The organism is Agarivorans gilvus (genome assembly GCF_001420915.1).
GTDB classification, from domain to species: Bacteria; Pseudomonadota; Gammaproteobacteria; order Enterobacterales; family Celerinatantimonadaceae; genus Agarivorans; species Agarivorans gilvus.
The window spans coordinates 1,627,844-1,684,685 of record NZ_CP013021.1; the positions used below are offsets into that span (position 1 = coordinate 1,627,844).

Consider the following 56,842-nt stretch of genomic DNA (forward strand, 5'->3'; position numbering starts at 1 on the left):
TCTGGCGCCAATGGCGGTGAGTTAGGCGAGTTTAATCAAGGTGATATGGTGCCCGAATTTGATACCGTGGTATTTAATGAAGCCTTAAATACCGTGCATGGCCCAGTGAAAACCCAATTTGGTTACCACTTGTTGGAAATTACCAGCCGTAGCTAAGCACATCTAAGGTACAGCTTAAGCTGTGCCTTTCCCACTCAATTGCGTAGGCGATACAAGCCATTATTTCGCACCGCGCCTGCCTTTGATCTTAAGCCTCAATCCTTGCGTCATTTATTGGTATACTTAGCCAAGTAAGCAACATTAACGAGACTCAAGCATGTTAGATAATCTGCAAATTCCCGAAGGAATTAAGCAAGAGCCCGAGCTACCGGTTCCTTCCATTGAGGAACAGAAAAAAGTTGTAGCCGAGCTAAAGCGCTTAGAAGAAGCCGGAGAATTAACCCCGGAAATTCTTGAAGAATTTATGACCGGTAAACGTAAACCGGAATAATTCGCCAAAAGGTAGAGCCAAGCGCTCTACCTTTTTTATTTGCCCCTTTCTATTTACACCGCGCTTTTACACTACTTTACAGCTCCTTTACCTAAACCTACCTTGCAGCTCTTATACTGAAACAAGTAAGCAGTATAGGGGCAAAAAAATGGCTAAATTTAATTGGCTAATTGCAGCACTAGTCGTATTGATAACAACACTGTGGCTAGCAGCAGAGCCTGCGTTGTTTTCTAGCACAGATTTTTATCAATGGCGTTCCGCACTGGTGCAATACAGTGGCATGCTCACCGTAGGCTTAATGAGCCTATGCCTGCTTTTGGCTTTGCGCTTACCCTTCATCGAACAACTCACTCAGGGCTTAGACCGCTCTTATCGCATTCACAAATATCTGGGCATTGCCGCCGTCACATTAGGCTCGGTGCACTGGTTATTGGCGATTATTCCTAAACAACTCGTCAAAGCGGGTTTATTAGATCCTCCCATCAAAGGTCTCGGCCCGCGCAATCCCGACAATTTTTATGCCTTAATTAAACCGCTGCGCCCGCTGGCCGAGCAAGTGGGTGAATATAGCTTTTATGCTTTTGTGGTACTGGCCGCCATCGCCTTATTAGGCATGATTCGCTATAAAAGCTTTCGCTACTCTCATAAGTTAATGGCAGTGGCTTATTTGGCCATTGCTTTTCACTCCAGCATCCTCATCAAACACAGCTATTGGCCCTATTCTATTACCTTGGTGAGCCTAATGTTGATATGGTTGGGGGTAGTGGCGTCCTTCTATAGCTTGTTTGGCCGAATAGGTAAAAGCAAACAACATAAGGCAGAAGTGGCCAAGTTTAGTTACCTAGAAAAAAGTAAACTACTGGATTTGCAAATCAAGGTGCCACACTGGCCGGGTCACCACAGTGGTCAATTCGCCTTTTTGCGCTTTGCCGGAGAAGAACCGCATCCCTTTAGCATTGCCTCGGCTCCCGCTACGCAGCCTTTACGCTTCTTAATTAAAGAACTGGGAGATTTCACTGGCCAATTGAAGGCTCGCTTAGTTAAAGGCCAAGTGCTGTCTATAGAAGGCCCCTACGGTAACTTTAATTTTTCTGAGAAAAGCCCGCAATTATGGTTAGCGGCGGGAGCGGGTATTGCCGCCTTTACCGCCGTCTTACAGCAGCGAGCCAACATGCTTAATCCGCCCCCTGCCTGCTTGTATTTCTGTTGTGAAGGCGCAGATGCCAACTTTGTTAAGCAACTACAAGTACAGGCTCAGGCCGCTCAGGTCGATTTTAAACTGATCGATAACACGCTGCAGGACTGCTTGAGCTTTAGCCAACTTCAACAAGAAGTGCCCGATTTATTCAACCGAGAGATTTATTTCTGCGGTCCGGTTCAGTTTGGCAACAGCATACAGCAACACTTACAGCGCAATGACTACGATTTACGGCATTTTCACCGCGAGTTGTTTAGTTTTCGCTAAGAAACCACAAACTGTTGATCGCTAGTGAATAACTGAGAGCCCTGCTGTTTAACGTAACTTAAGAAACGCTCGGCAATCGGTGACATTGGCCGCGATTTTCGCCGTACTAAATACCACTGGGTTTGGATCGGCAGATGCTCTACCGAAAGTACACTCAAACCAGAGAGTCCGCCGTAACTCAGGGTATGCTCCGATAAAATCGACACCCCTAGACCCGAAATAACCGCGTGCTTAATCGCCTCATTACTCTCAATGGTCATGCGTACATTGGCAGTAATCTGGTGCTCCGCCAAAAAGTCGCTTACCGCATGTTCGGTGCCCGAACCCGCTTCTCGCATCAAAAAGGGATAGCGCGAAAATTCAGCTAACGAAATGGCGGTTTGCTGGGTTAGCGGATGACGCTCTGGAGCAATGGCCAGCAGGCGGTTGGGTAAGAAGTCGATAAGCTCTAAATCGGGATCTTCAGGTGGATGACTAAATACATAAAAGTCGTCTTCGTCGGCTACACTTCGCTCAATCGTTTGAGCGCGGTTCCCTACCTTAAAGGTGATATTTAGCTCAGGAAACTGCTCAGAAAACTCCCCCACCAAGTGAGGAATGAAGTACTGTGCGGTGGTCACCACCGCCAAAGACAGCTCGCCAGTTTGCACCCCTTTAAGCTTATCCAGGCGAATATTTAAATACTCAAAACGCCGCAAGATCTCACGGGCTTCTTCCACCACCAGCATACCCGCTTGGGTAAAACGTAGGGTTTTTCCCGAGCTGTAATACAGTTCCAACCCTAGGGTTTGTGCCAGCTTAGTTAACTGCATTGATACCGTAGGCTGAGTTAAATGTAACAACTGTGCCGCTTTGGTAATACTGCCCTGTTCATACACGACCACCAGTAATTCTAGTTGCCTCACGCTGCCAATATGGCGGTGTGAGCGATAAGCATTGAGCATTTGTCTAGCACCAATAATAGATAATGATCTATGAATTATATAATTATTATCTAGTTTTATCTATTTGATATAGATCACATAATCTCGGCGTATTCAACTAAGGGAGAGAAGTAAATGTCTAAAGCTCAATTGATTTTCGGTTTAAGCAGCGGCTTACTACTGGGCGGTGCAGGCGCTAGCGCTTGGCAAGCGGGCTTGATTGGACCCAGCCTATTATTGGTGGGTCTAGGGTTGTGTAGCATTAATGGCGCAGCTTACATCAAGGGGACGCTTCGCTCAGCCAAACCGGCACGCCAACACCTGTTTAATCAGCATCTAGTCTCTGCTTCTAGCCAAAGTGGGAAGTAACCATGCAAATTGATATTGTTGTTGGCTTTTTCGTATTGGGTGCGGTCGCAAAATTACTCAAAAGCGATCTTAAACTGCCTAGCGGCTTATACCAAAGCTGCCTGATATTTTTGCTGTTAGCCATTGGCCTAAAAGGTGGTATCGCGTTAAGCGCCTACGGCTCACTAGATGTTATTCCGCAATCTATCGGGGTGGTAATATTTGGTGCCAGCCTACCCTTACTGGCCTTCCCGATTTTATATTACATTGGCGGTTGGTCACGCTTAGATGCAGCCGCTACGGCGGCCCACTACGGCTCGGTCAGTGTTGCCACCTATGCAGTAGCGGTAGCTTATGCGCAATCTTTCGGTTTAGATTACGAAGCCTATTTCGCCCTATTTGTGGCCTTACTCGAAGTACCAGCCATCATCGTGGGTATCTTAATGGCCAAACGCGGCATTCGCCTGTCCGAACTAAAGCCAGTATTGATTGAAGCCCTGCTTAACAAAGGCGTCGTTTTATTGCTGGGTGGACTGGCCATTGGAGCTTGGGCAGGCGAGCGCGCCAGCTCAGTAATGCCATTTTTTGGTGAACTATTCCATGGCATATTAGCCTTATTCCTACTCGAAATGGGACGCGTAGCCGCCGAACGCATTGGTGATATTCGTAAGCAAAGTGCCTTTTTACTCAGCTTTGGCATTAGCATGTCGGTACTGGGCGGGATCATAGGCGGACTGCTGGGTCAGCTGCTAGGTTTCTCCAATGGCGGTATCTTCCTGCTAGCGGTATTAGGCAGTAGCGCCTCCTACATCGCGGTGCCGGCCGCCTTTGCGGTAGCACTGCCTAAAGCCAACGCCAGCATTTCAATTACCTCGTCACTGGCGATTAGCTTTCCCTTCAACGTATTGGTGGGCATTCCGGTCTACCTAGCGTTAATTCAGCACTTTGGCTAAAGCGATAAGCGAAGGCAACTGCCTTCGCTTAACTGGCGGCGCAAATAAACTTAGCCTGCGCTTTTGCCGCCAGTTCTCCGGCCACTTCAATCTTCCCGGCTAAGCAATAGACCCCTCGGCGCTCACTTAACAGTTCGGCGCTCAAACTCATCATGCTTCCTAGCGCTATTGGCCTAACAAAACGTACCTTTAGCTCGGCGGTATAGGCTTGTATACCCATGCGAAACAGTTGATGCACCATGGCCGCATCTAATAGGGTGCTGATCATTCCGCCATGCAACATCCCTTGATAACCCTGATATTGCTCACCCAAAGCGAGCTCAGCGCTTAATTGATGTTGATTTAGCGCATGAAAACTCAAGCCTAATGATTGAGGATTGAAACGCGGATCGCCACACACCATGCAGCTTTTGTGACTTTCTGGAGAAAAATTTTGCATATGATTTCCTTAACTTGCTCAACCATTAATAGCATATGCCAAAAATAATTAATAGAAATAATTGGCATATGCCAATTATTGTTATAAGGTAAAAGTGTTAATAAGGAGTCACTATGCCAAGACCAAAGAAAGGCCGTCGCATCTGCGGAAGCGCAGCACACCACTGTTTTAAACCCAATGGCGTGCCATTAAGTAAGCTGAAAAAAATAAGCATTTTACCGGAAGAACTAGAAGCTCTGCGTTTAGCTGACTACCTCAACATGAGTCAGCAACAAGCGGCCGAGCAAATGGCCATATCGCGGCAAACCTTTGGCAACATTGTGAATCAAGCTAGATACAAAGTCGCTGCCAGCCTTATTGAAGGTGGCGCCTTACTATTTGATGATAAGGAACAAAACCTATGATTTATGCCATCCCCAGCAAACAAGGGCATTTATGCCAACATTTTACCAAAGCCGAGCAATTTTCACTGATTGACCATAACAATAGTCTGCTCGCCAGCGTCGATAATCCCGCAGCACAGGCCGATGCCTCTTGCCACGACAAAAGCGCGATAGTGCAGTATTTGCAGAGCATGAAAGTAGAAGCCGTGATAGTGAAAAACATCGGCGAGCGCCTACTGGGCAAACTGCTTGACGCCGGTTTAAAGGTATTTCAAGTGAATCAAATTCGGCCCTTAGCGTTATTGATCAACAGCCCCATGCAGCAGCTCAGCGAGCCAAGCCAAGGCCGCCCATCGATACAGCATGCCAAAAAAGCCGAATGCGGCCAGCAACATCAAAACTGTGACCATCAGGGCAGCGGCGGAGCCAACCAGCGTGGCTGTCATAAAGGAAAGCAACACGGCCAGCACTCTGGTAAACGCTGTTGTCACTAAGCCGCTGTGAGTTGCCGATGAACTAGCGCCATCGGCAGCTTCACCAGTCAAGCCTGATCGCCAGAGCCATTAAATAAGGCGCTTAACTTGTCTGCCAGAAAGTCCATTAATACCCGTATTTTTTTGTTGTACTGAACATCCCGATGGCACACTAAGTAAATCGGTAAATCAGGTAATTGAGCATCCAGAACAAGCGCTTCTAAGCCAGCTTGTTGGGCAAGCGTTTGATGAGTCGCCACAATACCAGCTCCTTGCTTGGCCAACTCCAGCTGCAAAGGAAGAAAGTCACAACGAAACAAAAACTGGTGGTTTTTTATCTCGTACCCTAGCTGACGCGCCCCCTCTTCAAATTGGGGGTCTCGGTCATACCCCAGCACGCGATGCTCAAATAAAGCCGCTAGGTCTTTCGGCCGTCCATGTTGCTCCAAGTATGCTTTGCTAGCAAAAAAGCCTAGTGGTAAGGAATAGATTTTTCGGCACAACAAATCCAGCTGACGCGGTTCAAACATACGGATCGCCACATCGGCATCACGCTTATCCAAATTACTGGCTCGATTGCTCACCACCACCTCTAAGGAAAGCTGTGGATAGGCTTGCATAAAAGCGGGTAAAACTTTAGGCAAATAGTATAGGGCCAGTAACTCATTCACCGCTAAGCGAACTGAGCCTTGTAAACTCGTCTGCCGCCCGGCAGCTATACGTTGCAAACGCTCGGCACTGGCCTGCATACTTTGACATTCTTCTAATAGGCTTAAGCCGAACTCGGTCAAGCATAAACCCTGAGTACTGCGATTAAACAAACAATGACCTAAACGCTGCTCCAAAGCCTGCAATTGCCGACTTAAGGTGGGTTGAGACACCTTTAACTGTTGAGCGGCTGAACTCAAACTGCCATGTTGAGCTATCGCCAGAAAGTACTGCCAACCTTGCCAACTCTCTTTATTCATTTTTGTATATCCAAAGATAAAAATCTGCCATTCACTATTTAATTATGAATCATAAAATAGGCTTGTCCAAGGGAGGAACCAACATGAAAAGCGCATTAATACTGGGAATAAGCGGAAACTTTGGCCTACAAATGGCCTTAGCCTTAAAACAAGCCGGCTGGCAAATTAAAGCGTTGTTGCGCCAGCCCAATAAAGCCCCTAGCTGGTTAAGCCAACAGCACATAGTGGTGGGCGATGCCTATCGGCAAAATGATGTAGCTAAGGCGGCACAACAGGTTGATTTGATAGTGTATGGTTTAAATCCGGCCTACCAACATTGGCATCGGGACGCCTTAAGGCTATTGGAACCCAGCGTAAAAGTAGCCGAGCAACAAGGGTTGAAACTGCTTTTCCCCGGCAATGTGTATAACTTTAGCCCCAGTTCGCGAGCCATCAACGAGTCGCAGACCATGCTAGCCGTCACCGACAAAGGTAAGCTCAGAATCGCCATGGAGCAGCGTTTGTTAAAGGCCAGCCAACAAGGAGCACAAATCACCATTGTTAGAGCCGGCGACTTCATTGGGCCGAATACCCATTTCACTTGGCTCGATATGCTACTAAAACCACGCCAACAGCACTTTCAGATGGCCTTCCCCCACTCGCCCGAACACCGCCATTATTGGTCCTACTTACCCGATTTATGCGCCAATAGCGTACACCTGCTAGAACAACAGCAGGCTCATTTTGAACAGTGGCATGATCCCGGTTTAGTGCTTAGCCAAGCCGATTGGCAACGCGCTTTTGCTGCAACCGGCCGAGAATTACGTTGCACTCGTTTCGCCTGGTGGCGTTGGCAAGCCCTATCCCCCTTTGTTCCTTTGCTAAGGGAAGTGCTGAAAATGCGTTATCTATGGCAACAAGAGCTTATCCTCAACGGCCAAAAAATGCGTCACAGCCTAAAAGAGAAGCTGCAACAGACGCCTTTAGAAGAGCTGCTTGGACAACTTCAGCAAGTTAAATCAGCCAAGCCATAGCCTAAAACCCAATACTTTAAGTGGCCGAAAGCTCTAGTGTTGTTGCGTGTTTTTCACTTTTTTAGCTATGCGGCAGTATACTATCGGGCTGTATTGTAAAAGCTAAAAATGATTCGTAAAGCATCCTATTTTTTCTAAGCAGGGCTGGCCATTTGCGCTGGCCGCTGCGCTAATCATACTGTTAACTTACTTCGCTCTGGTTTACAGCAAAGCCAATTTTGCGGTGAATTCAGATCTTGATCGTTTGGTTAAGCAAGAGGCGCCATGGAAAGATAATTTAGTAAAAACCAGTCAAGCGTTTGATGATACCGACAATACCTTGGTAATTGTTATTGCTGGCGAGCAGCGCCAACAGGTGTAAGAGCTCACCGAGCGTTTAGTCCAAGGCTTTAAAGCAGAGCCTATATTTAACGATGAGTTTGCTCCCACTAGCCTCGATTGGTTTAAACAGCAAAGCCTATGGTTTTTACCCGACGATGAGTTTGCCGCCTTTAATGCCAATTTGGCCGCCCTGATGCCCCACTTACAGGCGGTGATGGTAGTGGTACAGGGCTTTGGCATTCGCTCCTTGCGGATCATTCTGGCCAGTTACAGCGCGGTATTGGTTGGCCTAGTTTGGAATCTCGCTCTCGGGCTGTGGTTGGTTCTACAACACCGTTTCCATCGTCTTTTGGGTCATGTTTATTGGGCTTGGGCTCGATTTTGTTATTCACTTTTGTCTACGCCTTAGGGAAGAACAGGCTAAATACGCGGATAATATAAAAAGCTTACGGGCGGCGCTACGCGGAACCCTATCGCCATTGAGTTTATGTGCTCTCTACCATGGCGGCGGCTCATTGGACTGGCATGGCACTAAACATGGCCAATATTATCGTGATTCCACTGATCTTTGGTTTAGGCGTGGATAACGGGAGCCACATAGTTGAACGCTTTCGCTCGGTGGCCTCGGTACGGGCATTTTATCAGTCATCCACCCCTAAGGCGGCCATTCTGAGTTCCTTAACTACTATGGCAACCTTTGGCTCACTTTTGTTTGCCGAACACCGAGGAATGTATAGCATTGGTTTTTTGCTTAGCATCGCCATTGGCTTCTTACTACTCTATAGCCTTACCGTGCTACCGGCACTGCTGTTTGGCGTTAAACAACACGCAAAATAAGCTACCACCTAGCTAGCTTAACAGCCCCTAGCAATAGCCCGCTCCTTCGCAACAGTAAGGAGTGGGCTACACTCTCTACATCAACCAAATCCTTAGCGAGTTAATTGATTAGGGCTTTGCTCTAAACTTAACTTTAACAAGTAAAAATAAATGCGCAGTTGCGCTTTTATTCGCCACATTCGCCCTTATATCTAAATAACTAGCACCCATAGCAAAGGAAGATCGATGACTAACGAATATATTCCACCTAAGGTGTGGACCATGGATACCGAAAATGGCGGCCAGTGGGCCAGTATCAATCGGCCAGACTCAGGCGCCCGCCACCAACAAACCCTCCCGGTAGGCTCAAACCCCTTACAACTGCATTCGATGGCCACGCCCAACGGGCAGAAAGTCACCATTATGTTGGAAGAATTATTACAGCTTGGCATTAGCGAAGCCGAATATGATGCCTATATGATTAACATCGGCGAAGGCGATCAGTTTTCCTCAGGCTTTGTTGAAATTAACCCCAATTCCAAAATTCCCGCCTTATTGGATAGGTCTGGAGAGCAGCCAATTCGTGTGTTTGAATCGGGCTCTGTTTTGCTTTATCTCGCAGAAAAATTTGGCCACTTCTTACCCAAGCCAGGGGCAGCCAAAACCGAAGTGATGAATTGGTTATTTTGGTTACAGGGCTCGGCTCCCTACTTAGGGGGCGGCTTTGGCCATTTTTACGCCTACGCACCAGAGAAATTCGAGTATCCGATCAACCGCTTTGCCATGGAAGCCAAACGCCAGCTTGATGTATTAGATAAACAACTGGCCCAGCACCCTTACATTGCCGGCGAGCACTATTCAATTGCCGACATCGCTATTTGGCCGTGGTACGGCAATTTGGTATTAGGGAAACTTTACGAGGCAGCTGAGTTTTTAGATGTTACTAGCTATACGCATGTATTACGCTGGGCTAAGCAAGTGGAGCAACGCACCGCAGTACAGCGTGGCTGCATGGTAAACCGCAGTTGGGGCGAACCATGGGAGCAAGTGCCAGAACGGCATAGTGCCCAAGACATTGACACGGTATTAAGTCAAAAACCTTAACTCGCTGTCGGTCTAAAAACGCCAGCGTAGTTTTTAGACCGGCTCAATCTATCGACAATACACTATCACCGAGATGGCTTAATACTCCCTCACCAATTAGCTTATCCAACCAATAAGCATTGATGTTATCTAACTCACCGTTATTACTGATAGCCTCAAAGGCCTGCTGCCACAGAGCATAATCGTCAAAGTGTTTAGACAAACCAATATAAACTGGGGAGGTTTTAATAAAAGCAGTATTTTTGAAGCTGCCTTCAGCGATGCCAAGCTCCTTACTCAAGATACGGGCGCCACTGAGATTATAAACAATCGCATCAACTCGGCCTTTTTCCAAAAAACGTAGGTTTTGCTGATGACTAGAAGCCAACTTATAATTAGTTAAACCCTGCTGTTCTACCCAGGTAGCCCGAATATCTCCTCTCACTACCCCTATTGAGTTAAAGTCTTCCAGGTTATTGCTGTCAAAATAGCTGTCACTGCGCGTAATCACGTACCAGCTTTTTTCCATGACAGGTCCTATCCACTGCAGCTCTTTATCGCGCTCGGCAGTTTTGGTAAACGAAAAAATTGCCACGTTGTCATTAACCAAGGCGGTTTTTAAGGCCCTTGCCTCTGGCAGTACCTCTAGCGCAAGCTCTTTTCCCATGTAAGCATGCATGGCGCGAACAATATCGACCACATAGCCCTCTACGCTACCGTCTTCAGTGACATAAGCACTGGGCGGTTCGTCTACCGTAATCACGCGAGTAGCGGCTTCAAGCGATGGCTGAAACATGTATAACAATGTCAATATCAGCACACTGAATCGTCTCATAATTGGGCTACATCTCCTAAGAACTCAATTAACAATATATTGCAAGCAAGCCAAATTCTCACTCATTATGCTAAGTCTAGCTCACATAAATTAGACATATACAACAAAACACTAAGCACTAAAACAAACACAGCATAAAAAATAAAATCAACCTACTCCTAAAGAGGTATAAAACTGCGTTAAATCAACAAGACAACATCAAAGGCCAGCGCTATAGCGCTAGTTTGAAGCAGTTCAACAAAGTGAGATTTCACTGCATAAAAATGAAAATTTGCAGTAGTCATGTAGCTGCAGATCGAGTATTACTCGGCGCAGTCGCAGATGGCTCAGCCCAATAATCTCAGTCACCCGTAGTTGTGACAAGATTTTGTAGAATCGCGCTGTACTAAAAAATGGCTGATAAGCTATATGAGTAAATCAAACACCTAGCTCAGCAGACTATTTTATTTGCCGAGGCACCACAGCAAGATTTAGTGCCTTGATTCAGCCACTGCTATGAGCCAATCTCTACAAACATGCGGGCCTAATAGAGCATTTGTCGACTAACACCAAGTGGCTCAATGTTTTGAATCGACATTGAGGTGTTTTACTAAACGCATATAAAAAAGTTATTAGCGTCGACTAATATCTAAACATAATAACGATATTGAGGCTCAAGATGGAACCAACTAACAAACTTCCCAAAGATTTCTTATGGGGCGGAGCAGTAGCAGCCCACCAAGTAGAAGGTGCATGGAATAAAGATGGCAAGGGAGTCAGCATTGTCGATGTGCTGTCAAAAGGCGCCCACGGTGTAGACCGTATCATTACCGATGGCGTGCAAGACGACGTGATGTACCCCAACCATGAAGCCGTTGATTTTTACTCGCACTACAAAGAAGACATAACCCTGTTTGCCGAGATGGGTTTCAAATGTTTTCGTACCTCCATTGCTTGGCCCCGCATTTTCCCTAATGGCGACGAAACCAGCCCCAACGAAGCGGGCTTACAATTCTACGATGAGCTATTCGATGAACTATTAAAGTACAACATCGAGCCGGTTATCACTCTGTCTCACTTTGAAATGCCGCTACATCTAGTTAAACACTATGGTGGCTGGTACAACCGCGGGCTCATCGAGTTCTTTGTTAACTTCAGTCGTTGCGTATTTGAGCGCTACCAAAACAAGGTGAAATACTGGATTACCTTCAACGAAATTAACAACCAACGTAACTGGAAAAACCCCTTGTTTGGATACTGTAATTCGGGGATGAATTACACCGAATTTGAGCATCCAGAACAGGTCATGTATCAGGTAATTCACCACCAGTTTGTCGCTAGCGCTCTGGCGGTAAAAATTGGTCACGAGATCAACCCCAAGATGAAAATTGGCAGCATGATCCATATGATGCCGCTGTACCCTGCCACTTGTAAGCCAGAAGACATGATTCAAGCGCAACAATCGATGCGCGAGAAATACCTATTCAGTGATGTGCAAGTGCGTGGTCACTACCCTCGTTACATTGAAAAAGAATGGCAGCGTAAAGGCATTCAAGTAGACATGGCCGAAGGTGATGCCGAAATCCTACAAGCCGGCTGCGCCGACTTCCTAGCAATAAGCTACTACATGAGCAACATTGTTGATGCCGTGCCGCCTACAGACGAAGTGAACCCTTTGTTTGGCGCCAGCCGCTTAAACCCGAATTTGGAAGCGTCTGAATGGGGTTGGCAAATCGATCCGGTAGGTCTGCGTTATGCCTTGTCTGAGCTATATGAGCGTTACGAAAAACCTATTTTCATCGTTGAAAATGGCTTTGGTGCGGTAGACGAAATTGAGCCAGGTAAAACCATTAACGACGATTACCGCATAGCATACTTAAGCCGCCATATTGCCGAAATGAAAAAAGCCGTCACCCTCGATGGCGTAGAAGTAATGGGTTACACCCCTTGGGGCTGCATAGACTGCGTTTCTTTCACCACTGGTGAGTACATGAAGCGTTATGGCTTTATTTACGTCGATAAACATGATGATGGCAGCGGCGACTTTAGCCGTGCTAAAAAACAAAGTTTTAGCTGGTATCAACAAGTCATCGCCAGTAACGGTGAGATCATCTAAGCAAATAAAAAGGGGCGAATCACTCAGTATTCGCCCCGTTTATTGATGAAGTGTTTAAATCACGCTTGGCGTTGTTGCTCGGGCGTGAAGGAGGCTTCAGCCGCATAGCGATTCGCCAATAGCGCGCAATAAAATATCTGGATCGGGTGATACAGCATAATCGGAAGCAATATCATGCCCAAGGCGGGATCGGCGGCAAAAATCACCTTCGCCATAGGCACCCCTGCCGCTAAGGTTTTTTTACTGCCACAAAACACCGCCGCTATTTCATCGGGACGGCTAAAACTGACTTTTCTCGCCCCCCACTGAATCAAATGCACCATAAAAAACAACACCACTAAACACAGCAGCAAAGAACTTAGTAACAAAGAGCTAGAAAAACGGCTCCAAATACCATTAATAATCGAGTCACAAAAGGCATTGTAAACAATCAAAATAATCACTAGCTTATCGACTTTATTGACCACTTGCTTGTTGCGCTCTACCCACGCCAGTAAGTAAGGACGTAGTACCTGCCCTACCACCATCGGCAACAATAACAATTTGGATATCGATAATACCGAGTCTAATAAGTTCAGCTCTACGCCTTCTAAACCCATGAATAACTGCACTAAAAAAGGCGTAATAAACACCCCAATAATGCTGGAAAGCGAGGCATTAAATATTGCTCCGGGCACGTTGCCCTTGCCCACACTGGTCATCGCCACCGACGAAGAAATGGTGCTGGGCAGCACCAATAAATAACAAAAACCAAAGGCCAGTGCCGCCGGCATAAAACGCAATAACACATCACCAAAGATTAACCACAGCAAGGGGTAAGCAATAAAAGTGGCAGACTGGATGTACAGATGTAAACGCCAATTGCTTAAGCCGGATTTAAGCGCACTTGGCGACAAACCCAAACCATGCAGGAAAAACACCACCGCCACCCCAAAAGAGCACACCGTATCCAATTGCAGTGGGCCATCGCTGCGCCCAAGCTCTGCGGATACTGTAGCCAGCCCAATCGCCAGCAACATGCCCAGTAAAAACCATTCTTTTTTTAATTTTGTAGAAAAGCTCGTCATACCCATTACTCACAGCGCAACGCAGCTCGCCCTCAAGTAAAGCCTTAAGAGCAACACTTAAATATAAATTTAGCGGATGAAAAACAGTAGCTTAACCTAAGCCAACCCCGGCAGCATAGACCTAGCGCAAGAACCGCCCTAAAAGCCCGTAAACACAGAAACCCTTGCGTCACTTGGGCAATTTAAGCTAACTAATAAGCAAATAAATACAAAGCCTAAGCACAACAAGCAACAGCATAAGCCGATATTTAGCCTATTGCCTCTAGTTGGTAATCAATATACTATCAACTCGATATTGGCCTAGTGTGTATTCATTTGCGTATTTTATTTCTGATTTTTCTGCTAATGAGCAACCTTATCTCGACGCCCTCGATGGCGATGGGAGAGTTGCCCTTAGCTGATACAGAAGCGCCCAATGCACTCAGTCAAAGCCAAGCTAGCTCGGCGTGTCACATGAATCATGCCGCTGCCTCAGAATCAGCGCATCAGCACATGTCGATGCACGGCAGTGCAGATAACAATTCAGTCGATTGTGATGACTCTGCCGACCAGCTGTGCAAAATTCAATGTGAACTTTCTGCCTGCAGTGCCATGTTACTTGGCTTAAGCAGCCAACTATCCCTGCCTATTTTAGACAACGACACGCCAGCGTTTAGCTATTCGCGGGTCTTCCCTAAGCAACAACAAGAGTCTCTCTACCGCCCTCCTCTGATTGGCTGATTTACCAATAGTTTAAATTCGTAAATCAACAATGAGGAAAGATCATGAATCCCCGTATTTTAATCGGGTGTGTGATGCTATTTACCGTAAAAAGCATTGCCCAACCGCTGCGTTTATCAGAAGCAGAACACTTAGCTTTAAGCCAAGATCCTGCCGCCGAGATGTATTTAAATCAACAGCAACAATATGCTGCACAAGCCTTGGCCAAGTCGCAACTGCCAGACCCCATGGTCAAACTGGGCTTGGGTAACCTACCCACCGACAGCTTCACACTTGACCAAGACCCAATGACCCAAGTTAGCATTGGTGTAGCTCAGCAATTCAGTCGCGGCGATACCCTACAACTCAATGCCCAGCGCTTTGAGCAACAAGGTGAACAAAGTGAGTTATTAGCGATTAACCGCCAACTCGAGCTTAAACGCGCACTACGCAATACTTGGTTCGACATTAACTTTGCCCATCAGGCGCAGCAGTTAATTCAACAAAATCAAAGCTTGTTTAAGCAAAATGTCGACTACGTGCGTAGCCAATTTGAGTTGGGTTACAAACAAAGCCAAGACTTAATCAAAGCAGAACTGCAGCTCAACAAATTTGATGAGCAAATTGCCGCTTTTGCCCAACAAGAACAGGCATTACGTGGCCGCTTAGCGGCTTGGCTAGGCGAGCAGGCCTTTGAGCCATTGTCGAGCGACTTGCCCTCTTGGCAAGACAGCGAAGCCTACGCACTAGAGACCCAATACCAGCACTATTCACTGCTAAGCCAGCACCCCAAAGTGCTAGCTGCGCAGAAAAATATCGACGTAGCAGACAAGCAAATTGCCATCGCCAACGAGGCCTATAAACCGGCATTTAAGCTAGAGCTGGCATACGGGCATCGCCGCGCAGAAGAAATGGATGGCTCCAGACGCAGTGATTTACTCAGCGGCTTTGTCACTATGGATGTACCGCTATTTACCGATAAACGCCAAGATCAAAGTCTGATTGCCGCCCAGCGTGGTAAGGGCATGAAGCGCGCCGAAAAAGAGCTATTAATGAACAACATGAATGGGCAATTAAATGGTGCCATCGCGCGCTATAGCAATACCCATGCGCGGCTACAACGCTACCAAAATACCCTGTTGCAGCAAGCCAAACAAAACACCGCGGCAGTGCTGCAAGGTTATCAGTCCAATAGCAACGACTTTGCTCGTGTTATTGAAGCCTATATGGACGAACTGGCACTCACTCTGGAATACCAACAACTGATCAGCATTAAATACAAAGCGCTAGCCGACCTGCGCTACTACCAAGCGAAATAGGAACCACCATGAATAAATTTACTCTTAGTATTGTTTGTCTAGCGCTTGGGCTTGCTGGCGGCTACGCCTTAAATTCCAACGCATTGCTTGGCGGAGCCAATCACCAAGCTCAAGCTGAACCCAGCGCCAGCAGCGAACCACAACCGCTATACTGGGTTGCGCCAATGGACCCTAACTACCGCCGCGACAAACCCGGCCTCTCGCCCATGGGCATGGAGTTAGTGCCAGTCTATGAAGACAATAACGCCAAGGCCTCGGCGGGCACGGTGACCATCTCACCCAACGTGGTGAATAACCTTGGGGTGCGCAGCAAAGAGGTGATTTTGGCTAGCTTCACCCCCGATCTACAAGCGGTGGGTAGCCTCAGCTTCAACCAAGATAAGTTATGGCAAATGAACAGTCGTGTCTCCGGTTGGGTAGAAAAACTCTATCTTAAAGCCGAAGGCGAGTACTTAGAAAAAGGCCAAAAGCTGCTGTCGTTGTATTCACCCGAGCTATTAAAAGCCCAAGAAGATCTGCTCAACGCCCTGCGCTTGGGTAATCGCCAGTTGATTGCCTCTTCCAAGCTGCGCTTACAAGTATTGGGCGTAAGTCCTAGTCAAATTAAGCAGCTTGAGAAAAGCAAAAAAGTCAGCCAATTAATCGACTTATACGCACCTGAATCAGGTTATGTGGCAAAACTGGGGGTGCGTGAAGGCGCCTACATTTCTCCAGCCACACAGTTAGTAGAAGCGGGCAGCCTAGAAGATATTTGGCTTATAGCCGAGTTGTACGAATCGCAAGCCAGCCTGGTTAAATTAGGCGACCAAGCGTTGATGCAAGTAGACAGCTTCGCCGGTGAACAATGGCAAGGAGAAGTGGACTATATCTACCCAGTACTCGACCCCAGCACTCGCACCTTACGGGTTAGGATTAAGTTCGCTAACCAAGACCAACGGCTAAAACCCAATATGTATGCTCGCGTGAAACTACAAACGGCAACACCACAGGCCAGCCTGCAAATTCCTCGAGAAGCCGTTATCTACAGCGGAGGCTTTAGCCGAGTAGTCATGGACAGAGGCGAAGGACAATTTCAATCGGTAAAAGTGCAAGTGGGTCGCGAAAGCGCTGGCATGGTTGAAATACTAGCAGGCTTGCGTGAGGGCGATAAGGTAGTAACTAGCGCGCAATTCCTACTCGATTCTGAGTCCAGCCTAAGCGCCGATTTTAGTCGCATGGGCCCGCCAGACCGCCAAGTGAATAACATGGACCACAGCAACATGGACCACAGCAACATGGACCACAGCACTATGGATCATAGCTCGATGGACCACAGCACCATGGATCATAGCTCGATGAACCACAGCAGCATGGACCACAGCAACATGGATCACAGCACTATGGACCACGGCTCGATGAACCAAGGCAGCATGGACCACAGCACCATGGATCACAGCTCGATGAACCACGATAGCATGGACCACAGCAACATGGATCACAGCACTATGGACCACGGCTCGATGAACCAAGGCAGCATGGACCACAGCAGCATGGACCACAGCACCATGGACCACAGCTCGATGAACCAAGGCAGTATGGATCATAGCACCATGGATCACAGCACTATGAACCACGGCAACATGGCGATGCCCGAGCAAGGCCAGAGCAGCGACGACGATGAGCTAGACTGGCTCGATCTCGACGCTAATGAAAGCCCAGCGGCAGGAGACGGCAAATGATACCAACGATTATCAAATGGTCGGTCAGCAACCGCGTAATGGTGCTGCTGACCACCCTAGCGCTGGTGATTTACGGGGCTTTTACCATAAAAAATACCCCGGTAGATGCCATCCCCGACTTATCTGACGTACAGGTGATCATTAAAACCAGCTATCCCGGACAAGCGCCGCAAGTAGTTGAAGACCAAGTCACCTATCCGCTCACCACGGCGATGTTGTCGGTGCCAAAGGCTAAAACCGTAAGGGGCTATTCGTTCTTTGGTGACTCCTACGTCTACATTATTTTTGAAGACGGTACCGACATGTATTGGGCGCGCTCACGGGTGCTTGAATACTTGTCGCAAGTGACGCCTAACCTGCCAGATAACGCCAAACCAGCCCTAGGACCAGACGCCACCGGTGTAGGCTGGATCTTTTCCTACGCCCTCACCGACCGCAGTGGTGGGCATGACTTAAGCCAACTACGTAGCCTGCAAGACTGGTTCTTAAAATACGAACTACAAACCGTGCCCGGCGTTTCGGAAGTGGCTTCCGTCGGCGGCATGGTAAAACAATACCAAGTAAAAATTGACCCCGATAAACTGCGCACCTATCAGCTACCGCTGTCGGCGATCACCCAAAGTATTAAACAGGGTAATCAGGAAGCTGGGGCCAGCGTTATTGAAATGGGTGAAGCCGAATACATGGTAAGAACCAGCGGTTATCTGTCCAGTATTGAAGACTTGGAAAAGCTACCGCTAAAACTCAATCCCAATGGCACCCCTTTGCTGTTAGGTGAAGTTGCCCAGATAGAACTCGGCCCGCAAATGCGCCGAGGCATAAGTGAACTGGATGGCGAAGGCGAAGTGGCCGGTGGCGTGGTAGTGATGCGCTACGGTGAAAATGCCCGCGAAGTGATAGCCATGGTGAAACAAAAGCTTGAGAGCTTACAGCGCTCGTTGCCAGAAGGCGTAGAGATAGTCACCACCTACGATCGCTCTGGCCTTATCGACAGCGCGGTAGACAACCTTCAAGATAAATTGCTAGAAGAATTTATTGTAGTGGTTCTGGTGTGTGCGGCATTTTTATTCCATATTCGCAGTTCGCTAGTGGTATTACTGAGCCTACCAGTAGGTATCATCATTGCTTTTATCATCATGCGCTGGCAAGGCATTAACGCCAACATCATGTCGCTGGGTGGCATTGCCATCGCTATTGGCGCCATGGTTGATGGTGCCATTGTGATGATAGAAAATGTGCATAAACACATGGAACGCACGCCCTTAAACAACAGTAACCGCTGGCAGGTAATTAGCAAGGCGTCTGCTGAAGTCGGCCCAGCCCTGTTCTTCTCACTGTTAATCATCACCTTTAGCTTTGTGCCGGTATTTGCCCTGCAAGGCCAAGAAGGCAAAATGTTCTCGCCCTTGGCCTTTACCAAAACCTATGCCATGGCGGCCTCGGCTGGCTTAGCGATTACCTTAGTGCCGGTGCTAATGGGCTACTTTATTCGCGGTAAGGTCATCGCTGAGCATAAAAACCCCTTAAATCGCTTATTGATTGCCATCTACAAACCGATATTGAGACTTAGCCTAAAAGCCCCTGTAGTGGTGCTATTGGCTGCCGTGGCCTTAATTGGTGTGGGTATTTACCCGGTTAACAAAATCGGCAGCGAGTTTATTCCGCCCTTGGATGAAGGTGATTTGATGTACATGCCCACCACCTACCCGGGCATCAGCATCGGTAAGGCTCGCGAGTTGCTACAACAAACCAATAAGCTGATCAAAACCGTACCCGAGGTGGAGCGAGTCTGGGGCAAAGTAGGACGCGCCGATAGCGCCACCGATCCTGCGCCACTCACCATGATCGAAACCTTCATCACCTTGAAAGACAAATCTCAATGGCGTGAAGGCTTAAGTAGCGAAGATCTGCGCCAAGAACTAGACAGTTTGATTCAGTTCCCCGGGCTCACCAATGCCTGGGTAATGCCGATTAAAACCCGCATCGACATGCTCGCCACCGGGATTAAAACCCCCATCGGCATAAAAATCGCAGGTGAAGATCTGTCGGTAATCGAAGACATTGGTAAGCAAATCGAAGTCATCTTACAAGACGTTCCCGGCACGGCTTCAGCCTATGCTGAACGGGTAGCTGGCGGGCGCTATGTGAAGGTGGATATTGATCGGCTACGCGCTGCGCGTTACGGCCTCAACATTGCCGATGTACAAGCAGTGGTGTCTACCGCTGTAGGCGGAATGAATGTAAGCCAAACCATTGAAGGCCTAGAGCGCTATCCGGTGAATGTGCGTTACCCGCAGCGCTATCGCGACAGCGTCGAACAAATGAAGCTGTTGCCACTGGTCTCTGCTAACGGCATGCGACTCAGCCTCAGTGACGTGGCCGATGTCTATGTGGAAGATGGCCCGCCAATGATTAAAACCGAAAATGCCCGCCCCAACGGCTGGATTTTTGTCGACATCGATGGCCGCGACTTGGGCTCTTACGTGCAGGAAGCGCAACAAACAGTGGCCGAACAACTGCAATTGCCCGCCGGCTATTCAGTGGCTTGGTCAGGCCAGTATGAATACATGGAGCGCGCCGCCGCTACCTTAAAAATTGTGATTCCAGCTACCTTGGCGATCATCGTGTTGCTGTTGTACATGGCCTTTCGCCGGGTTGGCGAGGTGCTGATTATTCTCGCCACTTTACCACTGGCGATGATTGGCGGGATTTGGTTGATGTACCTGCTAAACTACAATTTTTCTATTGCGGTAGGCGTCGGCTTTATCGCCCTAGCCGGGGTGGCGGTTGAAATTGGTGTAATTATGCTGGTCTACCTCAATCAAGCCCTAGTGAGCACCTTGGAGCAACACGCGCGTATCAGCCAACAGCAATTACGCGAAGCGATTATCGACGGCGCAGGTTTGCGAGTTCGCCCAGTGATGATGACGGTGGCCACGGTGATCATTGGTTTAGTACCAATTATGCTAGGCGGCGGAACCGGCTCGGAAGTAATGCAACGGATTGCCGCGCCAATGATTGGCGGCATGGCTTCGGCTTTAGTGCTCACTCTGGTGGTGTTACCCGCCGTTTATTACCTATGGAAACGCATTAGCTTACGTAAAGTGATCATCGACTAAACTACTTACTATCAACCCGTTGGGCATCACTAAGCGATGCCCAGCCTAAGGAGAACAACATGAAACTACGTCTACTACCACTCTTACTACCTTTGAGCCTAGCTTTTGCCTTGCCTGTACAGGCACATTCAGAGCATTGCCAAGACAGCAAGTTAGGCGGTCTAATGAAAGACATGAAGCAAGATCTAAAGGGTTATGTGGCCGCAGTAAAAGCCGACGATAATGCCACTATGCAACAGCAGGTGGACAAGCTGCTAAATTTAGCCGAGCAGGCCAAGCAAGAAGTGCCCATGAAGCTACAACAGCAAGGCCACCCGATGATGGACCAAGACATGGCGAACATGGATCATAGTCAAATGGACATGAGTGAAGAGATGCATAACAACATGGCAGGCATGGATCACAGTCAGATGGGCAACATGGAAGACATGGACCATAGCCAAATGGACATGAGTGAACACCTGAATGCTAACATGGCCGAGATGGCCGGCATGGATCATAGCCAGATGCCCAATATGGAAGGCATGGACCATCAAACCCATATGCAACACATGGCCTACCTAGAAAGCATAGAGCAACTAGAAGGCTACTTCCAACAACTCAAGCAGGCGAAAGATAAGCAAGCGATAAAACTCGCCTTACAAAATATTAAAAAGCACACTAAAGACAGCCACCAACGTTTTCGTTTAGATTGCGACGACTAAACTCTTAACTAGCAAGGAGCAGCCATGAATAACAGCCAAAAACGAAAGATATGGGATGGTTTTGTGCGCTTCTATCATTGGCTGCAAGTATTATTGCTAGGTGGTTTATGGTGGAGTGCAGAACAAGCCCGAATCGAGCTGCACATGGCCATGGGCCTGTGTCTGTTAAGCTTAATTCTCGCCAGAATTGTCTGGGGCTTTATTGGTAGCAGCAACGCCCAATTCCGCCATTTTATTGCTCACCCCAAACAAGCGTGGCGAGAATTTAAACTCGAACTCAAGGGCAAGCCTGCGGCTACTGCTGGGCACAGTGCCTTGGGTGCCTATATGGTAATTGCGCTAATATCAGTGCTGCTATTACAGCTTGGCTCTGGCTTGTTTATTAGTGATAACCTGTTTAGTGAGGGGCCGCTCTATCACACCGTTAGTGAGCAAACCAGTTTGTGGCTAAAAGACTTACATCATAGTAACTTTAATCTACTACTGGGCCTAGTTGCCCTGCATGTAGCTGCCATTGGCTGGTTTACCCTTAAAAAACGCCAGCTGGTCAGAGCCATGCTAAGCGGCTATCGCCACAGCCCACATAGCCCCGCCAAGCTGCGCAACGGCTTTATTGGTTTTGTGGTATTTATGCTGATGTTAGGCACCATGACTCAGTTGTTCGGCGACTATTTTGTACTGGATGGTTTATAGCATTTACTAGGCGCTAGGCCGCCACAATAAGGTGGCCTAAGCCGCAAACCGTCGTTTTAGTCGAGAAATGCGTCCATATTTAGCTCAACCGGATCACCCAACCAATAAGCGTAGTTGGTGTGATCATCAATAGCGTTGCCCGATAAGGCATGCACCAATACATTTAACTCCCCACGTTGCTCATCTAACCACGGAATAAAAGCGTCAAAGGCTTTGTGGTTGAAGATGATCTGGCAACTCCACTGAGTATGGGGGCCTACACATTTTTCATGTACCCGCCCACCTTTAAACCAAACTTCTCGCCGGCTTGATGACACAGCTCGCTAGCAAAGGCCAAGCTGTCTTGATCAAAATAAACATGGGCATGGTAGGCCTGATGCCGATTAATCGGTCTATTTATCATTTCCATTAGTTACCTTATACGATGAAGATGGGCCTAAGCACACTGCCAGCATCAGCAGCGCTATGCAATCACAACTTACACTGCACCCAAGACATGAGCATGGCCTATAGCCAAGTGTTTAAAGGCTACTTTTAAAGCCACTGCTTTATCTTGGCCGTCACCATCTGAATGCGTTTAGGTAAAGCACGATAGCGTTTAAGGCACAGGAATAACTCCTCGTTCACTGGCTTAGCTAGCGAGTGAGCACTTACCTTATCGCTATTACCAAAGGCTTCTACCGCATAGGCAGGCAATACCGTAAAACCTAAACCTAGGCTTACCGGCTGCATAATTAGGCCGATTTGATTAGAAAAGCCCTTGCGAGGAAAGTCGCTAGCATGCTGAAACTCAGCGTAATTTGCCCCCAATAATAAACCGGCATGATGCGCACCATCGGGGTGGTCGATAAAGCCCAAGTCCATCAGCTGTTGCCAAGTAGGCTTACCCAGCTTAGCAGGGGTGACTAACAATAAGGCCTCGGTGGCGATGCTCTCACTCTTTACCTCTGCCATTGATGAGCGCGCGCTAATTAAGCCGATGTCGGCTTCCCCCTTAGCGATGGCTTTTTCTATTTCGGCATTGGGCGCAAAACGATACTCAATCACCAGCTTGGGATGGGCTTGTTGCAAGGCCAATAGTTGCGGGTAAAGCTTAAGCCCTACGCTGCCCGGTGAACACACCCGCACCACACCCTCGTCTTCGGGGTCGTCCGCCAAGCTTTGTTCTAAATGCGCCAAGCTAAGTAATACCTCGCGCGCCTCGTCATAAAAACGCTGACCCGCTTCGGAGAGGGTAAACTGCTTACCTTGGCGCACAATTAGCGGTGTGCCCAATTGCTCTTCTAACTTACGTAGCTGCTGGCTTACCCCCGATTGGGTCATATGCAGGCGCTCGGCGGTGCGGGTGAAGTGGCCCACCTCCACCAAGGTACAAAAGGTGTTCAGCCAAGTGGTATTTATCATTAGAAAACGTACTCATAAAAATCACTAATGATAATTTAAAGTTATTAACCGCTATTTGTAAACTGCCCCTATCAACTATTGAGGAGCAAGTTATGCAAAGCACATTTCCAAGAACCTTTTCCCACATCGGGATTTCGGTACCAGACCTAGACAAAGCCGTAGAATTTTATACCCAAGTACTATGTTGGTATTTAATTATGCAACCCACAGAAATTACAGAAGACGACAGTGCCATTGGCGAAATGTGTACTGATGTATTTGGCAGCGGCTGGGAGCGTTTTTCTATCGCCCACCTTTCCACCGGCGACCGCATTGGTGTAGAGCTGTTCCAGTTTAAAAATCAAAGCAATCCAGAGAACAACTTTGAATACTGGAAAACCGGGGTATTTCACTTTAGCGTGCAAGATCCCAACCTAGAAGAATTGGTAGAACGCATCATTGCCGCGGGCGGTAAAAAACGCATGCAAGAGCCACGTTACTACTACCCCGGAGAGAAGCCCTACCGCATGATTTACATGGAAGACCCTTTTGGCAACATTCTAGAGATTTACAGCCACAGCTACGAGCTAACCTACAGCGAAGGCGCTTATTAAGCCATAAAAAAGCGAGCACAGCGTAGAATTGGTGCTCGCTTACAGTTAAGCGCTAGTTTAGTAGTGAGTTTATAAGCCTGTTATAGCCGCTCACTAAATGCCAGCTTTAGCCCAAGACCAGCGAAACTTGCAGAAAATAGCTTTTGTATTGCTACGGTTGCCCTTTTGGAGTTAACGATGAATTGACTAAAACTCCCCGATAAAAAGCCATATAGAACAAAAACAACCAGCGTCATAAGCATGAATACTCCCCCCAAAATAAACATATGATAAAGCGCATGTTCTGTGTTTGATGGTATGAATTGCGGTAGAAATGCTAGAAAAAATATTGAAAGCTTTGGATTTAAGATATTTAGTAAAAAGCCCTTGATCGCAATGCTAGTGTACCTAGTGCCTTTAGCCTGTTTATTTACCGAAAGTGGCGACGATGACCGCCACATTTGCCATGCTAGATAAAGCAGATAAGCTGCCCCCAAATATTTAACAACCTGAAAGGCCAATGCGCTAGTATGAAATAACGCAGCCAAGCCCAACGAGCTGGCAAGCAAGGCTGGAATAATGCCTAGCGTACAGCCCAGAGCAGCAATAAAGCTGGCTCGTTTGCCAATAAATAACCCGTAGCTACAGTGTATAAAACGCCAGTACCGGGAATAACAACAACCACGAGTGATGTGATTAAAAACTCGAGTGAAATCATTTGAAGGTTCCTTTTCTTTTAGAGCTATAACATCGTGTTATGCAACCAACAAGGCGGCCACCGCATCGAAACCATTGTGCAGTAAATTCTATAGCTAGTTTAAACCCAATATGGCAAGCCTTGCTACTCAGCCAGTAATACTAAAAATCGCGGTTTTATACTTTAGCGTGCAAGACCCCAATCTAGAAGAATTGGTAGAACGCATCGTTGCCGCGGGCGGTAAAAAACGCATGCAAGAGCCACGTTACTACTACCCCGGAGAGAAGCCCTACCGCATGATTTACATGGAAGACCCATTCTAGAATTTCACAGCCACAGCTACGAGCTGACCTACAGCGAAGGCGCTTATTAGGCAACAAAAAAGCGAGCACAGCGTAGAGTTGGTGCTCGCTGGGTTGCGACTGATGAGCTAATTTAGCGAACGAGGGATACTAAAGCCGATAACGAGCTATTACAATTTAGCACGACCAAATAGCCTGCTCCAAAACCCTCGCTTACTTGAAAGATCTACATTAGTACTCGATGGCAGAGAAGGCCTTTGCGTGGTTCTAACTTCAAAATTTTTAGGTTCCATTATAGCCTCTTTATCAATATTCATAGCTTTGATTGCTTTAGCCGCAACCATTCCAAGAAGCGATGTCAGCTCCTGCTCGAAACCAATAGTCACATCAGTTTTACCACTGCGTACATGTGCTATTTCGTGCAACAATGTAGAGGAGTATTTGCTGATAGAATCTAACTCTGTACGCTTAATAATGATTTGCGTACCAGTCCATAGTCCAGACGCCTCCGTAAAACCACCAGATTCAGGACGCATCGTTTCCGATATATCAACGGAAAGAACTTTTGAAGGAAGCCCACCTACAAGAGCTGCTATTCTACCTGTCATGTCAAATACAGTTCGTTCTGCTTGTGTCAATTTTTCATGCGGTACAAATTTAAACTCAAAGCGGTCATTCCATTCCGAAACAAAATTACCCAAATCTTGTATCGCATTACCTTCCGTATCAACCTGCCCGAGTAGCTTTTCCTTTACTGTTTTTGGGATTGTAACGATTTGCCTACCATTTGACCGAGCCTCCTCAACAAAACGAGATGAATCCATTATTTCTTCATCTGTAAGAAAAAGAACACTACCCGAAGCACTGATTATTTTCGAAGCATGCACTGATACATCAGTCCACTTCATTTCATCATGTAAAGTACCTGAACCAAAATTGTTTAAATCATTAACAAGAGTTTCGGCTACTATATCAGAGGCAGAGGCAAGTAAAATTGACTTAACACGCTCAGAATATGCTGTTCTTCCTACATTCGTTCGCTCTCTGTTAAGAGCCTTTTTAATAGCAGCTGTCAACGAAGTTATGTTATAGGAAAACAGGAAGTTTTCTTCTTCGGCAACACGTATACCATTTATGTAAATATATGAAGATTCACTAACTTTATTTAGGACTTGGCCATATTGCGTTTTCTCTAGAATCTCTTCACCTGAAAATCGTAAAAATAGACGCTTTGCTTTCTCAACATCTTCATTAGTGCACCCCTTTAAAATGAACTCAGTCCCAACAAAGCTAGGATCGGACGGCTTAGAAATACAAGCATGCAATGTTATGACATCATCAAAATCATGCTTCAACGAACGGTCAAATGAAACGTCACAGAACTTAGAGTGTATGAGTGTTTCAATTCCTAAACGATCGAATGTGGCAAGAGCATCCTTTAACCCCACGCCAAACTTTCCGATGAGTTCTGGATGCTCAAGCTTTTCCTCATTTTCATTCATAGTGAAATGCTCGTGCCTTATACCACGTCCAAAGTCTCGTATACGCCACAAACCTTCATCATCACAAAAAATTTCTATATCTTGCGTATTAGTTAATATCTGCTCATCGAGTGCATTTGCGATGATCTCTCGAATTGCGTGAAATGCATCCCAATTTTCAAGCATACGGTCGATATTTAAATCAAATTTTTTTGTTGTCATATCTTCCTCATTTAACGTTTACCGATGCCTAACATTTAGTTTCTATGCCCCTGCAAGCTTAACCTTCCTAGCAAACTAGTAGCTAACCACCTATCCCCGCAGTAACAATAACTTAAAACTATTGAGCAATCATACAATAAGATAACTTAATAAGAACCAGAGTCGGCGCAAGTTATGGCAAGGCTATGTCATGGCTAAGTTGCGGAGTATGTTCGGAGTGGCAGACGGAATTGCAGGAATATGGGGTTAGGCCTTCATTAACACCAGTAAGCCAAATGGCAGGCAGGTTTTCTAAGGCAAGAACTTAGCCGCTTAAGCCTTTATTAGGCCTAAGCTGCTAAAACATCTCTTCAGTTACCCAATCACCAGATTATTAGAGCCTTTACTCGGCATAATCTTGGGCGCAGTAGAGTTGTCCGCTACCGGCATCGTCTTCAAGTAATACCGGAACCAAGGCACCCGGTATAACCGAATCTGGATGGTTAGGTGCATGCTCGCCACCTAAATCGGTTTGCAACCAACCGGGATCCATTAAGTTCATTAATACGCCACTGCCCGCTAAGCTAGGCAGCATGTCTCGCACATAACGGTCTAAAGCAGCTTTCGAGCAGCTATACGCCATTAGTTGGGGTTGGTCGGCAATGCCCGAGGTAACATTTACAATGCGCCCTAAACCTTGCTGCTTCATTTGCGGCAAGAAGGCGTCACATAAGCTTGCTGGGGCAATGCAATTAACTTGAAAACTCAGGGCATAATCTGCCGCAGGTACTACCGCATCTTCTCGCCATGGCGTCATAATTGCGGCATTGTTATATAACACCGTTAAACAGTGCCCGGTTAATTGATTAACTTGAGCAACGAGCTTCGCCACGGCTTGGTTATCAGACAGCTCCGCTTCCACCGCATAGGCCACACCTTGCTGGCCAGTAATTTCATCTACTACTCGCTGCGAAGCAGCCAAACTGCGGCTGTGTACAATTACTTTAGCCCCTTGGGCGGCTAAGGCTTTAGCCACGCGTAAACCCACACCTCGGCTGGCACCGGTGACTAAGGCCCATTTTCCTGCTACTTGCATCGTTTTTTCACCCATTATTCGTTGAGATAGTCGCTATTGTATGGCGTTAATCTTAACGCTAAGCGAGCCTGGCTCAGCGTTTACCCCAAGCTAAATTGGCGAAACAAGACTAAGTTCAAAAGCCAACAAACCAGCATGAAACAAAGACGCAATCAGGTGCTAAAAAACAGCGCAGTGATGGTGCACGCTCACAGTTTAACAGAGCATGGCGCTAGCCATAGCAGCTTGCACAAGCACAGCCATAACATTGGCTTAAACTTGCAAATGCGGCATGGGCTTGACTTTGCTGCTTTCCCCATAAAACAAGCCCCAAGTAAGGCAGAGTTAAAGCAAATAGCTCTGCGTAGATACCTTGGGGTAAGCTTATGTTACCCCGGTTAATCTACCGCTTAGCTTGCTAGTTAGGTGATAAAGCGATTTGTCTCTGAATTCCTGACTCATTGGCAAAATCGTTATCATGACTCACTAAAATGAAACCACCGCGATAGTGTTGTAAGGCCTGCGCCAGCATCATTTTTGAATCCAGATCTAGGTGATTATCTGGCTCATCTAAGAGTAACAAGGGCTGGTCTAGTTGATGACTAACGATAAGCATCGCTAACTTCATCTTCTCGCCGCCACTAAGCATGCTACCAAGGCGAAACACACTGTCTCGGCGAAAACCAATACCCGCCAGCAATGTTCTGGCATCGCTGTCTTTGATTCCCTTACACTGCTGAATCAAGTTATCCAATATCGATAGCTCTGTTCGAATAACACCGAAATGCTGATCAAGATAATACAACGACGTATTTATTTGCAGCTCTCCTCTTAGTAAAGAAAACTCGCCTAATAGGGTTTTTAACAAGGTTGATTTACCGCACCCGTTGTTGCCAGTCAGATGAATTTTGTCGTGGGCATACACTTGCATTGAGATAGGCTTAGCATTAGCAAAAGGCAATACAGCATCGAGTAGCGATACCACTTTACGCAGTCGGCTTGGGCTGTCTTCGAGATAGAGCTTTTGCTCTTTCAGCTGCTCTTTTCTCGCCTTTAAGGATTGTGCTTTATCGTCTAGCTGCGCTTCACGTAATTGCTGGTTTTTGTTGCGATTTGAGGCCCGTGCGGTGGCTTTATCTTTTTTAGCATCGAGTAAGCTTTTTCCATGGCTACCTTCTTTACGCAATTTGTTTCCTTGAGCCGCGCGTTGCTCTGCCTTTTCTCGGTTTCGTTGTGCTTGTACTTGCAGCTGTTTTTTCTGCTTATCAACACTTACCAGTTGTCGTTCCAAGGCTTGTAATTCGGTGCGTTTCTGTTCGGCGTAAAACGAGTAGCTTCCGCCATAAACGTGTAAGCCAAGCCCAGATAACTCCCATATTTCGTCCACTTCACGTAGCAATACTCGGTCATGACTGATCAGTAAAATTGCTCCGTGAAACGCTTGCATCATTTCCAATAGCCACTGCTTAGCGTGAGTATCAAGGTGGTTGGACGGTTCATCGAGAATCAATAACTCTGGGTCACGGTTAAATAACTGCCAAAGCTGTAATCGTGCCAATTGGCCACCACTGAGTTGAGCACAAGGAAAATCAACATCTAATGGCAAGCCTAGCTGTTTAAGCTGCTGAGTGAGCTGCGCGGATAAATCCCATTGCTCTCCAATCACGTCGAACCAATGTTCAGAGCAGTCCCCCGATTCAACCCGCTTTAACGCTTCAAGTACCTCTGCTTTACCTAAGAACTGCCCAATGGTAAGCCCAGCTGATAACAAGTGAGAGGGTTGCTGACGATAAACTGCGAATGACTTAGGTAGCGAGACTGCTCCACTTGATGGCTCTAATTCACCACACAATATTGAAGCTAGTATCGATTTACCCACACCATTACGCCCGACCAAGCCAACACGACGTTTAAGCATGGAGCATGACAACTGTTGAAACAGCATGTCGCCATTATCAAATTGATGGCTTATGTTGTAAGCCTGTAAAACTGGCATAATTTGCCTCCTGTAAGACAGGGACAACAGCCGTAGCTAAACAGTTAATAGAGATCAGATCAATGCAAATACTCGCGCGTATTCAAGCGCTTAAAATATCCAGAATGTACTTGTAAAGAAATATCGGAGAGTGAGCTACGCCTACTAACCCTGTAAATCCAAAAATAAAATAAGAGATGGATGACAGGTTTAGTTATTCATGTTGGCGTAATCTCCTGAAGAAGTGATGTAAAAAGGTTACTTTATTCAGTCTTGTTTAGTCAAGACTGCCAGTTCTAACTAAAATAGCCACACTGGCTAGCTTCGCGAGGGAAACCAACCAGAGCTAAGGCTTAAAGCAGTGGCAGCTTTAGTTAGCGCTGACTTTATGCCTTAGCAGCGGCTGCTAGGGCTGCTTATCAAAAACTTTGACGCCCTCTGGTATTTGATACCAATCTTGCTTTTCACTTACCCATACATGAACTGTAGGATTAATAATGCTGGTATCCGATAAATTGCTAGGTTTAAGCTTTAGTTTATCTGGCTCGTTAGGATCAAAGTGGTAAATTCTATTTCCACAGGTGGGGCAAAATTTTGCGCCATTAGTATTGCCGCTATCCGCTACTCGGCTCCAAGTTTTCATTTCACCATGAAACTGAACACTATCGGTTTTAACCATCGCCGTTATGCTAAATGCACTAGTCGACAATTTTTGACATTCTTTACAATGGCAAGCGGCAACCATTAACGGTGGCTCTAATAACTCATATTGGACATTGCCACACTGACACGAACCTTTAATTGGATATTCAGTAGGACTCACTTTGTTCTCCTTAATTTGATCGGCAGTTAACATCCGCTTAAATAATAGACCAACTCAAACGCGTAACAAGCTCATATTACACTCAACCCATTGCCACGAAAAAAGCCACGCCTTGGTCCTTGGCTTAAACGTTTCTAAACGGCTAAATTGCTGTCCTTCTTGAAGACTCTGCTTGATGTAGATACCGAGTAAATGTGTCTTTAGGACGTTCTAGGTTATTTTTTGCCAGCACCCTAGATGCCATGCCTCTGTGGTTACTGCCATGAGTTAACAAATGAAGCAGTATTTCTTCGACTGACATCTGCCCTGTATCACCATCAACAAAAGTAAATGAAATAACCCTTTGCAGTTCTTCTTCGGATACAGATTCCGCATACTGAGCCAGCCACGAATCGTTTTGATTCATTGTATTGCGTAGCTCCGCTAGTGTTGGAGTCTCAGGCGTATTATCACCACTATATTTTTCGGGCTCTCCCAAAATTCGGCTGATAAAGAGGCTATCGACCACCGTAGTATGGTTTAAAATTCTAATGAAAAACGTGCTATCACTTTCCGTGAGCTGTGAGAGTTGTTGTTCCCCAAAGTTAAGCAATTGCTTATTTGCCCACTTCTTATAATTAAATGCCTTAGCAAACTGCATGTCTTCTCCATGTTTATGATTTGAGATGACCTTAAGTCCAACCACAGCACTTTAAGCACAAATCCAATTTCGATATAAAAATGCCCAGCATTGAGCATCACGCTTAAATGCTGATTAGCCATTGAACTTTTAGCTATCACCCGATTTTAATGAATAGCTATACGCTTAAGAGGCCAATATACCAGCAATATAGATTTCCTTGTTTGAGCAAATATGCCTGAGTGCGAATAAACCCTATAGTAAACGCTGAGTAAAATGCCTAACAGCATAGTTTTATAAACGTTACTCGCGTTAGAAAACTAGGGGAATATAGCCTTATAGCTGAAATTTTGCGGCCAAACCCAGCTAATGTCGATAGAGATCTCCAAACTAAAGCCAGCAACTCTCGTGGCACTGTTATGGTAAAACTCCTATACTGTCAGTAGCTTATAATACAGGGAATGATAATTATGCTGGCACACACTAAACAAATTAAACTCACCAAAAAATCGCTCACTTTTAGCCTTCTGTTTGCTAGCTTTATTGCACTTTTTTCTAGTTCTGTTTTTGCAGATACACTAAGAATCGCAACTGATGAATGGTGTCCTTACGACTGCATCGCAAGTCAAAACCAAGGCAAAGTGGGTTACCTAGGTGATTTGCTAGTTGAAACCATGAAAGCAAGAGGGCATCAAGTCGAATTTGTTGAAGTGTCTTACTCTCGTGGGCTGCAATTGGTTAGAGAAGGCAAGCTCGACGGAACCATGGCCTGCTTTAGAGAAGAAGCCCCAGACTTTGTGTTTCCAGACTTTGCTCTAGGCAAGAGCAACAGTACCTTTTTTAGCCATAAAGACTCAAATTGGCAGTATACGGGCAAAGACTCGCTTGAGCAGGCCGCAATGATTGGCATTATTAAAGGCTATGACTATGTTGACCCGACGGTAATGGAGTACTTTAATCAACATCCCAAAAACGTACTGGCCATCACCGGAGAAAAACCATTAGAACGATTGCTTGAAATGCTAATCAATGGTCGCTTAACCGCGGTTATTGAAGACAAAAGCGTATTGGAATACAAAATCAAGCAAATGGGTCAGTCCGAGCAAATCAAAGTTTCCGGCACCACTAGTGTAGTGATTGATGTTTACGCCAGTTTTTCACCTAAAAACCCTAAATCCGCTGAGTATGCAAAAATCTTGTCTGAAGAAACCCTGAAAATGCGAGAAGACGGTCGTTTAAGTCAATTATTGGAGCGTTATGGCATTCAAGATTGGCAGGTTAAATAAATTGAGTACCCCAAACCTTAAGGGCTGTTAAGTGCGAGCTTTGTTAAAACGTTATCGCCAATCGATTGCGCTGCATCTGCTGCTGATTATCTTTGGCCTTTATTTTTTGGTAGCCGTTCTGGTCACGGTGGTACAGCTTTACAAAGAATACGAAAACACCAAAAAAGAATTTTATGATGAAATTCAAACCTTGCCAGCCACCTTTGGCAAGGGAATTTCCGACTCAGTTTGGACCTATAATCAAGAATTACTGCAATCAATTCTACAAGGCATGTACAACCTGCCCATCGTGGTCGGAGTCAAAATCAACTCACTTGACCACAAAATGGACATCCAAGTCGGTGCTGTGTTTAATCAGCAAAATCAGGTTGAGTATTACGACTCGAAAGGCCTAGCTACAGAACAAAAACTCACTGGCTTGGGTGCTAACGCTCTGTTCGCACACGAATTTCCCATTTATTATCAAGGCCCCGCATTTAGCCAGGACATTCCCTTAGGAACAGTTACGCTTTATTCGAATGACCAACTGGTTTTTGAGCGAGTAAAATATGGCTTCATCCTTATTTTAATCAACTCAGTCATCAAAACCTTTGTGCTTTGGTTTATTATTTATTTCTTCATTAACAAGCATTTAGGCAAACCACTCAAAGAATTCACCCTAAAAATTTCTCAGCAAAACAGCAAGTTTCCACAAGCGATAGATTTAGCAATTAACTGGACGGATAAAAACGAACTGCTCATCTTAAAAGACAGTTATAACCAAATGATTGAGAGGGTAAACAAGCACCAACACGAATTGTTAGAACTGAACCAAGTGCTAGATGAGAAAGTTAAAGCCCGAACCCGCGATTTAGAGCTAGCCAAGGAAAGTGCTGAGCTCTTAGCTTATAGCGACCCTCTCACTCAACTCAGTAATCGCCGTGCTTTTTTCGATTATGGAGAGCAGTTATTGGAGCAGGCCTATCGGCAACAGAATTCGCTGAGTTTAATTATGGTTGATATCGATAATTTTAAAAATCTCAATGACACTTACGGCCATGCTCTGGGCGATCAAGCGCTAGTCGCTTTTGCAACAACGCTTAAAAACAACCTTCGTTCCACCGATATCATCGCCCGCTTGGGGGGAGAGGAGTTTGCCATTATGTTGTCTAATCTTGGAGAAGATAACGCGATCAATATTGCCGAAACCCTTCGCCTGAAAGTCAGTCAAATCGAGCTAGAACATGAACAGCTATCCATTCAGTTTACTGCCAGCTTTGGAGTGGTAGAGAGTTTACCGGGAAGCTCAAATATAGATTCGTTACTGGCTCAAGCCGACACGGCTCTTTATTTTTCAAAGCAACACGGGCGCAATAAGGTTACCGCGTATTCGACAATAGCAAACACAACAACAATCAACAGTGTTAATTAAGCCACTTAAGTTATGATAAAGGCTTCTAACAACGCTGCTTAATCGACCATAAGCTTTGTTGTGGCTAAAGACAAAAAAGGATGCGTAGCAACGCATCCTTTTAGAGAACCAGCTTGGACATGATGAGAATTTACAACTATTTAATGCTGACTTTAGACTGCCAATATGCTCCAAATGACGAATTTAGTAACAAGCGCTAATTGGCCGACTTATCTCTAACAAACAAAGGATTAAGCTTGCAGGGGCGAAACGCTAAAGACAATACTGCGCTTTTCTCAACCAGTACTTTAATCACTAGCGGCACAGTAATACTACAAGCATAAGCCGTTATCGCTAACAGCACTAAAGTGGTGGCATTGCTAAACCCCTTTGAGATGTAAGCGTAAACCTGCCGACTGATAACACTATGAAAAATCAAGATATATAAGCTCGCTTTTCCCAAAGCTAAAGGAGCGACACTCACCAGCGGACTTCTGCAAATAAACCAAGACACAGTTAAAACAAAGTAAAATCCAGCCAAGGCAGCGATTGTAGCGAACAACACGGGTTGGTACAGGCGCATATTGAAATCAGAGCGAGTTTCGGTATAAGTAGCAATGACTATCACCACTAACAGCGATATTGCGCCTAAAATAGGCTTAGCCTTGAAGTTTAACAGTGGCTGCTTAAACAGCACCCCTAACATAAAATAGAACAACGAGAGCGGAATAATATCTAGGGAAAACGGCAAGCCATAGCAGTGTATGTTGCTAGAAAAAAGTACGAGATCGGAATGCCAAAAGTAAGCTACATAGTGAGCTCCCCAGGCCAGAAATACCGTTAACAGCAACAGCGATATCCAGCGAGGCAAGCGAGAAAAACCACAGTAACGAAACAAGATATAAGTAAAGCAATACACTAAGAACAAATGGGGTAAAAACCAAAGAGGCCCCCAATCAATAGTGGCACCCGAAGCATAAAATATCCCCTTAAGGCGCCATAGAATGTCGCTCTCTCCTTGCCACGCGGCTATCAGCAACAAGCAAAGCAATACCGCAAAATAAGGCTTTAGTAGAGCATCAGCTTTGTTCAGTAAGAATGGTTTAGGCTTAGCCGCGTAAGAAAAAAACAAGCCTGACAAGGCAAAAAACAAGGGCATTCTAAAAAGCCCCATTCCTTCAACAAAATCAGGAAACAGAGTCCGTAACTCACTGTGGTGCATGGCCACTAGACTAATCGAAATACCCTTTGCGATATCTACATGCTTTACTCTGCCGTCCATATCCACTCCGGCTAGTTTCTGTGCTAATGGAGGCTAAAGCTTGGCAGAGTTGGCGCTTATTGATATTGACTAAAAGCATAAAAATCGAACAAAAAACCATCAATCATCTCGAAGCTTTAGCATAGAACCATATTAGGATGACCGCAGCGGCTTAGGTTATCTAAACCGTAACCGGGAATATCTTTGCCTATAGAGTGGATGAGCCTAGATATCCCTAAACCTTCGCCGCCACTACCCGTGCGGTCGTAGTGATGAAAGCCCTTTGAGGGTTGTGGCTTAGAGGGGTCTCCAGCATTGAAAAAACGCGGTAGGTTTTCTACAAACCAAGCCGCTGCACCAATGGGGAACTCGTATTGCTCTACATAGCGATATGGTTCACCACTAAAAGGGCTAATACCATCATTCCAATAATGAATAATTAACATAGCTCCATCAAAGTAAAGCTGCCAATCACGAACCGTATCTTTAAACCTAACATCAGTAATCTCGGCAATTTTTTTCCAAGCGCTAGGTAAGTTTTCCGGCTGGTATACCGGCCATTCTGGCTTGCGAGGCACTGGCACAAAAGTAGATGCATCAAAGACAGGGAGGTTATTCATACTATGAATTAATAATAAGTTCCTCTACCGCTTGTTTAGCCGCAGCCTCATTTATCCAAGCTAGAGGTCTATTGCCACAAAACACGGCTCCATCAAAAATTTTATAGAGCTCTTTAGCTTTAGGTATGTCATCAATGGAATTCCCGCCAAAACCTCCAACAGCAGTATATCCAGGGAACCTTGGTAGATGGCTTTGAAATGGTAACTTTTGTTTACCGCTATCAATATCTAACTTAAGCTCCTCCAACTCTTTGAGAAAAATGACTTCATTTGTACTGAGAACCCTAGTAGCATTTTTCAAACAAAAAATAAGCGCCTCTATGACCCTCGAAATGTGCGGGTAATACTCGGGTTTAATTAATAACTGACCTTTCTTAAGAATCTTTATTAGCTGCACTAGCGGAAGTTCGATCTCTTCAAATATAGAATTTATATCGTCAGGATCACTAGCATGAAAGCTTAAGGTTCCATCAGTGTATATATAGCGTAGGGTACTTAATTGTTCTGCTGGAAGAGGTAAACTAAAGTTTGGTTCCTTTAGCTTATCTAATACCCAAAGTAGCTGCGCTTGCAAACGCCCTTCAGGGCTAGAGTCGACTATCGCATACTCACTAAATCGATCGAGTAAGTAGTTTGAGATTGCGATAACATCATCTTTTTGTTCACTTAGCATCAGAATAACGGAGGTACCTCTAGAGCTCGCCATTATCAATTTTACTTGCAATCACCTTGAGCTCTTCTAGTAAGCCATTGTCAAATAACATTTCATCAGTAAAACAAAACTCTTGCTGCTTTTTAATTGTAACGCTTCCATATCTATTACGACTTGCGTTTGCTAATCCATAACCGGGCGTACCAAACCAGCGGCTAGTTACAAGTTTTTCACCAGCGATTTCCTTAGCGTACGTGAACTCGCCTTTCCTTAAACCGCCTTCAGCCTCTGTTTTCATGAACTTCTGCTCAATAGCATTGATAAACCAAGATAAACCTGACTTAGGTATTTCTATATCTGTGCCACCTAACCACTTTTCTGGTTGGCCATTTACCGCAGGAAAACACCCTTTTGATGCCAACACTAGATAATCATGCATTAACAACAAGTAAAAGAAACGATATTTACCGTTAGACCTTAATGACTTAAAGACTAAAACGGTATTTGGATTATTATCTAGATCTTCAACATGTAAATTTTTAAATCTCATTTAGATTACCTTATAAATCAATTCGCTTAATCACCCCCAGGCTTTCTAACTTACCTAGTTGCTGTGGATTTTTATCATACGTAAAGACTTCGACAGGGCCATAAGCTACTTTCTCAACAACATTAGTATCACGAGTCATACCGTTACCAGTGAATATTTCCCATGCGCTAATTTTGGTAGCTATATCATGCCGCTCGCTCAATAACTCAGCGGTGTCAATATCATGTCCCAGCGACTTCGCAAAAACTTTTCTTTCCTGATAATCATCCATATCCACACCCGCTTCCCACGCTTTATTGGCAAAATCTTCATATTTAGGAGCAAAATCCTCGTTCATTACTTTTTTAGCAATGCTTGGGCCAATCCCCATATCAGGGTTATTAGCAATTATTTTATTTATGTTATCGAAAGTGGGAATAATAGATACTACATCCCCTGCTTCAGCCAATTGTTGATTATCGATAAGCAACATCGTGTAATTTTTATTTGGGTCATATCTAGTACCAAAAGCATTCAGTATGAGTTTCGCGTCGCTATCCGCATGCTCGACTTGGCTCATGGGGGCGGTCCATGTCACTGCGCGGCCATTCTTAACCTGACCAATTGTGCCAGAGTCCTTTGAGTGACCAGTCTCAATAATACGCACTAACACATTCTCGTTAAGGCCGTTTTCTACAATATTCAGCTTATCTTCAAGGGTATAGGGTGTTTTTGGCAGTGGAGAATTAGAGGCTCTGGCTTCGGCAATAGCATCTTTAGCTCTGCTTAAGCGCTTTTCTGCTTCATCGATAGTTTGTACTGGGCTAATACGCTTTGGCTTATGATTAGCAGGCTTTTGTTTACCCGCATCAGTAGGCACTTGCGCCCCCGTAGGCTTAGCAATTTGTTGTTCAACTTTTCCGCCGGTACGGCCGGATTTAGTTTTAAATCTGGCTTTTTGTTTCAGTTGCTTAGCAAGCTTTTTAAATAAGCCCCCAAGTTTGTCTAAATGACGCACTCGGTTTACGGCGATGGCGGCGCTTGCTGTTCCCCCGCTAAGGGCCACTAAAATGGCGCTTAGTACAATGTCGAAGATGGCAGCCCCGCCCATTTCTGTCAGCTCGGTGTGGTGCTGCGCTTTGGCAAAATCTTTAACAAACTGTACTAGAGCGGCTTGTATTTCACTGTCATCACTAATGAAACTAGCAATTTCATAGGCTTCAGCAAGCTTTTGTTTAGTGATGGAGGCGGGGTCAAAACCCAATGCTTTTACATAAGCTTGGTGCTGGTTGGTGCTCCAATTACTGGCAAAGCTCTCTGCCCAGCCTTTATCGTCATCTACATTGTAGGCATCCCAACCAGCGTTAAGGGCTCGCTTAAGTTGCCCTTGCATAGAGCCAAGCTTTATAAGGTTGTAGCTACATTCTGCCGTATCGGCTAAGGCACCTGCTAGCCCCGTTAGCAGCGAACCTATACTAGCGATTCCCTTTTGAGCGAAGTTAAGCTCATTATAATCGGCTGCAACTTGCGCACCTTCGGCACGTTCAGCAGCGATGATGGCATCTAACACGCCAGTGATTTCTGCTCTGGTTGCCGCTATCGCAGCAACATCAGGCTGTTCGCCAAATTCAACATCTACATTGTTAGGTTCAAGGTTTGCTATGTTAGCTTGACCATCAGCATCGAGCATGCCTTTTAATACTGTGCCATCTGCTAAGGTTGCTTTGTAAGGCAAGTTGGCCGCAGGTGAGCCATCTGGTAATGCGCAATACAATTCTAAAGCTTCGCGAATGTCTTCTGTAGATTGACCGCCGTGACCGAGGGATTCTTCAGTCGACGCCGAGCGAGTTTTTACAATTTCTGGAACAGTGGCAACAGGTAAGCCTCCTTCCACATTGCTAGGAGGTGGCGTTGCGAAACTTTCGCCTTTAAATACTTTGACTTCACCACTGGCTATACCATTACTGAGCCAAGCAATTTTTTGTTGCTCGCTTTTGTGATTAGCCATGTAGTCACCCGATAGATCGAAGTAAAGCTTATTTACATCAAAACGGTGCCCCCACATGCTGTTGTGGTTGAGTAATAGCGATTGCGCCCGATAGCTATCGATGTGGCGGTTAACTGCTTCACCTAGCATTGCTGAGTGACTAAGATGCTTTGGTAACAAAATATAAGACTGGCCAAACTCGTCTACTAAGCGTGTTTGCTTAAACCTAGAGTACTCTGTGGGGCCTGAGTGAGCTTGCATCATCTTTCCTTATACCTCGCTCGCTGTGATTGCCTTAAACATATGCTTCCTTGCTGCTCGAACAATGGGATATTAACTATAGAGTCAATAAGTTGGCGATGCTACCAACCTAATAACAAGTTCGTCAACAATATTGTTAAATTAATCATTAATTTACATGCAATAATAAATAAGGCGGAATATTAAAGAGGCGGGGCTGTAGTGCTGGTTTAGTTTAAAACGCGCCCCCTGCATCAGTCACTCAGGGCAATCAAGCGGGTCGCATTACTAACGGCGTTGTTTCCTAAATCAGATTGAACTAACTCAGCAGTCGCGGATCTGATCAGTATCTATATCTGTCGGGTCACCAAACATGGGTAAAGCGAAAGGCAACATCACCAACTGGAAGCTGTACAACAGTGCACTGAAGCAACGCGGCTCATTGACCTTCTGGATGGATGAGAAAGCCATAGAACTATGGAATAACACTGAGCGCAGTGGTCGTCGAGGGCGCAGCCAAACTTACAGTGACACCGCTATTGCAACTGCGCTGATGATTAAAGGCGTATTCAAGTTACCACTGCGTGCTCTTGAAGGCTTCATCAACTCATTGTTTCGCCTGCTCAAGGTCGACTTAAAATCTCCCGATTACAGTTGTATAAGCAAGCGAGCAAAGACTGTTGAAGTCAACTATCGCCTACCTAGCCAAGGTCAAGCGGCTCACCTCGTTATCGATGCTACAGGTCTTAAGGTGTTTGGCGAAGGAGAGTGGAAGGTGCGTAAACACGGCGCTGAAAAGCGTCGAGTCTGGCGAAAACTGCATATGGCAGTAGATGCCCAGAGCCATCAGATAGTGAGTGCTGAGGTCTCGATGGACTGGGTTCACGATAGTGAAGTGTTACCCACCTTGTTGAGACCGCTGCGGCGCAAAGTGAAAGCAGTAAGCGCTGATGGTGCCTATGACACACGGCAGAGCTATCAAGAAGTACAACGTAAGAAGGCTGTTGCACTAATCCCTCCACGCAAGAATGCAGGTATGTGGGAAGCGGGTCACCCACGGAACGTTGCAGTAAAAGCCTTGAAGCAAGGTGAGTTGGAAAACTGGAAACGGGACAATGCTTACCATCTTCGTTCACTATAGGAGACGGCGATGTATCGTTTCAAACAACTGCTTAGCGACAAGTTGAGTCTACGTTGTTACAACGCCCAAGTCGGCGAAATCATGGCCGGAGTGTGCGCGTTGAACAAAATGAGCAGGCTAGGTATGCCTGCTCGTCAGCTAGCTGAATAAAGAGGAAAACGCCTTGAGGTTACTGCGTTCGTTGCACTGAATTGATCAACAAGGCCATGGAATGCTGCAAAATGTACGACAAAGCGAGCCTAAAAAGGCCTAAATTGTTCTCGCTTTGTTTTTGCCTGTTATTATAAGCCTATAAATTTAAGGGGTTATTTTTGGTGCCTCTAAATTTACCGCGCCAAAATTTGGCGCGGTAAATCGGTTCTCGCTTTGTTTTTTATCAATAAGCGCTGTGAAACTTTGGTTTTTACTGGTAAGTTATTGTGATTAATGAATAATTTTACTTGGAATGAGTTTTACCTAGGTAGAAATCGCCGAGGTTTAATGAGAAGTCCGGGTAATAGCCTGTTATATTTTTATCAATTCACGGAGGACTTATGTCAATACCTATAGAACATATGAAAATTTATATATATTGGGAATACAAACAATCAAATGGAAATATTTACTTTGGGAAAAGAAAAATTGAACGTGGATATTCAGGAAAAGGCACAGCAAAAGACACACCTAGCCTTGAGCATTTAAGAGGCATGGGGCCAATCCCTAGAGGATGGTGGAAAATATTATCACCAAGAACAAGCGTTAAAACAGGTGCATATGTTTTGCCATTAGAGCCTTATAACCATAACGCACATGGAAGATCGAGCTTTCAAATTCATGGAGACTCAAAAGCCAATCCAGGAACGGCTTCTTCTGGCTGTATAATTTTAAGCCGGGCAACCAGACAAAAAATATGGCAAAGTGGTGTTCGATATTTAAAGGTGGTTAGCTAATGAGGCAACTACTGATTTATATTACCTGTTTGTTTTCAACTTTTGCTCAATGCGCCATTCCTGAATGTCACAATCCTGACAATTGGGCTCCTTCTGTTGCCTATGGTGCACTAAAAGAAAAACAATTGATAACATCTGAGAATTACGATCCAAAAACAACTCAAGTAACTTTGCTTGGCTCAAAAAAGATTGGCAAAGATCTTTACACCCTTATTCATAAGGTTGATTTTTATCCTATTGGCGGTAAAAAAATTGTAGTAATAACAAAAAGTGATGCTTCAAGTGAAGAATGTTCAATGTCACCAGTAAAGATATTTTTAGTAAATGAACTGGAGTAAAAATATAACACATATGAGCCTTCCTCCCGTCAATAGGTAATACGAACTTATTGGCTGCGTCAGCAGCCAATCGTATCGAACAGCGAAGCTGGCTACTTCGCTCTGTCATTTCCGCCATTAAGCGTGCTTACGGCAAACACATATAGAGGGTCTCTTATTGCGGTCTCTCCGCTGCCTGTAGGCGAGCTACAGGGCCACTAGACATTCATCGGTTAACCTTCACCAGCTCTATTCAAACCCAGGAGCTTCAGTGCTCAGTTAGTTTCAGGCTTGGTTCAGGTGTAAGCAACTTTGCTGTTCGTCACTATGGCGCACCAATAGCGTGGCTAATCAAAGCAATCGGGCTTGTACTTCGTTGGGGCCTTGTTGATCAATTCAGAGCCAAGAATGCAGTAACCTCAAGGCGCTTTCCTCTTTATTCAGCTAGCTGACGAGCAGGCATACCTAGCCTGCTCATTTTGTTCAACGCGCACACTCCGGCCATGATTTCGCCGACTTGGGCGTTGTAACAACGTAGACTCAACTTGTCGCTAAGCAGTTGTTTGAAACGATACATCGCCGTCTCCGATAGTGAACGAAGATGGTAAGCATTGTCCCGTTTCCAGTTTTCCAACTCACCTTGCTTCAAGGCTTTTACTACAACGTTCCGTGGGTGACCCGCTTCCCACATACCTGCATTCTTGCGTGGAGGGATTAGTGCAACAGCCTTCTTACGTTGTACTTCTTGATAGCTCTGCCGTGTGTCATAGGCACCATCAGCGCTTACTGCTTTCACTTTGCGCCGCAGCGGTCTCAACAAGGTGGGTAACACTTCACTATCGTGAACCCAGTCCATCGAGACCTCAGCACTCACTATCTGATGGCTCTGGGCATCTACTGCCATATGCAGTTTTCGCCAGACTCGACGCTTTTCAGCGCCGTGTTTACGCACCTTCCACTCTCCTTCGCCAAACACCTTAAGACCTGTAGCATCGATAACGAGGTGAGCCACTTGACCTTGGCTAGGTAGGCGATAGTTGACTTCAACAGTCTTTGCTCGCTTGCTTATACAACTGTAATCGGGAGATTTTAAGTCGACCTTGAGCAGGCGAAACAATGAGTTGATGAAGCCTTCAAGAGCGCGCAGTGGTAACTTGAATACGCCTTTAATCATCAGCGCAGTTGCGATAGCGGTGTCACTGTAAGTTTGGCTGCGCCCTCGACGACCACTACGCTCAGTGTTATTCCATAGTTCTATGGCTTTCTCATCTATCCAGAAGGTCAATGAGCCGCGTTGCTTCAGTGCACTGTTGTACAGCTTCCAGTTGGTGATGTTGCCTTTCGCTTTACCCATGTTTGGTGACCCGACAGATATAGATACAGATCAGATCCGCGACTGCTGAGTTAGTTCAATCTGATTTAGGAAACAACGCCCTTCGTTGGTATAAAAGGCCTATGCGTCGGCTTTATGCCATTAGGGGCGGCCATTTAATATACTCATTCACAGCACCAGTTAGATCTTCAGCTCACGCTACTGAGCGACTTAACTCGACAAGAAGCGTTCTGGGTCAAACACTGTTTTGTTCCTTAGCATGAAGTAAACACAGCGACCAAGCTTATGCGCCAATGCCGATAACGCCTTGGCCTTGCTCATGCGTTTTAGTAAACGTTGCAGATATCGCTTCGCTTCCTCATTTCCCCTTAGATAAAGCACTGCCGCTTCTGAAAATGCCCACTTCAAATGCGCATTACCGATTTTGTTTCCACTCGTACCATATATCTTGCCTGCTGATTCAGCTTTGCATTTTACTAACCGGCTATATGAGGCAAACTTCTGAACGCTGGAAAATCGTTTGATGTCTCCAATTTCGTAGATAATGGTGAGGGCTAAGATGCGGCCAATACCGGGGATGGTACGGAGCAAACTGTAATCTTGAGCGCTATGGTATTTGGCATGCTTCTCGATAAACCATTCTACTTTAGAAAGTTCTCGGGTATAGAAGTCAACGATGTTCAAATCAATATCGACGTTTCTCTGCACCGACGGATCAGCAAAGCAATTCCGCAGCTCTTTTCTAGCAAATGGGTAGCGCAGATTAAGGTTATGGGCAGGAAGGTTATATTGACTGAAGGTATTGGTGACATGAGCTTTCAAATCAGCCCCATGTCTGACAATACGAGTTCGACGGCGCAGCAAATCGCGCGTTGCTCTCATTTGCCTAGGATAGACATAAGCAATAGGGAAGTTCCCGCCTTTAAGAAGCATGGCTATCTTATAAGAGTCGATGCGGTCATTCTTTGTTTTACCACCGTGGATAGCCTTCATGTAGAGCGCATGGCCGAGTACAAATTCAAATGCATAGTCGAGACATAAATCGCTGACCCAGTACCAACAGTGCATGCATTCGGCCCCAATAACGACTTGGTCTTGGTAAGGAGTGATGAGTTCTAAAAGAGCGTCCTTCTCAGCGGGGATCTTTTGATGTAGGACTTTCTCGCCTTTATCATTAATGATGCAAACATAAAGAACGCGAGCGTGCAGATCGATGCCACAGTAATAAGGGTGCTGTTGGGTGTAAAATCTCATTGAGTCTTCTCCTATTTGGTTTCGTCGCCTTCAGCTTAGTTCTTCGAACTAGGTTGAGGGAGAAGGCTCAATGAGTATCAAAAAGCTCAAGCGGACGCTAAAAACGCGCCGCTTAGCTTGGCGTTGGTAACCGAGTCCCCAAAATATAGGGAGCAAGAATTTGAATAACTCATCATTAATACAACATGCCCCATTGCCTGTAATACAGCAGACTAATGCTTTTAATGGGGTAAATGGAGGAGATGCGGAGAGTTTAGCTGCTGCAAAGCTAGTTTTGGCGACTAGATCAGAAATTAGTTGGGGATCTAGAGAAGAAGATGGAAGAAAGATCGACTTGATTTTGTCATGCAATCACCCTTGGTATGACAATGAAAGGTTGATTGTTTTGAGTCAGGTAAAGAGTGGTCCCTCATATGGCGAAACATTAAATAAAGGCTTTAAGCTAAAGAAAAAAGCATTTGTGAACGCTCAGCGAACTACACACTCGATCTTAATGTTATGGGTTGATCGAGATTTGAATAAGCCTTTTTGGGCTTATATTCGGCCTTGTTGATCAATTCAGTGCAACGAACGCAGTAACCTCAAGGCGTTTTCCTCTTTATTCAGCTAGCTGACGAACAGGCATACCTAGCCTGCTCATTTTGTTCAACGCGCACACTCCGGCCATGATTTCGCCGACTTGGGCGTTGTAACAACGTAGACTCAACTTGTCGCTAAGCAGTTGTTTGAAACGATACATCGCCGTCTCCGATAGTGAACGAAGATGGTAAGCATTGTCCCGTTTCCAGTTTTCCAACTCACCTTGCTTCAAGGCTTTTACTGCAACGTTCCGTGGGTGACCCGCTTCCCACATACCTGCATTCTTGCGTGGAGGGATTAGTGCAACAGCCTTCTTACGTTGTACTTCTTGATAGCTCTGCCGTGTGTCATAGGCACCATCAGCGCTTACTGCTTTCACTTTGCGCCGCAGCGGTCTCAACAAGGTGGGTAACACTTCACTATCGTGAACCCAGTCCATCGAGACCTCAGCACTCACTATCTGATGGCTCTGGGCATCTACTGCCATATGCAGTTTTCGCCAGACTCGACGCTTTTCAGCGCCGTGTTTACGCACCTTCCACTCTCCTTCGCCAAACACCTTAAGACCTGTAGCATCGATAACGAGGTGAGCCGCTTGACCTTGGCTAGGTAGGCGATAGTTGACTTCAACAGTCTTTGCTCGCTTGCTTATACAACTGTAATCGGGAGATTTTAAGTCGACCTTGAGCAGGCGAAACAATGAGTTGATGAAGCCTTCAAGAGCACGCAGTGGTAACTTAAATACGCCTTTAATCATCAGCGCAGTTGCGATAGCGGTGTCACTGTAAGTTTGGCTGCGCCCTCGACGACCACTGCGCTCAGTGTTATTCCATAGTTCTATGGCTTTCTCATCCATCCAGAAGGTCAATGAGCCGCGTTGCTTCAGTGCACTGTTGTACTGCTTCCAGTTGGTGATGTTGCCTTTCGCTTTACCCATATTTGGTGACCCGACAGATATAGATACAGATCAGATCCGCGACTGCTGAGTTAGTTCAATCTGATTTAGGAAACAACGCCGTTTTGCAGCGAAAAACCTCGCTTTAAACGAAGGCTGGAAAACCCTCAGCGCGCCCAGCCCATTTACCACCGAGCGGCTGTTAGTGGGCCAGTTTTCAGTAGCTGCGCCGCTGCTAGCCACTCTCATCAAACAGCTTCAGCCAAAGGCACTGCTTAAGAAAAGTGCCAAAGTATTAATTCATCCCATGGCGATGGTAGAAGGTGGATTATCGGAAGTGGAACAGCGGATTTTCAAAGAATTGGCCTTGAGTTCAGGCGCCCATAAGGTGGTGGTGCATGTAGGCAAAGAGTTGAGTGATGAAGAAGCTAGAGCCTTACTGAAAAGCTCTTAAATAGCAGAATAGCCGATGCTACAAAGTTAGCTAATAATGGGAAGAGCGACTCAATCCAATGGCAAGAATGAAACCCAAGCGCAAAAGCCTACGAGTCTTTAATTCAGTTTAAAGCGCCCCTTCAGCATGGCGCTTAGCAATGTCTTTAAACAGCTCTAGCATGCCTTGGTTAAACAAAAAATCATCACTCATCCCAAAGCTTTGGCAAACCATTTACAGTAGTGTTAAACATATTTAGACATCTATGTTGACTAACTTATTACTAGCCTGATAGCATCCCCTCACTATTGACTTTGGAGTCAATATTAAACAGCCAAACAGACAGGGAGTCGCATGTCTAGGACAGTTCAAACTAAGGACGGTTTAGGGGATAAGAATGTATTTAAACACTAACCCTATCGAGCAATCTGTATTCAATCAAACACTGTTAGTGGATGTTTTTGGCCAGTCTTTCATATTTCTACCCAGACAACTAAATCATTCGCCGAATCTAGGTGAGTTGGTAACCCAACGGATAGATATTCATTGGGCACAATCCTTACTGAAAAACCACAGTCGCACTTGGGGGCATCAATTCGACTTAAACAAGCTGTACTTTCAGCTGTCTGGCGATTGCATGACTCACCACAAGAGTGAACAACAAAAAATCGCTTGGCTAAGCAATGCGATGGTTAGCGGTGAAATAAAAGTACTAAAAGGCAATAATTTTGCGCCTATGCCACCAACAAGCGCTACGGGTGCTATTCCCATTGCTGCCACTTCTGCATCGCAAGCGTCTAAGGCACAAACGGCCCCAAGAAGTGAAGAGACTTCACTTGGTCGTGGAGGATACACAGATGGCGTCCCCGCTGCCATATATGCTGAAGACTCACTCTGTACTGCACCAAATACCGAGCCATACCCTAATTTAGCAAGCGCAGGCCTTAATCCTCAAACAGTGGCAGATATCACACCAGAATGCCACCGAACAGCCTTTAGTATTAGTTGCGGACACTCTAAGAGAGGCTACGAATTTGATGTTCTTAAACCCCAAGCAGATAACCCTAAAATGCGGTTTGCGGTGGTAGGTAAAGACAGCATCACTGTGAAACAACAAGGTTCCTGTGCTAATGGCAGCTCAATATGTCCAAGCATCAATGTCACCGGTCCTGATATAGCCGTTACCAAGAAAGCGAGCAATTTTAAATTTTCGGTAAACGCACCATCCAGCAGTGGGCGAAACGTTGCTAACTTAAAGGACTTTATTGGCTCTATAAGCAACGGGTATGACTCTTATCAAAGCTATCAACTCAAAGCGCAAGGTTGTAGCTCTGGACAATCTTCAGCAGAGGTGCACGCTTATGATCCTTATCAATGGGATGGACGCTTAACACTAGGCTATGTAAACAAGTGGGAAGTCACCTCGTCCTTAAAAGGAAAAATGGGCGCATCTGAATGGTCACTAGAAACCGCCTCAGCTAACAATAGTTTTTCAAATTTTTTAAACCAACTAAACAGCATTATCCAACAAGTTAAATCTCTGGTTGGGCAAGCCGAAAACGGTCATGGCTATGAAATATTTAAATCAGGCTTTAGCGCTCCTAAATTAAGCATTGGTGGAGGGCTCAAGCTCGCTGAACGGGAGGCCAGCCCCGATGTAGGCTTACAAGGCAATTTAGACCTGAAATTTGAACCCCTAATTGGCTTTAGCTTTAGCTGTGATGTAATTACCGCCGTTATTAAAAGAGTATTTCCAGGCAAGCTGGCCGACCCCATTCTAGAAGCGAGAAAAGCCACTAAAGAGGGAGTAAAACTCGGCAACGGCAAAGTGAAAGCCAGCGCTAATGTAGAGATAGAGCTAAGCATGGATGGGCGAGTAGACTCTCTACTGGGTTGGGAATTTAAACCCGATGGCCGTTGCTTACCTACTCAGGGCGCAGATGCAAGCAAAGTTGAGGCGGGTATAGGCATTAGCCTAAAAGCGGTAACCGACGCAAAGGTAGAAGTATTTATTATTAGCGTACAAATTGGCAGTGAAATAAAAGCAGAAGGCGCCGAAGGAGCGCAAGGCGTTGGCCTGTTATTTTCCGCTTATGCTACTGAAATCAACAACCAACCCTCTATGGCAGGTAAAGCGGTATTTAGCGGCATGAAGTTGGTTTATAGCTATCACGCTAAAGTGATGGTTGAAGAAGCTAGTAGTAAAGGCAAAGCAAATAGTAGCAGGAGGCGCAACGGTATTATAAGTCGAGGGCTTTCATCAGAGAAGAAAGTTAGTGGTGAGAAGGTATTGCTAGAGCCGATTACTATTTTCGATACAGGCAGGTCAAAACAAGGAGCGACATTAGATAATGTTCATCTTTAAGAAACGAAAAACTTTTGCCGTAACTATCACGTTATTTATTTTGGTCTTTTTGAGGGCTGTAGTTTTAGGAGAAGAGAGTGTGTTACAAAACAAACCTGTTTTTAAACTTGAGCTGAGTGCTTATGGCCTCGCATATTATGTCGATGTAAATGGAGCAACTTCCATTCGGGAATACAATCCTGCTAATCAAGTCACCGTAGATCTTCCTGTTAACCAGTGGATGCATCCCGAACAAAGTGAATTTAAATTTTTAATTTTGCCGCCAGAGCGAGGCGGTGAGTTTTTACCCGGCGCATTCATAAAAGTCGCTTTATTGATCGAAGATGAAGATAACTCGGAGGTGCGTTATCGCTTGCCTCTACTGATGTTTGATAGCAAACAACTGCAAGCTAATACTGAAATGGCAGAAAGCCTAGCGGCAGGCCAATACCGTTTAACCGATAATAACCAAGTAGTAGCAGGCAATGGTGATATCTACCTAGATGAAATAAACAAGATAGTCGAAACAGAATATGAAGGCGCCTTAACCTATAAGCGCCAAGTCACCATACCCAACAGCCTACCTTTATGGGCGTTTTTTAATAGTGATACCCTACCTGATTACTATGCTATGAACGATGAGGATTATGACGCCGTAGTAAATGATTTATTTGTCGAATATAAAAAAGTACAAGACGCACTGGCAGCCAATGATATCGACTCCATCATGCCAATGTTTGCTGAGCGTAATCGTGAGGGGGATGCTGCCTTTTATTACGAAGATGGCGGTTTAGAGAAAATGCTCAATGAAAGTATGCATGAAAAAATAAATAGTTCTGATTGGGCGCTAAGCACGACTCAGCCTAATGAGGTTGGCATTACACTAGAGAGTAATCAGAAACTGGTAAGTTTAACGCTTGATGAAGATAGCAATGCCATTGGCTTTGTTAATTCAAACGGCACTTACAGTAGCTACCCCATGATGTTCCGCCGCGAAAACGGTAAATGGATTTTAACCCGTTAATTAAACTAAAGCGCTTAAGTTTAAGCGCTCTGCTCTAAAGAGTGGAGCGCTTACTAGACGAATTAATCATGACATTAAAACTAAGCTTAATCATAGGGCTAGCAATCACCTGCATAGGCCTACAAGCACTTATAAACCACATTTATCAGATCCGTATATTCAAGCTGCTCGTTAGCTGGCTTTCTCATACCTTTGAGCTAGATCGCGGCTTGGTGTTTGGTATAAACCTTTGCCTAATACTTACTGCAATTTGTTTAGTGTTTGGGCTTAGTCGTTTTGTTCAAGATGGATATAACAAAATAACACAAAAACCCATGGAGCTTATCTATTTAGGGCATCACTCTGAGATTGCTCAAACTTTTGTAAATCCAAAAACAGGAGAGTATTTCAAATCACTTAGTAATTACGAACCGCCAAATCTAAGTTTTACCAGCCTAGGGAAAATAAAACTTCACGTAAAAACTTTTTCACAAGACTACTCTGATTCACTGCAAACCTTGTCGCTGCCAAATCTATTCTTTAGAGGCTTGTTTTATGTCTGGTTGCTCACTGTATTTTTGGCTTTTTTTCATAGTGCCGCTGTTAACGCGATAACCTTAGATTTTCCTGCACACCCGCTCGCCAACAAAAAATATTTGGATGCTCTAGACTATGTATTAGCGCCTTTTTCACTTAACCGCTACCATGCCTTGATTGTGGTATTTGGAACGCTATTTGTTCTTCTCCCCGCAGAGGAGCTATACAACAAATGGCAAAGTAAGCAGGAGGCCCGTTACGCCTTCCAATTGCCAACAAAGATTAAACCAAATCAACTTGTAAACGGAGAGTTGGTTTATGCAAGTGCTATATATAGGCGTAATCATAATGACGATCAAAAAGTCCTCCATATAGATACTGGAGTAAGAATAGTAATCGTTAAGTTCAATAAACTATACCCTTATCCAGTTTATGTTTCGCTGAAATATCATGAGTATGCCCACCCCCAAGTGACGCTAAGCGAACTAAAGCGTAAAGCAGCAGCTAATGAAAATATTCAACTAAAAATACAGCCAGACTATAGCTTAGCTTTAGTTGACGAGGATTTTTCCTAATCTGTATTCCTGCAATACGCAAGGTTAGTGTACTTTTCCCATAATGCGGCCTGACTATTGCGATTTAACGAGCATGTTTGACACTATCAGTTACATCGCATGGTCCAGCTCCATCCACGAACAAATGTCTATCAAGCTAAAACCGCTATTCATTACCGAGGCTCAAGCGATAACAAAGACGTGTAGCTACACGTCTTTGTAGTACTCTCTTGTTCTAGCTAGCGACCTAGCCAAACACATAGCCCAGTATAAATACGGCTATTACAAATATGCCGATGTACTTGGCGCCTTTGGCCAGCTCTTTCTTATCTCCACTCCCGCTTGGCGGGCGACTGCAACACCCCATAGTGTTATCTCCTTGCTGAATTGAACTCTGTTTCGCCAGTAAGATTGGCGGCCTTAATAGCCTTGATACAAACTGATTTTGCCTTGCTTATCAAAGGCCACCACATTGAAGTCGCGGTAAGCCTCACCCTTTCTGGCCATGCCCGGTGAAAAACGCGGCATACCCGGTGCAGCGATACCTGAAACATCTTTAGGACGCTCGCTGAGCAAACGTTCAATATCGGCTACCGGAACATGGCCTTCAATCATGTAGCCGTCGATCACCGCGGTATGGCAAGAAGCCAGTTGTGGCGGCATGGCAAAAGAAGCTTTAATTGGGCTCCAATCATTTTGCAGATGCACATTTACCTGATAGCCCTGCTGCTCCATAATTGCTGCCCACTCCCCACAGCAGCCACAAGAAGGGGATTTATACAGTTCCACCGCTGGTTTAGCGATGGCATTTAAACTAAACATGGCTACCGAAAATAGCAGTGTTTTAACTAATTTATTCATTTCTTTGCCTCCAGTTAGACTCTTATCTAACTTCTATATCGAGAATTTGTTGTTGATACTGAAGCCAGTACTGTCCCGGTTTGGGTAGCCATAACACGGCTTTACTTGCATAAGGGTCAAGCACTAAGCTTTGCCCCTGGCCCAATCCTTCAAGTGATAGTTCTGCACTATTAAAACTGCGGTTAGTGACCACCAGTTGAGCGCTTTTAGCCTCTATAGTCTGCTTTTGATGCGAGTCCTGCTCGCCCAGCGTCCATTCAAGTAACTGATACGAGCCCAGCTGCTGTAGATAGGCGATAAGTTGCAGCTGATCTTGCTCGCTCAAGTTGTCCTTGAGCAACTGCATGGTGGGTTCATTGCTTAGCGCCTGTTGCAGTTGCTGCAAGTTAGCGCCTCGAATGTTGCCACCGACGTTGCCGCCACCATTAGCAAACTCGCCATGGCAGGCCTTGCAGCCGTAACCGCCGGCGGTTTGGTAAATCTGCTCGCCGCTGCTAGCAGCGTCAGACTGCTGCGCTGCACTATTGAAGCCCAATAAGCCCAAACACAAAGCCAGCAGTACCCTCAGGCTTTTAACATTAAGCATTAAGGATGTTCCTTAAAATAAAAACGATGACTCATCACTAGGCCATTACCTAGTTGTTTACCAAGGAATACGGCTGTATTGAGGGTAATCAAATACCAGCCTAGAGGCTAAACGATGGGAGGGCGGTATACCGAACGGGCCATAGAACTGGCCTGAACGCGGGTCTCTTTACGAATAAATAGAATATGTTCTAAGGGTTGGATTTGCGTATAAATCTGCGGAATAAGCACCGCCGAATGCACGGCGCAAGAAGCGCTACAAGATACCTGAGCAGCCGCGCAACAGTCTTGCTCACTAACAGGAGCTTGCCCAACAAGACAATCAGCACTAACACTGAGCACTTGATGAGCCATGGCTTTATCGTTCGGCTGCAACGAGGCGAATTGTTGCTCGCTAATACAATTGCTAGCAGCTTGATGATGGCCCACGCTGTTGTTACTCAGCATTTGCAAAGGCATAAGCGAGGCAGTCGCAGATAGGCTAGACACTAGCATCACTACTAACATCAGACTGATTCCCCAAATTGTGTGCATCTTGTTTTGCATCACAAACCTTAACATTGCCTAAGTAAACCACGCCGCTTAGCTAAAGCAACTCACCATTAACTAGGTTCATTCTATTGCACAGAACAAAATTAGCAAACGCTTATTACTATCATTTAGCGCCAGATCAATTTTGCGACTGAAAGTCGGCTGCCCTTGCGCTGGCTAAGCATACCGCCGCGTCACTAAGCCATGTTAGGCCAAACACGAGGCAGAGCTAAAGCTTAAAAAACCAGCACTTGCGCTCAAACATTAAACAAACAAATCACAAATAACGATAAAACTGACTGGGCTTTCACTGCGTATCAAAGTAAAGTTGCTTTTTTTGATTAAGCTTGGGTAATTTGTTGAGTTTGCATTTAGGGAGAAATGAGTGACATCGGCAACAAGCATGTATAACGCAAAGCCCGTGTTCGCGGACTCAAACAAAGAGTTTGAACAATGGTCGTTACAGTCTCGTCTCCCCCAATTGCGCTACATGGTGTTTTTCACCGCCTTACTCTATTTGCTCTACGGCTACTTTGAGACCTTAATTGACTTACCTTATGCCAATCAGCGCCTATTATTCCATGTCGTCATCATTCCTCTCTCTTTGCTGTTAATTTATCGGCTCAGTTTCTACCCCCAATACTTCAAACAAATGCGACTACTGCTGGTGTTCGCCCCGGTCAGTGCAGTATGGGCCAATCTCTACCTTAACGTCGGCTCGAGCTCTTTTTCTCACTTTAGTCCAGAGATTTACCTAAATATTATTTGGACTTTTACCATGTCGGGGCTGACGTTTAGATATGCCCTATTCGCCGTGTGTTGTTCCTTATCGGGCACCTTGGTAATGAGTTATTTGCACGGCCCGAACGACCCCAAACTCTACTTACACTATCTGTGGATTCTCTCTGCATGTGTGTTTGGCGTAGTCAGCTCAATCGTACTAGAACGAATGATGCGCTCGCTTTATCTACAACAACTAGAGCTAGCTCACTCAGCCAGTGTTGATGGCCTTACCGGTTTGTGGAACCGTGAAAAACTATTACAACTCTTTAATCAAACGCTGAATGAAGCCAGCAGCAAAGCGGGCTATTCGATCCTCATGTTAGACATTGATCATTTTAAACCGGTGAACGATCAATTTGGTCATATTGTTGGAGACAAAGTTTTGGTGCAGTTTTCGCAACTGCTTAAACAACAAGTGCATAAGCTTGGTCACGTAGGACGCTTTGGCGGAGAGGAATTTTGCATATTACTGCCCCACTATACATTGCACCAAGCTGAACAGTTTGCGGAACACTTACGAATCAAGATCAGTGAAACGGAATTTGAAACGGTAGGCGTAAAAACCGCCAGTATCGGTGTTTGCCAATACGCACCAAACGAGAGCTTTGAAACCCTGATTACTCGCGCCGACAAAGCACTGTATATGGCTAAAGACCAAGGGCGCAACCGCGTGCAAAGCCTAAACTAAGCAAAGGCTCTGGCCACTCTTTTCAAATAATACAGTCGTCGCACAGCATGACTTAGGTGAATTAAGCCAAGCCACGGCACAAGTTTACTAAGGTTTCAGCCGATACTGTCTACCCGCCTTGAGCAATAAACGCGCTTGTTCTGGATTTCTTAAGCCAATCTTAAGTTTTTCTTTGCACTATAGGCTTCGTGTTTAATAACCAGAGCCCAGTGACGTGTCCCAATCTACCACTTTTACTCTACCGCGCATTCCCATGCATATGAGCGGGTTGATCCTATGTTGCGCCTTATATTTTGCCACCGTGATGAATTATCCAGTACTGCAAACCATCTTTGACCTCAGTGCCGACGTTTCTAACCCGATCTTCCCCTACACCGCTCCAGTGTTATTGCTTTGCGCCTTCACTGTGATTTTTTCGGTATTTGCTTGGCCGTACTTTTTTAAACCCTTTATGGCACTGGTAATACTTAGCTCATCACTGGCACTTTACGCTCAAGTTAACTTTCAAACCATTTTTGATAGCAGCATGATGGAAAGCATCTTTGAAACCAATCCAGCGGAAGCCACGTTTTACCTTAACGGCTCGATACTACTGTATTTCCTAGGCTTTGGCCTGCTGCCCTGTGTATTACTGGGCATGGTTCGCATCGTGCCCCATGCCAATTGGTGGCGCGCCCTGCTAGCGCGCACGGCCTTACTACTGATTGCCGTTGCAGGCATAGCCGCCATTGCAGCCACCAGCTATAAAGACTACGCCTCGGTAGGACGTAACAACCACTATCTCAACAAAATTATTATTCCTGCTCACATCTACAGTGCAGTTAATTACCTTAACGATACTTACTTTAATACACCTCGGCCCTATCAAACACTGGGGGAAGACGCCACGCTTTTCGCTGCCAGCAATGGCAAACCCACCTTAATGGTGCTGGTACTTGGGGAAACAGCGCGAGCGATGAATTTTGCTCATAACGGTTATCAACGTAATACCAACCCCTACACCCAAGATATGGGCTTAATTGCCATGCAGCACGTCTCCTCGTGTGGCACTTATACCGCCCTGTCGGTACCTTGCATGTTCTCTAACATGACGCGCGCTAGCTACAATAAGGCCCAAGCCCAAAGCCAAGACAACGTACTGAATGTACTGCAACATGCTGGCGTAGACGTGATGTGGATAGATAACGATGGCGGCGACAAAGGTGTTGCACAAAAGCTTAGCTACCAACAGATTGACGCCTCACTGAAAAACCAAGACTGTAATGGCTCAACCTGCTTCGATATTGCCATGTTAGAGCAGGCTCGCCAGTTTATTGCCAAAGATCAACACAACAAGTTATTGGTATTGCACACCATAGGCAGCCACGGCCCAACCTATTGGCAACGCTATCCCGACGCCCAAGCGCCGTTTCAACCGGCCTGTAACCGCAGTGACATAGAAAACTGTAGCGACCAACAAATCGTTAATGTGTACGACAATACCCTGGTATATACCGACTACGTACTGGCCCAAGTGATTAAGCAGTTAGAAGCGGTAAGTGAGCACTATAACGTGATGCTTAGCTACATTTCCGACCACGGTGAGTCTTTGGGCGAGAAAGGCCTGTACTTACATGGCACTCCCTACGCCATTGCGCCAAAAGAGCAAACTCAAGTGCCTTGGTTACTGTGGATCCCAGAGCAATACGCGCAGCAGAAACATCTCAAGCTCAGTTGTTTAAAACAACAGGCTCAAACCAGTCAGTTATCTCATGACAACCTGTTCCATAGCTTGTTGGGCTTATACGGCGTTAATAGCCGTAGCTACCAGCCGCAATTAGATATTAGCCAAGCCTGTCAGCAAGCCGCCTAAGTTTAGCAAAGGAGTATCAAACCTATGCAACCCCAAGTGATCATTAAACGTAACGGCCTGCAACGCATCGCCTATACCTTCGTGCATAGTTTTAACGGTTTACGTTGGTTATGCCAAAACGAAACCGCCTTTCAGCAAGAGCTGTTATTGTTCTTTCCCTTAAGTATCATTGCCTTTTGGCTTGAACTACCGGCGATGCATACCCTGTTAATTATGCTGAGTATGGTATTTGTGTTGTTTGCTGAAATGGTGAATACCGCCATCGAGGCAGTGGTCGACAGAGTGGGCTTGGAATACCACGCACTGTCACGAGTAGCCAAAAACATCGGTTCGGCTACCGTGCTACTTAGCATGTTATGTTCAGTGGCCGTTTGGGGCACCATACTCTGGCTAAACAGATAAAGTGCTTGGCCTAGCTCGCTTAGCGGGTAACGTCACATGCCGTTCACCGCAGGCTCTTCTATGCTGGTTTGTTGTGACACAAGCGCCCTCTTTTATTAACTGGACCAAGCCTTACTTGGCCTAGCTCGCAGACCAAAAGCTTCAGTTAAGCTAGCCTTATAACCAAGCTAAAGCCATGTTATTGGCTTAGCGGTTCTACAGGGGACGATTATGAGCAAATGGTACAAACAAACACTGCGTCAATTCAATTTGACCCTGTACCGAGGTTCGCAGAGCCAGCAGCTGGCCAATTATAGTGGTAGCGGGCTAGCCTGGCAGAACTACCTACAGCTCACCATTGCCACCGAATTTGACTGTGCTCATGCCGATTTACAAGCCATTTGGCAACAGCTATTAAGCCAGCGACAGACGCAATTTAGTGGTGAAGTCATCTTCCTCGAATCCATTGTAAAATGGAACGATACCATGCTAATGCGCTGGCCCTATTACCTAGAAATCAATGTTAGTTACCCTTAAGCCAGCAGCATAAACGGCCAGTTGCTCAGAGCTTTTTGAGCTTTTTATTTAAATAACCACACGTCTTGACTTAGGCCCCTTCGAGGCTTGACCATGCTCGCCAAGAAGAGCATATAAGCGAACATCAGGAAGTAAGATGAACAATTTTAGCTATTTTAATCCCACCACCATCCATTTTGGTAAAGGCCAAATCGCCAGCCTTAAAGATGAGTTAGCCAACTACAGCCGCATACTTATTGTTTATGGCGGCGGCAGCATCAAGCGCAA

60 protein-coding genes and 2 pseudogenes (2 of these 62 cut by a window edge) are annotated in these 56,842 nt (G+C 45.7%); 37 read left to right on the forward strand and 25 right to left on the reverse strand.

The genetic code is table 11. From position 1 onward, the window contains the following. The 3 genes from AR383_RS07580 to AR383_RS07590 all read left to right on the forward strand — a co-directional run. Nucleotides 1-156: the 3' portion of a peptidylprolyl isomerase gene (locus tag AR383_RS07580; protein WP_055732584.1), read on the forward strand. 123 nt of this gene lie to the left of the window's left edge; the window shows 156 of its 279 coding nt (coding positions 124-279); its start codon lies beyond the left edge, outside the window; its stop codon occupies nt 154-156. Nucleotides 157-316: 160 nt separating this feature from the next. Continuing rightward, nucleotides 317-490 (forward strand): restriction endonuclease subunit S domain-containing protein, encoded by a 174-nt coding sequence (locus AR383_RS07585; RefSeq protein ID WP_055732585.1) that lies wholly within the window; start codon nt 317-319, stop codon nt 488-490. Nucleotides 491-638: 148 nt separating this feature from the next. Continuing rightward, nucleotides 639-1,955: a ferredoxin reductase family protein gene (locus tag AR383_RS07590; RefSeq protein ID WP_055732586.1), complete on the forward strand. Its 1,317-nt coding sequence runs from the start codon at nt 639-641 to the stop codon at nt 1,953-1,955. Here the strand turns inward: AR383_RS07590 and AR383_RS07595 are convergent. Further along, the gene (locus AR383_RS07595) at nt 1,952-2,899 is read right to left on the reverse strand and encodes a LysR family transcriptional regulator (RefSeq protein WP_055732587.1); all 948 of its coding nucleotides are present in this window, start codon (nt 2,897-2,899) and stop codon (nt 1,952-1,954) included. The genes AR383_RS07590 and AR383_RS07595 overlap by 4 nt on opposite strands. A gap of 114 nt (nt 2,900-3,013) precedes the next feature. Here AR383_RS07595 and AR383_RS07600 point away from each other — a divergent pair, with 114 nt between their 5' ends. Together AR383_RS07600 and AR383_RS07605 are read left to right on the forward strand one after the other, a co-directional pair. Beyond that, a complete protein-coding gene (locus tag AR383_RS07600) occupies nt 3,014-3,247 on the forward strand; it encodes a hypothetical protein (protein ID WP_055732588.1) in 234 nt (77 codons plus the stop codon). A gap of 2 nt (nt 3,248-3,249) precedes the next feature. Then, entirely contained in the window at nt 3,250-4,179 is a 930-nt protein-coding gene (locus AR383_RS07605; protein WP_055732589.1) for a sodium-dependent bicarbonate transport family permease, read from the forward strand. A 28-nt stretch (nt 4,180-4,207) separates the two neighbouring features. Here the strand turns inward: AR383_RS07605 and AR383_RS07610 are convergent, their stop codons facing one another. Continuing rightward, nucleotides 4,208-4,618, reverse strand: coding sequence for a PaaI family thioesterase (locus AR383_RS07610; RefSeq protein WP_055732590.1), 411 nt, complete (start codon nt 4,616-4,618; stop codon nt 4,208-4,210). Between the two features lie 113 nt (nt 4,619-4,731). Here AR383_RS07610 and AR383_RS07615 point away from each other — a divergent pair, with 113 nt between their 5' ends. Both AR383_RS07615 and AR383_RS07620 read left to right on the forward strand, forming a co-directional pair. Then, nucleotides 4,732-5,022, forward strand: a complete 291-nt coding sequence (locus AR383_RS07615) for a DUF134 domain-containing protein (protein WP_055732591.1) — start codon at nt 4,732-4,734, stop codon at nt 5,020-5,022. After that, nucleotides 5,019-5,495: a NifB/NifX family molybdenum-iron cluster-binding protein gene (locus AR383_RS07620; RefSeq protein WP_055732592.1), complete on the forward strand. Its 477-nt coding sequence runs from the start codon at nt 5,019-5,021 to the stop codon at nt 5,493-5,495. The genes AR383_RS07615 and AR383_RS07620 overlap by 4 nt, the downstream gene beginning before the upstream one ends. A gap of 47 nt (nt 5,496-5,542) precedes the next feature. On the opposite strand, the gene AR383_RS07625 is transcribed toward AR383_RS07620, so the two are convergent. Then, entirely contained in the window at nt 5,543-6,442 is a 900-nt protein-coding gene (locus tag AR383_RS07625) for a LysR family transcriptional regulator (RefSeq protein ID WP_055732593.1), read from the reverse strand. Nucleotides 6,443-6,525: 83 nt separating this feature from the next. On the opposite strand from AR383_RS07625, the gene AR383_RS07630 reads away from it, so the two are divergent. The 5 genes from AR383_RS07630 to yghU all read left to right on the forward strand — a co-directional run bounded on the left by AR383_RS07630 (nt 6,526) and on the right by yghU (nt 9,696). Beyond that, entirely contained in the window at nt 6,526-7,455 is a 930-nt protein-coding gene (locus tag AR383_RS07630) for an NAD(P)H-binding protein (RefSeq protein WP_055732594.1), read from the forward strand. 223 nt (nt 7,456-7,678) lie between these two features. Then, nucleotides 7,679-7,816 (forward strand): hypothetical protein, encoded by a 138-nt coding sequence (locus AR383_RS21490; protein ID WP_157051666.1) that lies wholly within the window; start codon nt 7,679-7,681, stop codon nt 7,814-7,816. Between the two features lie 153 nt (nt 7,817-7,969). After that, nucleotides 7,970-8,185, forward strand: coding sequence for a hypothetical protein (locus AR383_RS07635; protein ID WP_055732595.1), 216 nt, complete (start codon nt 7,970-7,972; stop codon nt 8,183-8,185). 80 nt (nt 8,186-8,265) lie between these two features. Then, nucleotides 8,266-8,613, forward strand: a complete 348-nt coding sequence (locus AR383_RS07640) for an MMPL family transporter (RefSeq protein ID WP_157051667.1) — start codon at nt 8,266-8,268, stop codon at nt 8,611-8,613. A 225-nt stretch (nt 8,614-8,838) separates the two neighbouring features. Beyond that, nucleotides 8,839-9,696, forward strand: a complete 858-nt coding sequence (gene yghU / locus AR383_RS07645) for a glutathione-dependent disulfide-bond oxidoreductase (protein ID WP_055732597.1) — start codon at nt 8,839-8,841, stop codon at nt 9,694-9,696. A 43-nt stretch (nt 9,697-9,739) separates the two neighbouring features. On the opposite strand, the gene AR383_RS07650 is transcribed toward yghU, so the two are convergent. Then, entirely contained in the window at nt 9,740-10,510 is a 771-nt protein-coding gene (locus tag AR383_RS07650) for a substrate-binding periplasmic protein (RefSeq protein WP_083481537.1), read from the reverse strand. Nucleotides 10,511-11,168: 658 nt separating this feature from the next. Between AR383_RS07650 and AR383_RS07655 the strand changes: the two genes are divergently transcribed. Further along, the gene (locus AR383_RS07655) at nt 11,169-12,605 is read left to right on the forward strand and encodes a 6-phospho-beta-glucosidase (RefSeq protein ID WP_055732599.1); all 1,437 of its coding nucleotides are present in this window, start codon (nt 11,169-11,171) and stop codon (nt 12,603-12,605) included. 59 nt (nt 12,606-12,664) lie between these two features. Here the strand turns inward: AR383_RS07655 and AR383_RS07660 are convergent, their stop codons facing one another. Beyond that, complete coding sequence (locus tag AR383_RS07660; RefSeq protein ID WP_055734986.1) at nt 12,665-13,672, reverse strand: bile acid:sodium symporter family protein; 1,008 nt, start codon at nt 13,670-13,672, stop codon at nt 12,665-12,667. A gap of 345 nt (nt 13,673-14,017) precedes the next feature. On the opposite strand from AR383_RS07660, the gene AR383_RS07665 reads away from it, so the two are divergent. The 6 genes from AR383_RS07665 to AR383_RS07690 are packed head-to-tail and all read left to right on the forward strand — an operon-like array spanning nt 14,018 to nt 21,924. After that, entirely contained in the window at nt 14,018-14,392 is a 375-nt protein-coding gene (locus tag AR383_RS07665) for a hypothetical protein (RefSeq protein WP_157051668.1), read from the forward strand. Nucleotides 14,393-14,436: 44 nt separating this feature from the next. Next, entirely contained in the window at nt 14,437-15,690 is a 1,254-nt protein-coding gene (locus tag AR383_RS07670) for a TolC family protein (RefSeq protein ID WP_055732601.1), read from the forward strand. Between the two features lie 8 nt (nt 15,691-15,698). Then, nucleotides 15,699-17,408 carry an efflux RND transporter periplasmic adaptor subunit gene (locus AR383_RS07675; RefSeq protein ID WP_055732602.1) on the forward strand — a complete coding sequence of 570 codons (1,710 nt, stop codon included), beginning with the start codon at nt 15,699-15,701 and terminating at the stop codon, nt 17,406-17,408. Continuing rightward, nucleotides 17,405-20,527, forward strand: coding sequence for an efflux RND transporter permease subunit (locus AR383_RS07680; RefSeq protein WP_055732603.1), 3,123 nt, complete (start codon nt 17,405-17,407; stop codon nt 20,525-20,527). The genes AR383_RS07675 and AR383_RS07680 overlap by 4 nt, the downstream gene beginning before the upstream one ends. Nucleotides 20,528-20,586: 59 nt before the next feature. Then, the gene (locus AR383_RS07685) at nt 20,587-21,231 is read left to right on the forward strand and encodes a hypothetical protein (protein ID WP_055732604.1); all 645 of its coding nucleotides are present in this window, start codon (nt 20,587-20,589) and stop codon (nt 21,229-21,231) included. A gap of 24 nt (nt 21,232-21,255) precedes the next feature. Next, a complete protein-coding gene (locus AR383_RS07690) occupies nt 21,256-21,924 on the forward strand; it encodes a cytochrome b/b6 domain-containing protein (RefSeq protein WP_055732605.1) in 669 nt (222 codons plus the stop codon). A gap of 56 nt (nt 21,925-21,980) precedes the next feature. Here the strand turns inward: AR383_RS07690 and AR383_RS07695 are convergent, their stop codons facing one another. The 3 genes from AR383_RS07695 to AR383_RS07700 all read right to left on the reverse strand — a co-directional run bounded on the left by AR383_RS07695 (nt 21,981) and on the right by AR383_RS07700 (nt 23,328). Further along, on the reverse strand, nt 21,981-22,241 hold the full coding sequence (locus AR383_RS07695) for a DOPA 4,5-dioxygenase family protein (protein ID WP_232304788.1): 261 nt from the start codon (nt 22,239-22,241) through the stop codon (nt 21,981-21,983). After that, complete coding sequence (locus tag AR383_RS21980; protein ID WP_232304789.1) at nt 22,181-22,333, reverse strand: DOPA 4,5-dioxygenase family protein; 153 nt, start codon at nt 22,331-22,333, stop codon at nt 22,181-22,183. The genes AR383_RS07695 and AR383_RS21980 overlap by 61 nt, the downstream gene beginning before the upstream one ends. A 125-nt stretch (nt 22,334-22,458) precedes the next feature. Next, the gene (locus AR383_RS07700) at nt 22,459-23,328 is read right to left on the reverse strand and encodes a LysR family transcriptional regulator (protein ID WP_055732606.1); all 870 of its coding nucleotides are present in this window, start codon (nt 23,326-23,328) and stop codon (nt 22,459-22,461) included. Between the two features lie 92 nt (nt 23,329-23,420). Here AR383_RS07700 and AR383_RS07705 point away from each other — a divergent pair, with 92 nt between their 5' ends. After that, on the forward strand, nt 23,421-23,921 hold the full coding sequence (locus tag AR383_RS07705) for a lactoylglutathione lyase family protein (RefSeq protein WP_055732607.1): 501 nt from the start codon (nt 23,421-23,423) through the stop codon (nt 23,919-23,921). Between the two features lie 80 nt (nt 23,922-24,001). Here the strand turns inward: AR383_RS07705 and AR383_RS07710 are convergent, their stop codons facing one another. Beyond that, nucleotides 24,002-24,646, reverse strand: a complete 645-nt coding sequence (locus AR383_RS07710; protein ID WP_335338400.1) for a LysE family translocator — start codon at nt 24,644-24,646, stop codon at nt 24,002-24,004. A 130-nt stretch (nt 24,647-24,776) separates the two neighbouring features. Here AR383_RS07710 and AR383_RS21720 point away from each other — a divergent pair. Further along, nucleotides 24,777-24,970 (forward strand): annotated as a pseudogene (locus AR383_RS21720) (VOC family protein); the annotation flags it as partial. 99 nt (nt 24,971-25,069) lie between these two features. Here AR383_RS21720 and AR383_RS07720 read toward each other — a convergent pair. Both AR383_RS07720 and AR383_RS07725 read right to left on the reverse strand, forming a co-directional pair. Then, nucleotides 25,070-26,602, reverse strand: coding sequence for an ATP-binding protein (locus tag AR383_RS07720; protein WP_055732608.1), 1,533 nt, complete (start codon nt 26,600-26,602; stop codon nt 25,070-25,072). Nucleotides 26,603-26,984: 382 nt separating this feature from the next. Then, nucleotides 26,985-27,677, reverse strand: coding sequence for an SDR family NAD(P)-dependent oxidoreductase (locus tag AR383_RS07725; RefSeq protein WP_055734987.1), 693 nt, complete (start codon nt 27,675-27,677; stop codon nt 26,985-26,987). 135 nt (nt 27,678-27,812) lie between these two features. Between AR383_RS07725 and AR383_RS07730 the strand changes: the two genes are divergently transcribed. After that, nucleotides 27,813-28,058, forward strand: a complete 246-nt coding sequence (locus AR383_RS07730) for a hypothetical protein (RefSeq protein ID WP_157051669.1) — start codon at nt 27,813-27,815, stop codon at nt 28,056-28,058. Between the two features lie 16 nt (nt 28,059-28,074). Here the strand turns inward: AR383_RS07730 and AR383_RS07735 are convergent, their stop codons facing one another. The 3 genes from AR383_RS07735 to AR383_RS07745 form a co-directional block, all read right to left on the reverse strand. Continuing rightward, a complete protein-coding gene (locus AR383_RS07735; RefSeq protein ID WP_055732610.1) occupies nt 28,075-29,652 on the reverse strand; it encodes an ATP-binding cassette domain-containing protein in 1,578 nt (525 codons plus the stop codon). A gap of 385 nt (nt 29,653-30,037) precedes the next feature. After that, complete coding sequence (locus tag AR383_RS07740; RefSeq protein WP_229711170.1) at nt 30,038-30,454, reverse strand: GFA family protein; 417 nt, start codon at nt 30,452-30,454, stop codon at nt 30,038-30,040. Nucleotides 30,455-30,596: 142 nt separating this feature from the next. Then, nucleotides 30,597-31,094 (reverse strand): DinB family protein, encoded by a 498-nt coding sequence (locus tag AR383_RS07745; RefSeq protein ID WP_055732612.1) that lies wholly within the window; start codon nt 31,092-31,094, stop codon nt 30,597-30,599. A 449-nt stretch (nt 31,095-31,543) separates the two neighbouring features. Between AR383_RS07745 and AR383_RS07750 the strand changes: the two genes are divergently transcribed. Together AR383_RS07750 and AR383_RS07755 are read left to right on the forward strand one after the other, a co-directional pair. Further along, a complete protein-coding gene (locus AR383_RS07750) occupies nt 31,544-32,359 on the forward strand; it encodes a substrate-binding periplasmic protein (RefSeq protein WP_055732613.1) in 816 nt (271 codons plus the stop codon). 31 nt (nt 32,360-32,390) lie between these two features. Continuing rightward, the gene (locus tag AR383_RS07755; RefSeq protein WP_055732614.1) at nt 32,391-33,770 is read left to right on the forward strand and encodes a diguanylate cyclase; all 1,380 of its coding nucleotides are present in this window, start codon (nt 32,391-32,393) and stop codon (nt 33,768-33,770) included. A gap of 196 nt (nt 33,771-33,966) precedes the next feature. Here the strand turns inward: AR383_RS07755 and AR383_RS07760 are convergent, their stop codons facing one another. From AR383_RS07760 to AR383_RS07780, 5 genes are all read right to left on the reverse strand, one after another. Continuing rightward, a complete protein-coding gene (locus tag AR383_RS07760; protein ID WP_083481540.1) occupies nt 33,967-35,031 on the reverse strand; it encodes an acyltransferase family protein in 1,065 nt (354 codons plus the stop codon). Between the two features lie 116 nt (nt 35,032-35,147). Beyond that, nucleotides 35,148-35,630 (reverse strand): hypothetical protein, encoded by a 483-nt coding sequence (locus AR383_RS07765; protein WP_055732616.1) that lies wholly within the window; start codon nt 35,628-35,630, stop codon nt 35,148-35,150. A gap of 1 nt (nt 35,631) precedes the next feature. Further along, nucleotides 35,632-36,336, reverse strand: a complete 705-nt coding sequence (locus tag AR383_RS07770) for a hypothetical protein (protein WP_055732617.1) — start codon at nt 36,334-36,336, stop codon at nt 35,632-35,634. Continuing rightward, the gene (locus AR383_RS07775; protein WP_055732618.1) at nt 36,323-36,832 is read right to left on the reverse strand and encodes a hypothetical protein; all 510 of its coding nucleotides are present in this window, start codon (nt 36,830-36,832) and stop codon (nt 36,323-36,325) included. The genes AR383_RS07770 and AR383_RS07775 overlap by 14 nt, the downstream gene beginning before the upstream one ends. A gap of 10 nt (nt 36,833-36,842) precedes the next feature. After that, nucleotides 36,843-39,062 carry a hypothetical protein gene (locus AR383_RS07780; RefSeq protein WP_157051670.1) on the reverse strand — a complete coding sequence of 740 codons (2,220 nt, stop codon included), beginning with the start codon at nt 39,060-39,062 and terminating at the stop codon, nt 36,843-36,845. Nucleotides 39,063-39,411: 349 nt separating this feature from the next. On the opposite strand from AR383_RS07780, the pseudogene AR383_RS21240 reads away from it, so the two are divergent. The 3 genes and pseudogenes from AR383_RS21240 to AR383_RS07795 all read left to right on the forward strand — a co-directional run bounded on the left by AR383_RS21240 (nt 39,412) and on the right by AR383_RS07795 (nt 41,446). Continuing rightward, nucleotides 39,412-40,329: pseudogene (locus AR383_RS21240) on the forward strand (IS5 family transposase). A 383-nt stretch (nt 40,330-40,712) separates the two neighbouring features. Continuing rightward, nucleotides 40,713-41,108: a tlde1 domain-containing protein gene (locus AR383_RS07790; RefSeq protein WP_198150218.1), complete on the forward strand. Its 396-nt coding sequence runs from the start codon at nt 40,713-40,715 to the stop codon at nt 41,106-41,108. Continuing rightward, on the forward strand, nt 41,108-41,446 hold the full coding sequence (locus tag AR383_RS07795; RefSeq protein ID WP_055732620.1) for a hypothetical protein: 339 nt from the start codon (nt 41,108-41,110) through the stop codon (nt 41,444-41,446). Before AR383_RS07790 ends, AR383_RS07795 begins: the two co-directional genes overlap by 1 nt. Before the next feature lie 415 nt (nt 41,447-41,861). Here AR383_RS07795 and AR383_RS07800 read toward each other — a convergent pair whose 3' ends face one another. Then, entirely contained in the window at nt 41,862-42,779 is a 918-nt protein-coding gene (locus tag AR383_RS07800) for an IS5 family transposase (RefSeq protein ID WP_055732621.1), read from the reverse strand. Between the two features lie 189 nt (nt 42,780-42,968). Further along, nucleotides 42,969-44,012: an IS110 family RNA-guided transposase gene (locus AR383_RS07805; RefSeq protein ID WP_055732622.1), complete on the reverse strand. Its 1,044-nt coding sequence runs from the start codon at nt 44,010-44,012 to the stop codon at nt 42,969-42,971. A gap of 160 nt (nt 44,013-44,172) precedes the next feature. Here AR383_RS07805 and AR383_RS07810 point away from each other — a divergent pair, with 160 nt between their 5' ends. Further along, nucleotides 44,173-44,565 (forward strand): hypothetical protein, encoded by a 393-nt coding sequence (locus AR383_RS07810; protein ID WP_055732623.1) that lies wholly within the window; start codon nt 44,173-44,175, stop codon nt 44,563-44,565. A 45-nt stretch (nt 44,566-44,610) separates the two neighbouring features. Here AR383_RS07810 and AR383_RS07815 read toward each other — a convergent pair whose 3' ends face one another. Then, nucleotides 44,611-45,528, reverse strand: coding sequence for an IS5 family transposase (locus tag AR383_RS07815; RefSeq protein WP_055732624.1), 918 nt, complete (start codon nt 45,526-45,528; stop codon nt 44,611-44,613). A 163-nt stretch (nt 45,529-45,691) separates the two neighbouring features. Between AR383_RS07815 and AR383_RS07820 the strand changes: the two genes are divergently transcribed. The 4 genes from AR383_RS07820 to AR383_RS07835 all read left to right on the forward strand — a co-directional run bounded on the left by AR383_RS07820 (nt 45,692) and on the right by AR383_RS07835 (nt 50,378). After that, nucleotides 45,692-45,940, forward strand: coding sequence for a hypothetical protein (locus AR383_RS07820; protein WP_055732625.1), 249 nt, complete (start codon nt 45,692-45,694; stop codon nt 45,938-45,940). 376 nt (nt 45,941-46,316) lie between these two features. Further along, nucleotides 46,317-48,284 (forward strand): hypothetical protein, encoded by a 1,968-nt coding sequence (locus AR383_RS07825; RefSeq protein ID WP_055732626.1) that lies wholly within the window; start codon nt 46,317-46,319, stop codon nt 48,282-48,284. 79 nt (nt 48,285-48,363) lie between these two features. Beyond that, complete coding sequence (locus AR383_RS07830; RefSeq protein WP_157051671.1) at nt 48,364-49,287, forward strand: hypothetical protein; 924 nt, start codon at nt 48,364-48,366, stop codon at nt 49,285-49,287. Nucleotides 49,288-49,355: 68 nt separating this feature from the next. Further along, nucleotides 49,356-50,378: a hypothetical protein gene (locus AR383_RS07835; RefSeq protein WP_055732628.1), complete on the forward strand. Its 1,023-nt coding sequence runs from the start codon at nt 49,356-49,358 to the stop codon at nt 50,376-50,378. A gap of 399 nt (nt 50,379-50,777) precedes the next feature. Here the strand turns inward: AR383_RS07835 and AR383_RS07840 are convergent, their stop codons facing one another. The 3 genes from AR383_RS07840 to AR383_RS07850 form a co-directional block, all read right to left on the reverse strand. After that, nucleotides 50,778-51,218, reverse strand: a complete 441-nt coding sequence (locus tag AR383_RS07840; protein WP_055732629.1) for a DUF411 domain-containing protein — start codon at nt 51,216-51,218, stop codon at nt 50,778-50,780. 22 nt (nt 51,219-51,240) lie between these two features. Then, entirely contained in the window at nt 51,241-51,804 is a 564-nt protein-coding gene (locus AR383_RS07845) for a c-type cytochrome (protein ID WP_055732630.1), read from the reverse strand. A 107-nt stretch (nt 51,805-51,911) separates the two neighbouring features. Continuing rightward, a complete protein-coding gene (locus tag AR383_RS07850) occupies nt 51,912-52,310 on the reverse strand; it encodes a hypothetical protein (protein ID WP_055732631.1) in 399 nt (132 codons plus the stop codon). A gap of 409 nt (nt 52,311-52,719) precedes the next feature. On the opposite strand from AR383_RS07850, the gene AR383_RS07855 reads away from it, so the two are divergent. The 5 genes from AR383_RS07855 to AR383_RS07875 form a co-directional block, all read left to right on the forward strand. Continuing rightward, a complete protein-coding gene (locus tag AR383_RS07855) occupies nt 52,720-53,805 on the forward strand; it encodes a GGDEF domain-containing protein (protein ID WP_157051672.1) in 1,086 nt (361 codons plus the stop codon). A gap of 214 nt (nt 53,806-54,019) precedes the next feature. Next, entirely contained in the window at nt 54,020-55,657 is a 1,638-nt protein-coding gene (locus tag AR383_RS07860) for a phosphoethanolamine transferase (RefSeq protein ID WP_308800543.1), read from the forward strand. A gap of 24 nt (nt 55,658-55,681) precedes the next feature. Further along, a complete protein-coding gene (locus AR383_RS07865; RefSeq protein WP_055732634.1) occupies nt 55,682-56,059 on the forward strand; it encodes a diacylglycerol kinase in 378 nt (125 codons plus the stop codon). A gap of 210 nt (nt 56,060-56,269) precedes the next feature. Then, entirely contained in the window at nt 56,270-56,575 is a 306-nt protein-coding gene (locus AR383_RS07870; protein WP_055732635.1) for a hypothetical protein, read from the forward strand. Between the two features lie 136 nt (nt 56,576-56,711). After that, nucleotides 56,712-56,842, forward strand: the beginning of a protein-coding gene (locus AR383_RS07875) for an iron-containing alcohol dehydrogenase (RefSeq protein ID WP_055732636.1). Its footprint extends 1,027 nt past the window's final position; only the first 131 of its 1,158 coding nucleotides appear in the window; it begins with the start codon at nt 56,712-56,714; its stop codon lies beyond the right edge, outside the window.

What these genes read in the sequence shown, in the direction of transcription:
- AR383_RS07690 (WP_055732605.1), top strand. Translation starts at nt 21,256, where the DNA reads ATGAATAACAGCCAAAAACGAAAGATATGGGATGGTTTTGTGCGCTTC.
- AR383_RS07630 (WP_055732594.1), top strand. Translation starts at nt 6,526, where the DNA reads ATGAAAAGCGCATTAATACTGGGAATAAGCGGAAACTTTGGCCTACAA.
- AR383_RS07725 (WP_055734987.1), bottom strand. Translation starts at nt 27,677, where the DNA reads ATGCAAGTAGCAGGAAAATGGGCCTTAGTCACCGGTGCCAGCCGAGGT.
- AR383_RS07605 (WP_055732589.1), top strand. Translation starts at nt 3,250, where the DNA reads ATGCAAATTGATATTGTTGTTGGCTTTTTCGTATTGGGTGCGGTCGCA.
- AR383_RS07620 (WP_055732592.1), top strand. Translation starts at nt 5,019, where the DNA reads ATGATTTATGCCATCCCCAGCAAACAAGGGCATTTATGCCAACATTTT.
- AR383_RS07735 (WP_055732610.1), bottom strand. Translation starts at nt 29,652, where the DNA reads ATGCCAGTTTTACAGGCTTACAACATAAGCCATCAATTTGATAATGGC.
- AR383_RS07800 (WP_055732621.1), bottom strand. Translation starts at nt 42,779, where the DNA reads ATGGGTAAAGCGAAAGGCAACATCACCAACTGGAAGCTGTACAACAGT.
- AR383_RS07815 (WP_055732624.1), bottom strand. Translation starts at nt 45,528, where the DNA reads ATGGGTAAAGCGAAAGGCAACATCACCAACTGGAAGCAGTACAACAGT.
- AR383_RS07670 (WP_055732601.1), top strand. Translation starts at nt 14,437, where the DNA reads ATGAATCCCCGTATTTTAATCGGGTGTGTGATGCTATTTACCGTAAAA.
- AR383_RS07655 (WP_055732599.1), top strand. Translation starts at nt 11,169, where the DNA reads ATGGAACCAACTAACAAACTTCCCAAAGATTTCTTATGGGGCGGAGCA.
- AR383_RS07700 (WP_055732606.1), bottom strand. Translation starts at nt 23,328, where the DNA reads ATGATAAATACCACTTGGCTGAACACCTTTTGTACCTTGGTGGAGGTG.
- AR383_RS07665 (WP_157051668.1), top strand. Translation starts at nt 14,018, where the DNA reads ATGAGCAACCTTATCTCGACGCCCTCGATGGCGATGGGAGAGTTGCCC.
- AR383_RS07745 (WP_055732612.1), bottom strand. Translation starts at nt 31,094, where the DNA reads ATGCAGTTTGCTAAGGCATTTAATTATAAGAAGTGGGCAAATAAGCAA.
- AR383_RS07610 (WP_055732590.1), bottom strand. Translation starts at nt 4,618, where the DNA reads ATGCAAAATTTTTCTCCAGAAAGTCACAAAAGCTGCATGGTGTGTGGC.
- AR383_RS07730 (WP_157051669.1), top strand. Translation starts at nt 27,813, where the DNA reads ATGAAACAAAGACGCAATCAGGTGCTAAAAAACAGCGCAGTGATGGTG.
- AR383_RS07705 (WP_055732607.1), top strand. Translation starts at nt 23,421, where the DNA reads ATGCAAAGCACATTTCCAAGAACCTTTTCCCACATCGGGATTTCGGTA.
- AR383_RS07675 (WP_055732602.1), top strand. Translation starts at nt 15,699, where the DNA reads ATGAATAAATTTACTCTTAGTATTGTTTGTCTAGCGCTTGGGCTTGCT.
- AR383_RS07650 (WP_083481537.1), bottom strand. Translation starts at nt 10,510, where the DNA reads ATGAGACGATTCAGTGTGCTGATATTGACATTGTTATACATGTTTCAG.
- AR383_RS07585 (WP_055732585.1), top strand. Translation starts at nt 317, where the DNA reads ATGTTAGATAATCTGCAAATTCCCGAAGGAATTAAGCAAGAGCCCGAG.
- AR383_RS21980 (WP_232304789.1), bottom strand. Translation starts at nt 22,333, where the DNA reads ATGGAAATGATAAATAGACCGATTAATCGGCATCAGGCCTACCATGCC.
- AR383_RS07765 (WP_055732616.1), bottom strand. Translation starts at nt 35,630, where the DNA reads ATGAATAACCTCCCTGTCTTTGATGCATCTACTTTTGTGCCAGTGCCT.
- AR383_RS07590 (WP_055732586.1), top strand. Translation starts at nt 639, where the DNA reads ATGGCTAAATTTAATTGGCTAATTGCAGCACTAGTCGTATTGATAACA.
- AR383_RS07850 (WP_055732631.1), bottom strand. Translation starts at nt 52,310, where the DNA reads ATGTTAGTAGTGATGCTAGTGTCTAGCCTATCTGCGACTGCCTCGCTT.
- AR383_RS07825 (WP_055732626.1), top strand. Translation starts at nt 46,317, where the DNA reads ATGTATTTAAACACTAACCCTATCGAGCAATCTGTATTCAATCAAACA.
- AR383_RS07795 (WP_055732620.1), top strand. Translation starts at nt 41,108, where the DNA reads ATGAGGCAACTACTGATTTATATTACCTGTTTGTTTTCAACTTTTGCT.
- yghU (WP_055732597.1), top strand. Translation starts at nt 8,839, where the DNA reads ATGACTAACGAATATATTCCACCTAAGGTGTGGACCATGGATACCGAA.
- AR383_RS07685 (WP_055732604.1), top strand. Translation starts at nt 20,587, where the DNA reads ATGAAACTACGTCTACTACCACTCTTACTACCTTTGAGCCTAGCTTTT.
- AR383_RS07770 (WP_055732617.1), bottom strand. Translation starts at nt 36,336, where the DNA reads ATGGCGAGCTCTAGAGGTACCTCCGTTATTCTGATGCTAAGTGAACAA.
- AR383_RS07840 (WP_055732629.1), bottom strand. Translation starts at nt 51,218, where the DNA reads ATGAATAAATTAGTTAAAACACTGCTATTTTCGGTAGCCATGTTTAGT.
- AR383_RS07760 (WP_083481540.1), bottom strand. Translation starts at nt 35,031, where the DNA reads ATGGACGGCAGAGTAAAGCATGTAGATATCGCAAAGGGTATTTCGATT.
- AR383_RS07595 (WP_055732587.1), bottom strand. Translation starts at nt 2,899, where the DNA reads ATGCTCAATGCTTATCGCTCACACCGCCATATTGGCAGCGTGAGGCAA.
- AR383_RS07720 (WP_055732608.1), bottom strand. Translation starts at nt 26,602, where the DNA reads ATGACAACAAAAAAATTTGATTTAAATATCGACCGTATGCTTGAAAAT.
- AR383_RS07680 (WP_055732603.1), top strand. Translation starts at nt 17,405, where the DNA reads ATGATACCAACGATTATCAAATGGTCGGTCAGCAACCGCGTAATGGTG.
- AR383_RS07600 (WP_055732588.1), top strand. Translation starts at nt 3,014, where the DNA reads ATGTCTAAAGCTCAATTGATTTTCGGTTTAAGCAGCGGCTTACTACTG.
- AR383_RS07635 (WP_055732595.1), top strand. Translation starts at nt 7,970, where the DNA reads ATGCCCCACTTACAGGCGGTGATGGTAGTGGTACAGGGCTTTGGCATT.
- AR383_RS07845 (WP_055732630.1), bottom strand. Translation starts at nt 51,804, where the DNA reads ATGCTTAATGTTAAAAGCCTGAGGGTACTGCTGGCTTTGTGTTTGGGC.
- AR383_RS07870 (WP_055732635.1), top strand. Translation starts at nt 56,270, where the DNA reads ATGAGCAAATGGTACAAACAAACACTGCGTCAATTCAATTTGACCCTG.
- AR383_RS07660 (WP_055734986.1), bottom strand. Translation starts at nt 13,672, where the DNA reads ATGACGAGCTTTTCTACAAAATTAAAAAAAGAATGGTTTTTACTGGGC.
- AR383_RS07835 (WP_055732628.1), top strand. Translation starts at nt 49,356, where the DNA reads ATGACATTAAAACTAAGCTTAATCATAGGGCTAGCAATCACCTGCATA.
- AR383_RS07625 (WP_055732593.1), bottom strand. Translation starts at nt 6,442, where the DNA reads ATGAATAAAGAGAGTTGGCAAGGTTGGCAGTACTTTCTGGCGATAGCT.
- AR383_RS07780 (WP_157051670.1), bottom strand. Translation starts at nt 39,062, where the DNA reads ATGATGCAAGCTCACTCAGGCCCCACAGAGTACTCTAGGTTTAAGCAA.
- AR383_RS07790 (WP_198150218.1), top strand. Translation starts at nt 40,713, where the DNA reads ATGTCAATACCTATAGAACATATGAAAATTTATATATATTGGGAATAC.
- AR383_RS07775 (WP_055732618.1), bottom strand. Translation starts at nt 36,832, where the DNA reads ATGAGATTTAAAAATTTACATGTTGAAGATCTAGATAATAATCCAAAT.
- AR383_RS07750 (WP_055732613.1), top strand. Translation starts at nt 31,544, where the DNA reads ATGCTGGCACACACTAAACAAATTAAACTCACCAAAAAATCGCTCACT.
- AR383_RS07865 (WP_055732634.1), top strand. Translation starts at nt 55,682, where the DNA reads ATGCAACCCCAAGTGATCATTAAACGTAACGGCCTGCAACGCATCGCC.
- AR383_RS07805 (WP_055732622.1), bottom strand. Translation starts at nt 44,012, where the DNA reads ATGAGATTTTACACCCAACAGCACCCTTATTACTGTGGCATCGATCTG.
- AR383_RS07615 (WP_055732591.1), top strand. Translation starts at nt 4,732, where the DNA reads ATGCCAAGACCAAAGAAAGGCCGTCGCATCTGCGGAAGCGCAGCACAC.